Annotated in this window: 59 protein-coding genes and 1 other RNA gene (2 of these 60 running past the window's edge); 36 read left to right on the top strand and 24 right to left on the bottom strand. The window is 64.2% G+C overall.

All coding sequences use genetic code 11. The annotated features are described in order from the left end of the window. From DW352_RS21310 to DW352_RS27185, 3 genes are all read right to left on the bottom strand, one after another. A protein-coding gene (locus DW352_RS21310; protein ID WP_115693215.1) for a sensor histidine kinase crosses the window boundary here: on the bottom strand, window positions 1-663 show its start. It extends 822 nt beyond the left edge of the window; the window shows 663 of its 1,485 coding nt (coding positions 1-663); it begins with the start codon at window positions 661-663; the stop codon falls past the left edge of the window. 14 nt (window positions 664-677) lie between these two features. Next, complete coding sequence (locus DW352_RS21305) at window positions 678-2,108, bottom strand: dihydrolipoyl dehydrogenase family protein (protein ID WP_115693214.1); 1,431 nt, start codon at window positions 2,106-2,108, stop codon at window positions 678-680. 195 nt (window positions 2,109-2,303) lie between these two features. Next, window positions 2,304-3,083: a response regulator transcription factor gene (locus tag DW352_RS27185; protein WP_210209872.1), complete on the bottom strand. Its 780-nt coding sequence runs from the start codon at window positions 3,081-3,083 to the stop codon at window positions 2,304-2,306. A 361-nt stretch (window positions 3,084-3,444) separates the two neighbouring features. Between DW352_RS27185 and rpmH the strand changes: the two genes are divergently transcribed. The 4 genes from rpmH to yihA all read left to right on the top strand — a co-directional run bounded on the left by rpmH (window position 3,445) and on the right by yihA (window position 6,608). Next, the gene (gene rpmH / locus DW352_RS21295; protein ID WP_115693213.1) at window positions 3,445-3,579 is read left to right on the top strand and encodes a 50S ribosomal protein L34; all 135 of its coding nucleotides are present in this window, start codon (window positions 3,445-3,447) and stop codon (window positions 3,577-3,579) included. A gap of 34 nt (window positions 3,580-3,613) precedes the next feature. Beyond that, a complete protein-coding gene (gene rnpA / locus DW352_RS21290; protein WP_115693212.1) occupies window positions 3,614-3,964 on the top strand; it encodes a ribonuclease P protein component in 351 nt (116 codons plus the stop codon). Beyond that, the gene (gene yidC / locus DW352_RS21285; RefSeq protein WP_115693211.1) at window positions 3,961-5,796 is read left to right on the top strand and encodes a membrane protein insertase YidC; all 1,836 of its coding nucleotides are present in this window, start codon (window positions 3,961-3,963) and stop codon (window positions 5,794-5,796) included. Before rnpA ends, yidC begins: the two co-directional genes overlap by 4 nt. Window positions 5,797-5,957: 161 nt before the next feature. Beyond that, window positions 5,958-6,608 (top strand): ribosome biogenesis GTP-binding protein YihA/YsxC, encoded by a 651-nt coding sequence (yihA, locus tag DW352_RS21280; protein WP_115693210.1) that lies wholly within the window; start codon window positions 5,958-5,960, stop codon window positions 6,606-6,608. 138 nt (window positions 6,609-6,746) lie between these two features. Here yihA and DW352_RS21275 read toward each other — a convergent pair whose 3' ends face one another. Further along, window positions 6,747-7,718 carry a Bug family tripartite tricarboxylate transporter substrate binding protein gene (locus DW352_RS21275; RefSeq protein ID WP_115693209.1) on the bottom strand — a complete coding sequence of 324 codons (972 nt, stop codon included), beginning with the start codon at window positions 7,716-7,718 and terminating at the stop codon, window positions 6,747-6,749. A 206-nt stretch (window positions 7,719-7,924) separates the two neighbouring features. Between DW352_RS21275 and DW352_RS21270 the strand changes: the two genes are divergently transcribed. The 5 genes from DW352_RS21270 to oxlT all read left to right on the top strand — a co-directional run bounded on the left by DW352_RS21270 (window position 7,925) and on the right by oxlT (window position 12,904). Continuing rightward, window positions 7,925-9,118 carry an FAD-dependent monooxygenase gene (locus DW352_RS21270; protein WP_115693208.1) on the top strand — a complete coding sequence of 398 codons (1,194 nt, stop codon included), beginning with the start codon at window positions 7,925-7,927 and terminating at the stop codon, window positions 9,116-9,118. A gap of 45 nt (window positions 9,119-9,163) precedes the next feature. Then, a complete protein-coding gene (locus DW352_RS21265; RefSeq protein WP_115693207.1) occupies window positions 9,164-9,529 on the top strand; it encodes a DUF423 domain-containing protein in 366 nt (121 codons plus the stop codon). A 72-nt stretch (window positions 9,530-9,601) separates the two neighbouring features. Continuing rightward, window positions 9,602-10,486: an acetylglutamate kinase gene (argB, locus tag DW352_RS21260; protein WP_115693206.1), complete on the top strand. Its 885-nt coding sequence runs from the start codon at window positions 9,602-9,604 to the stop codon at window positions 10,484-10,486. Between the two features lie 66 nt (window positions 10,487-10,552). Further along, complete coding sequence (locus DW352_RS21255) at window positions 10,553-11,263, top strand: pyrimidine 5'-nucleotidase (protein WP_115693205.1); 711 nt, start codon at window positions 10,553-10,555, stop codon at window positions 11,261-11,263. Between the two features lie 336 nt (window positions 11,264-11,599). Further along, complete coding sequence (gene oxlT / locus DW352_RS21250; protein ID WP_115693204.1) at window positions 11,600-12,904, top strand: oxalate/formate MFS antiporter; 1,305 nt, start codon at window positions 11,600-11,602, stop codon at window positions 12,902-12,904. Between the two features lie 53 nt (window positions 12,905-12,957). On the opposite strand, the gene DW352_RS21245 is transcribed toward oxlT, so the two are convergent. From DW352_RS21245 to DW352_RS21230, 4 genes are all read right to left on the bottom strand, one after another. Then, complete coding sequence (locus DW352_RS21245; protein WP_115693203.1) at window positions 12,958-13,686, bottom strand: amino acid ABC transporter ATP-binding protein; 729 nt, start codon at window positions 13,684-13,686, stop codon at window positions 12,958-12,960. Then, window positions 13,673-14,323: an amino acid ABC transporter permease gene (locus DW352_RS21240; protein WP_115693202.1), complete on the bottom strand. Its 651-nt coding sequence runs from the start codon at window positions 14,321-14,323 to the stop codon at window positions 13,673-13,675. Before DW352_RS21240 ends, DW352_RS21245 begins: the two co-directional genes overlap by 14 nt. 3 nt (window positions 14,324-14,326) lie before the next feature. Further along, window positions 14,327-14,989, bottom strand: coding sequence for an amino acid ABC transporter permease (locus DW352_RS21235; protein WP_115693201.1), 663 nt, complete (start codon window positions 14,987-14,989; stop codon window positions 14,327-14,329). A gap of 239 nt (window positions 14,990-15,228) precedes the next feature. After that, complete coding sequence (locus DW352_RS21230) at window positions 15,229-16,023, bottom strand: transporter substrate-binding domain-containing protein (RefSeq protein WP_115693200.1); 795 nt, start codon at window positions 16,021-16,023, stop codon at window positions 15,229-15,231. Between the two features lie 472 nt (window positions 16,024-16,495). Here DW352_RS21230 and DW352_RS21225 point away from each other — a divergent pair, with 472 nt between their 5' ends. The 3 genes from DW352_RS21225 (at window position 16,496) to dapE (ending at window position 19,205) form a co-directional block, all read left to right on the top strand. Further along, entirely contained in the window at window positions 16,496-17,050 is a 555-nt protein-coding gene (locus tag DW352_RS21225) for a peroxiredoxin (RefSeq protein WP_115693199.1), read from the top strand. A gap of 141 nt (window positions 17,051-17,191) precedes the next feature. Then, window positions 17,192-18,037 carry a 2,3,4,5-tetrahydropyridine-2,6-dicarboxylate N-succinyltransferase gene (gene dapD, locus DW352_RS21220; RefSeq protein WP_115693198.1) on the top strand — a complete coding sequence of 282 codons (846 nt, stop codon included), beginning with the start codon at window positions 17,192-17,194 and terminating at the stop codon, window positions 18,035-18,037. 7 nt (window positions 18,038-18,044) lie between these two features. Then, window positions 18,045-19,205 carry a succinyl-diaminopimelate desuccinylase gene (gene dapE, locus DW352_RS21215; protein WP_115693197.1) on the top strand — a complete coding sequence of 387 codons (1,161 nt, stop codon included), beginning with the start codon at window positions 18,045-18,047 and terminating at the stop codon, window positions 19,203-19,205. Between the two features lie 208 nt (window positions 19,206-19,413). Here dapE and DW352_RS21210 read toward each other — a convergent pair whose 3' ends face one another. Together DW352_RS21210 and truA are read right to left on the bottom strand one after the other, a co-directional pair. Continuing rightward, complete coding sequence (locus tag DW352_RS21210; protein ID WP_115694538.1) at window positions 19,414-19,839, bottom strand: OsmC family protein; 426 nt, start codon at window positions 19,837-19,839, stop codon at window positions 19,414-19,416. Between the two features lie 63 nt (window positions 19,840-19,902). After that, window positions 19,903-20,643, bottom strand: a complete 741-nt coding sequence (gene truA, locus DW352_RS21205) for a tRNA pseudouridine(38-40) synthase TruA (protein ID WP_115693196.1) — start codon at window positions 20,641-20,643, stop codon at window positions 19,903-19,905. 70 nt (window positions 20,644-20,713) lie between these two features. Between truA and DW352_RS21200 the strand changes: the two genes are divergently transcribed. Next, window positions 20,714-21,226, top strand: a complete 513-nt coding sequence (locus DW352_RS21200; RefSeq protein WP_115693195.1) for a pyridoxamine 5'-phosphate oxidase family protein — start codon at window positions 20,714-20,716, stop codon at window positions 21,224-21,226. Between the two features lie 3 nt (window positions 21,227-21,229). Here the strand turns inward: DW352_RS21200 and fmt are convergent, their stop codons facing one another. Beyond that, a complete protein-coding gene (gene fmt, locus DW352_RS21195; protein WP_115693194.1) occupies window positions 21,230-22,150 on the bottom strand; it encodes a methionyl-tRNA formyltransferase in 921 nt (306 codons plus the stop codon). A gap of 185 nt (window positions 22,151-22,335) precedes the next feature. Continuing rightward, on the bottom strand, window positions 22,336-22,896 hold the full coding sequence (locus tag DW352_RS21190) for a peptide deformylase (protein WP_115693193.1): 561 nt from the start codon (window positions 22,894-22,896) through the stop codon (window positions 22,336-22,338). Window positions 22,897-23,033: 137 nt separating this feature from the next. Here DW352_RS21190 and DW352_RS21185 point away from each other — a divergent pair, with 137 nt between their 5' ends. The 3 genes from DW352_RS21185 (at window position 23,034) to DW352_RS21175 (ending at window position 26,106) form a co-directional block, all read left to right on the top strand. Next, window positions 23,034-24,155 (top strand): DNA recombination protein RmuC, encoded by a 1,122-nt coding sequence (locus DW352_RS21185; RefSeq protein WP_115693192.1) that lies wholly within the window; start codon window positions 23,034-23,036, stop codon window positions 24,153-24,155. A 181-nt stretch (window positions 24,156-24,336) separates the two neighbouring features. Next, window positions 24,337-25,701: an AmpG family muropeptide MFS transporter gene (locus tag DW352_RS21180; protein WP_115693191.1), complete on the top strand. Its 1,365-nt coding sequence runs from the start codon at window positions 24,337-24,339 to the stop codon at window positions 25,699-25,701. Between the two features lie 99 nt (window positions 25,702-25,800). Continuing rightward, window positions 25,801-26,106 carry a hypothetical protein gene (locus DW352_RS21175; RefSeq protein ID WP_162827101.1) on the top strand — a complete coding sequence of 102 codons (306 nt, stop codon included), beginning with the start codon at window positions 25,801-25,803 and terminating at the stop codon, window positions 26,104-26,106. A gap of 163 nt (window positions 26,107-26,269) precedes the next feature. Here the strand turns inward: DW352_RS21175 and recR are convergent, their stop codons facing one another. From recR to ffs, 4 genes are all read right to left on the bottom strand, one after another. Further along, window positions 26,270-26,875, bottom strand: a complete 606-nt coding sequence (gene recR, locus DW352_RS21170) for a recombination mediator RecR (protein WP_115693189.1) — start codon at window positions 26,873-26,875, stop codon at window positions 26,270-26,272. 193 nt (window positions 26,876-27,068) lie between these two features. After that, on the bottom strand, window positions 27,069-27,392 hold the full coding sequence (locus DW352_RS21165; RefSeq protein ID WP_115693188.1) for a YbaB/EbfC family nucleoid-associated protein: 324 nt from the start codon (window positions 27,390-27,392) through the stop codon (window positions 27,069-27,071). 3 nt (window positions 27,393-27,395) lie between these two features. Continuing rightward, window positions 27,396-29,180 carry a DNA polymerase III subunit gamma/tau gene (locus tag DW352_RS21160; protein WP_115693187.1) on the bottom strand — a complete coding sequence of 595 codons (1,785 nt, stop codon included), beginning with the start codon at window positions 29,178-29,180 and terminating at the stop codon, window positions 27,396-27,398. Window positions 29,181-29,267: 87 nt separating this feature from the next. Next, window positions 29,268-29,362: signal recognition particle sRNA small type (gene ffs / locus DW352_RS21155), an RNA gene on the bottom strand. Window positions 29,363-29,597: 235 nt separating this feature from the next. Between ffs and DW352_RS21150 the strand changes: the two genes are divergently transcribed. Genes DW352_RS21150 through DW352_RS21140 form a run of 3 tightly spaced genes read left to right on the top strand, consistent with a single transcriptional unit; the run spans window position 29,598 to window position 31,944 of the window. After that, window positions 29,598-30,017 carry an HIT domain-containing protein gene (locus DW352_RS21150; RefSeq protein ID WP_115693186.1) on the top strand — a complete coding sequence of 140 codons (420 nt, stop codon included), beginning with the start codon at window positions 29,598-29,600 and terminating at the stop codon, window positions 30,015-30,017. A gap of 60 nt (window positions 30,018-30,077) precedes the next feature. Further along, window positions 30,078-31,028, top strand: coding sequence for an NAD(+) diphosphatase (gene nudC / locus DW352_RS21145; protein WP_115693185.1), 951 nt, complete (start codon window positions 30,078-30,080; stop codon window positions 31,026-31,028). A 58-nt stretch (window positions 31,029-31,086) separates the two neighbouring features. Then, a complete protein-coding gene (locus DW352_RS21140; RefSeq protein ID WP_115693184.1) occupies window positions 31,087-31,944 on the top strand; it encodes a PfkB family carbohydrate kinase in 858 nt (285 codons plus the stop codon). 52 nt (window positions 31,945-31,996) lie between these two features. Here the strand turns inward: DW352_RS21140 and DW352_RS27105 are convergent, their stop codons facing one another. The 3 genes from DW352_RS27105 to DW352_RS21130 form a co-directional block, all read right to left on the bottom strand. Further along, window positions 31,997-32,149 carry a hypothetical protein gene (locus tag DW352_RS27105; protein ID WP_170153529.1) on the bottom strand — a complete coding sequence of 51 codons (153 nt, stop codon included), beginning with the start codon at window positions 32,147-32,149 and terminating at the stop codon, window positions 31,997-31,999. Between the two features lie 62 nt (window positions 32,150-32,211). After that, the gene (locus tag DW352_RS21135; protein ID WP_115693183.1) at window positions 32,212-33,360 is read right to left on the bottom strand and encodes a YeeE/YedE family protein; all 1,149 of its coding nucleotides are present in this window, start codon (window positions 33,358-33,360) and stop codon (window positions 32,212-32,214) included. A gap of 160 nt (window positions 33,361-33,520) precedes the next feature. Next, on the bottom strand, window positions 33,521-34,495 hold the full coding sequence (locus tag DW352_RS21130; RefSeq protein ID WP_115693182.1) for a sulfurtransferase: 975 nt from the start codon (window positions 34,493-34,495) through the stop codon (window positions 33,521-33,523). A gap of 162 nt (window positions 34,496-34,657) precedes the next feature. On the opposite strand from DW352_RS21130, the gene DW352_RS21125 reads away from it, so the two are divergent. Then, entirely contained in the window at window positions 34,658-35,125 is a 468-nt protein-coding gene (locus tag DW352_RS21125) for an Lrp/AsnC family transcriptional regulator (protein WP_115693181.1), read from the top strand. Here the strand turns inward: DW352_RS21125 and DW352_RS21120 are convergent, their stop codons facing one another. The 3 genes from DW352_RS21120 to DW352_RS21110 form a co-directional block, all read right to left on the bottom strand. Then, window positions 35,126-35,665, bottom strand: a complete 540-nt coding sequence (locus tag DW352_RS21120) for a TadE/TadG family type IV pilus assembly protein (RefSeq protein WP_210209871.1) — start codon at window positions 35,663-35,665, stop codon at window positions 35,126-35,128. Further along, window positions 35,665-36,249 carry a TadE/TadG family type IV pilus assembly protein gene (locus tag DW352_RS21115; RefSeq protein WP_115693179.1) on the bottom strand — a complete coding sequence of 195 codons (585 nt, stop codon included), beginning with the start codon at window positions 36,247-36,249 and terminating at the stop codon, window positions 35,665-35,667. The genes DW352_RS21120 and DW352_RS21115 overlap by 1 nt, the downstream gene beginning before the upstream one ends. Window positions 36,250-36,373: 124 nt before the next feature. Beyond that, the gene (locus tag DW352_RS21110; RefSeq protein WP_115693178.1) at window positions 36,374-36,844 is read right to left on the bottom strand and encodes a pilus assembly protein N-terminal domain-containing protein; all 471 of its coding nucleotides are present in this window, start codon (window positions 36,842-36,844) and stop codon (window positions 36,374-36,376) included. Window positions 36,845-37,223: 379 nt separating this feature from the next. Here DW352_RS21110 and DW352_RS21105 point away from each other — a divergent pair, with 379 nt between their 5' ends. From DW352_RS21105 to DW352_RS21065, 9 genes are all read left to right on the top strand, one after another. Continuing rightward, window positions 37,224-37,388, top strand: coding sequence for a Flp family type IVb pilin (locus DW352_RS21105; protein ID WP_115693177.1), 165 nt, complete (start codon window positions 37,224-37,226; stop codon window positions 37,386-37,388). Between the two features lie 105 nt (window positions 37,389-37,493). Then, window positions 37,494-37,994: an A24 family peptidase gene (locus tag DW352_RS21100; protein ID WP_115693176.1), complete on the top strand. Its 501-nt coding sequence runs from the start codon at window positions 37,494-37,496 to the stop codon at window positions 37,992-37,994. A 161-nt stretch (window positions 37,995-38,155) separates the two neighbouring features. Continuing rightward, complete coding sequence (cpaB, locus tag DW352_RS21095) at window positions 38,156-38,950, top strand: Flp pilus assembly protein CpaB (RefSeq protein ID WP_115693175.1); 795 nt, start codon at window positions 38,156-38,158, stop codon at window positions 38,948-38,950. A gap of 23 nt (window positions 38,951-38,973) precedes the next feature. Next, on the top strand, window positions 38,974-40,416 hold the full coding sequence (locus DW352_RS21090; protein ID WP_115693174.1) for a type II and III secretion system protein family protein: 1,443 nt from the start codon (window positions 38,974-38,976) through the stop codon (window positions 40,414-40,416). 16 nt (window positions 40,417-40,432) lie between these two features. Then, on the top strand, window positions 40,433-41,173 hold the full coding sequence (locus DW352_RS21085) for a CpaD family pilus assembly protein (protein WP_115693173.1): 741 nt from the start codon (window positions 40,433-40,435) through the stop codon (window positions 41,171-41,173). Continuing rightward, complete coding sequence (locus tag DW352_RS21080; RefSeq protein ID WP_245434208.1) at window positions 41,170-42,459, top strand: CpaE/TadZ family protein; 1,290 nt, start codon at window positions 41,170-41,172, stop codon at window positions 42,457-42,459. Before DW352_RS21085 ends, DW352_RS21080 begins: the two co-directional genes overlap by 4 nt. Window positions 42,460-42,475: 16 nt before the next feature. Then, on the top strand, window positions 42,476-44,014 hold the full coding sequence (locus DW352_RS21075) for a TadA family conjugal transfer-associated ATPase (protein WP_115693172.1): 1,539 nt from the start codon (window positions 42,476-42,478) through the stop codon (window positions 44,012-44,014). 3 nt (window positions 44,015-44,017) lie between these two features. Then, entirely contained in the window at window positions 44,018-44,986 is a 969-nt protein-coding gene (locus DW352_RS21070) for a type II secretion system F family protein (protein ID WP_115693171.1), read from the top strand. A gap of 11 nt (window positions 44,987-44,997) precedes the next feature. Next, the gene (locus DW352_RS21065; protein ID WP_115693170.1) at window positions 44,998-45,972 is read left to right on the top strand and encodes a type II secretion system F family protein; all 975 of its coding nucleotides are present in this window, start codon (window positions 44,998-45,000) and stop codon (window positions 45,970-45,972) included. Between the two features lie 3 nt (window positions 45,973-45,975). Here the strand turns inward: DW352_RS21065 and DW352_RS21060 are convergent, their stop codons facing one another. After that, window positions 45,976-47,157, bottom strand: a complete 1,182-nt coding sequence (locus DW352_RS21060) for a pyridoxal phosphate-dependent aminotransferase (protein ID WP_115694536.1) — start codon at window positions 47,155-47,157, stop codon at window positions 45,976-45,978. 275 nt (window positions 47,158-47,432) lie between these two features. Here DW352_RS21060 and DW352_RS21055 point away from each other — a divergent pair, with 275 nt between their 5' ends. The 6 genes from DW352_RS21055 (at window position 47,433) to radC (ending at window position 53,041) form a co-directional block, all read left to right on the top strand. Next, window positions 47,433-48,281 (top strand): isocitrate lyase/PEP mutase family protein, encoded by an 849-nt coding sequence (locus tag DW352_RS21055; protein WP_115693169.1) that lies wholly within the window; start codon window positions 47,433-47,435, stop codon window positions 48,279-48,281. Further along, a complete protein-coding gene (locus DW352_RS21050; protein WP_245434207.1) occupies window positions 48,278-48,991 on the top strand; it encodes a GNAT family N-acetyltransferase in 714 nt (237 codons plus the stop codon). Before DW352_RS21055 ends, DW352_RS21050 begins: the two co-directional genes overlap by 4 nt. A 121-nt stretch (window positions 48,992-49,112) precedes the next feature. Then, window positions 49,113-50,357 (top strand): MFS transporter, encoded by a 1,245-nt coding sequence (locus DW352_RS21045; protein ID WP_115693168.1) that lies wholly within the window; start codon window positions 49,113-49,115, stop codon window positions 50,355-50,357. 18 nt (window positions 50,358-50,375) lie between these two features. After that, window positions 50,376-51,356: a D-erythronate dehydrogenase gene (denD, locus tag DW352_RS21040; RefSeq protein ID WP_115693167.1), complete on the top strand. Its 981-nt coding sequence runs from the start codon at window positions 50,376-50,378 to the stop codon at window positions 51,354-51,356. A 65-nt stretch (window positions 51,357-51,421) separates the two neighbouring features. Beyond that, complete coding sequence (map, locus tag DW352_RS21035; RefSeq protein ID WP_115693166.1) at window positions 51,422-52,258, top strand: type I methionyl aminopeptidase; 837 nt, start codon at window positions 51,422-51,424, stop codon at window positions 52,256-52,258. A 60-nt stretch (window positions 52,259-52,318) separates the two neighbouring features. Then, window positions 52,319-53,041, top strand: coding sequence for a RadC family protein (gene radC, locus DW352_RS21030; RefSeq protein ID WP_115694534.1), 723 nt, complete (start codon window positions 52,319-52,321; stop codon window positions 53,039-53,041). Between the two features lie 37 nt (window positions 53,042-53,078). Here the strand turns inward: radC and DW352_RS21025 are convergent, their stop codons facing one another. Then, window positions 53,079-53,909 (bottom strand): class I SAM-dependent methyltransferase, encoded by an 831-nt coding sequence (locus DW352_RS21025; RefSeq protein ID WP_115693165.1) that lies wholly within the window; start codon window positions 53,907-53,909, stop codon window positions 53,079-53,081. A 169-nt stretch (window positions 53,910-54,078) separates the two neighbouring features. Between DW352_RS21025 and DW352_RS21020 the strand changes: the two genes are divergently transcribed. Continuing rightward, a protein-coding gene (locus tag DW352_RS21020; RefSeq protein WP_115693164.1) for an AraC family transcriptional regulator crosses the window boundary here: on the top strand, window positions 54,079-54,605 show its 5' portion. 430 nt of this gene lie beyond the right edge of the window; only the first 527 of its 957 coding nucleotides appear in the window; the start codon lies at window positions 54,079-54,081; its stop codon lies beyond the right edge, outside the window.

Below are 54,605 nucleotides of genomic sequence, written 5' to 3'. Positions count from 1 at the left end.
CTCCGGATCGGCGCGGAACGCCACCATGTTGGAAGTGAGGCGTTCCATCGGCCGCACCAGCAAATAATGCAGGGCGAAGAACACCAGCATCGCCGAGATGCCGGAGATCGCCAACGACAGCAGCAGAATGTTGATGGAGAACGTCACCATCGCCCGGCGCAGCGGACCCTCGTCAAGCACGATCTCCAGGAAGTCGCCGCGCATCGGCGCCGGACCGACGACTCGCATCAGATCGTCAGGCTCGTCGATGAACAGCGTCTTGAAGGCGTGCGCGATCGCGCGCCACCAGCGGATGTCGCGCATGTCGATGTCGGTCTTGATCTGCGAGGGCAGATCGGACGCAGCGAGCAGCCTTCGCTGGCTGCCCATTTTGATGGCCACGGCGCGTGCACCGATACTGTCGAGTATCTGCTTGGCGAGGCTTTCGGGCACCATGCCACTCGGCGCGGCATCGAGAACAAGCGCAGCCGTATGCGCGGCGGCAAGCCGGTCGTTCAGCCAGTTCAGCCGAAAGTTCGCGATGGACGGCACGTAGATCAGGATTTCCGCCAGCATTACGAACAGCACTGTCAGAAACAGCAGCTTACCCGACAAGCCAAGGCGAGCCGGCCGCCCACGACGCGGCGCGCTCTGCACTGAAGCTTCGCCCGCTGGCTCGCTCATCTGATCAAGACGTCTCAACCGAGGATTCGTAACCACGTAATGATGCGCCGCACCCATGGGCGCGTCAAATTTGGCGCGAAGAAGTCGATCGCCACACGTTTGCCAATTTCCGCGAAGGTCGGAGATGGCAGCACGACATCCAGCATCGCGCGAATATTCATGCCTTGCGCGATGGCGAGACACCAAGCGGCGATCGTTTCACCCGCCTGAGCACCGACGATGGTAACGCCTAAAATCGTACCCTTCTTGTCGACTATTACCTTAATTTGACCATGCGTGCGGCCCTCGGCTTGGGCGCGATCGTTATCGTGGTAGGGCGAGCGCAGAATGCGGTATTTGAGTTTACGTTGACGGGCTTGCGTTTCGGTCAGCCCGGCGCGCGCCAATTCCGGTTCGGTGAAGACGACCGAAGGCACCGCCGAGTCGGCGACGCGCGGCGACAGCCGGAACAACGCATTCCGGACGGCAAGACCCGCATGATACGTCGCGGCGCTGGCACAGCGCGGTTGTCCCGCTGCGACATCGCCGATCGCGTAGACGCGTCCGTTCGATGTCCGCAGCTTCCCGTTCACCCTGATACCGGACACGTCGTGCTTGATGCGCGCGGCATCGAGGCCGAGGCCCTCCGTCGCCGGCTTGCGGTCGGCGGCGATCAGCAAATGGCTGCCTTCGACCATCTCCTGCCGCCCGTCGATCTCGATGGTGAGAGCAACCGAATGTGAGATGTGCGACACGTGGACGAGGGCAACGCCTGTCTTGACGACAATGCCCTCGCGCTCGAGCTGCGCCAACACGATAGATGCCGCTTCCGGATCGCTGTCGGCAAGCGCTTCGCCCGTCCCGAGCAAGGTCACGTCGCTGCCGAGGCGGCGGAAACCTTGCGCCAATTCCACGCCGGCCGGCCCGGCGCCGATAATAATGAGCCGCGCCGGCAGCTGCTCCAGCGCGAACACTGTATCGGTGGTGAGATAAGGACCCGTGTCGAGGCCGGGAATCGATGGCACCACGGGCCGCGATCCGGTCGCGAGGACGAAGCGGCGCGCGCGGATCTCGACGTCGTCCCCCACCGTGACCGTCCGGCGGTCTTTGAACATCGCCTCGCCCTTGATCACGCGGACGCCGAAGCCGGCAAGACGCTCCACGGACCCGTTGGGCGACAGGCGCGCGATCGCATCGTGAATGCGCCGATGGATAACGGCAAAGTCGACTTCGACACCGGATGCCTTCACGCCGAAGGCGTGCGAATCGCGCGCTGCGGCGGCGCGCTTTGCCGCGGCCAGCAGCGCCGTCGTGGGGACACAGCCGGTGTTGAGGTGCTGCCCACCCAGCACGTCGCGTTCGATCAGCACCGTCGGAACACCGAATGCTGCCGCAGCGGTGGCAGCCGACAGACCGCCGACGCCGCCACCGATCACGCATATGTCGGGGGTGAGTGTTTCCGCCATGCCCCAGCTCTTTCGATCGACGATAGCCCGAGAATCACGATGACCGTGCGCATGCACGAGGGCATGAGATACACCGGCAAGCGACGGGGAAACAGGCCATAACGGCTGCGCGGCGGCCACGAGATCGATCGATGCGGCGCGTTGCTTCGAGGCCGGTGCGTCATGACGGGCAGATCACGACGTGCAGCGTCGCGATCAGACGGCCCCTTCGGCCGCGCGCAACAGGCGATCCTTTATCTCGTCGGCCGAATAACCGTGTTCGAGCGCCCAGATCGCCGCCTGCGTGCGGTTCGTCACCTTGATCTTGCGCAGGATCGACTTCATGTGGACTTTCACCGTGGCTTCGGTGATGTCGCACGCGCGTGCGATGACTTTGTTGGTCTGACCGCGCACGAGTCCGTCCAGGATCTGCGTTTCACGGCCCGACAACCGCGGATGCAGGCGCGAAGACGCACAGCCGCCGCCGTTCTTGGCGGGCAGAACCTCGATCTCCCTGCTCTCGCGCATCGGCGGCTGAATCGAACACTGGCGCGAGCTGGCCAAGATCATCACGCGCCCATCACCGCTCATGACGACATCCAGCGCACGAATAAGCGTATCGGGTGACACGCTTGACGGAACGCAGCCGTCAATCTCCGAAAGCAGCAGCCTCTGAACGTCCTCCGGAGACGCGTGCGCGAACAACAGAACGATCTTGCTATCCGGCCATCGCCTGCGGATCTCTGCCGCTCCATCGATCGCCGCTGCGATGGATTGCTCGCCGAGGATCACGAGCCTCGGCCCGCCGCCGGCAATGGCAGCGGTGTTCGCGACCTCATCGACGGAACCGATGCCGCAAACGACGCGGTAGCAATACCCCTCGACCACGGAGACCAGCGTTTCGCGAACAAGCAAATGCGGCGCGATGATCGCCGTCGCTACGCCGCCCGTCATACCAAGCCCATTGCTGACACACCGTCGCTCGAGGTCGGCCACCCAAGCTTTGCGCTTCTCGGACCAGCGCCGCCTGGCATTGACGTTAGCGAAATATTTTTCTCCGGGGGCGGTAACGGAAGGGATGCCGACTCGGCACTTTGCCCTCGCAGCCGCACTTTTACGGGTGACGCACATTGCCGCGCCAGCGCCCAGCCCCTCGCCTCCGCTCACCCGCAACCGGCAGCCACAAAAGCCTCTCCCGCCAACACCTTGGCGGCGGCGCGTAACGACATTGACGGCACGCGGCCCCTCCCTTATAAGCCGCGCAAATTCGTGTGCCGGCCCGGACGGATGTTCGGGCTTTTGGCGGTTTGGGGCACCTTTTCGCACCCCGCCTGGCGCAATCAGCGGAGAATTCGACGTGAAGCGGACCTATCAACCGAGCAAGCTCGTGCGCAAGCGCCGTCACGGTTACCGCGCGCGTATGGCGACCAAAGGCGGCCAAAAGGTTGTGGCGGCCCGGCGCGCGCGTGGGCGTAAGCGTCTCTCCGCCTGACGGGCATTGCTTTTGAGCCCGCGCATTGCTCCCTATGGAACGATTGCGGCAACGGGCGGACTTTCTAGCCGCGGCAACCGGGACCAAGGTCCCGGCCGCGGCATTTGTGCTGCAAGCACGCAAACGCGCCGATGAAGGCCCGGTTCGGATCGGCTTTACCGTCTCGAAAAAGGTCGGCAATGCCGTGGAGCGGAACCGGGTGCGGCGACGCTTGCGGGAGATTGTGCGACTCGCCCCATCGGATGGGCTAAGAAGCGGACACGATTACGTGGTAATCGGCCGGCGGGCGGCGCTCACCGTGCCTTTTGAGCGAATCGCGCATGACTTCAGGGGGGCGTTGCGACGAGCCCATGCGGGGCGCAACGGCGATACAGGATCCCGATGACCGACAATAAGAATACCATTCTCGCGATCGTCCTGTCGGCTTTGGTGCTGATCGGCTGGCAGTATTTCGTGGGCATGCCCCAGGAAAAGGCACGGCAGGAGCAGCTCCAGCAGCAGGAACAGAAACAGGCCGCACAGCCGCAGCAGCCCGGCCAGCCGGTTCAAGCGCCGCCGCAGGGCGCGCCCAACGGGCAGACGCCGCAGGTGCCAGGCGGGCCGACCACAGCGCCTGCGACCAGCCTCAGCCGCGCCGCCGCGCTTGCCGCTTCCCCGCGCGTGGCGATCAAGACCGACAGCCTCGAGGGCTCCATCGCCCTCAAGGGCGGCCGCATCGACGACTTGGCTCTGATCAAGTTCCGCGAAACCGTCGATCCGAAGTCACCGCCGATCTTCCTGCTCTCGCCCTCCGGCACCGGCGATCCCTTCTACGCCGAATTCGGATGGACCACCGGCGGCGGCAGCAATGTGAAAGTGCCGACGGCCGATACCGTGTGGACGCAGTCGGGCTCCGGCGCTCTCGCCGTCGGCAAGCCCGTGACGCTCACCTGGGACAACGGCGAAGGCCTCGAGTTCCGCCGCACCATCGCCGTCGACGACAAGTATGTCTTCACGCTCAAGGACGAAGTGGTGAACAAGGGCGGCGCGCCCGTCACGCTCTATCCTTACGGCCTTATTTCGCGTCACGGCACGCCGCACACGGCCGGCTACTACATCCTGCATGAAGGCTTGATCGGCGTGCTCGGCGATCAAGGCCTGCAGGAATACACCTACAAGAACATCGACGACAAAAAGACCGTCAACTTCGACGTCACCAACGGCTGGCTCGGCATCACCGACAAATATTGGGCCGCGACGCTGCTGCCGGACACGAACGCGCGTCTGAAGGCCCGCTTCTCCACCGGCACCCTCGGCACGCTGAAGACCTACCAGACCGACTACCTGCTCGATGCCGTCACCGTTGCGCCCGGTGCGACCGGTGCGGCCGACGCGCGGCTCTTCGCCGGCGCCAAGGAAGTCGCGGTCGTCAACGACTACGAAAAGCAGCTCAAGCTCAATCGCTTCGACCTGCTGATCGATTGGGGCTGGTTCTACTTCATCACCAAGCCGCTGTTCATGGTGATCGACTATCTCTACCGGGTGGTCGGCAACTTCGGCGTCGCGATCCTGATCGTCACCTTGCTGATCAAGCTCATCTTCTTCCCGCTGGCGAGCAAGTCCTACGCCTCGATGGCGAAGATGAAGGCCGTGCAGCCGCAGATGATGGCCCTGCGCGAGCGCTACGGCGACGACAAGGTGAAGCAGCAGCAAGCGCTGATGGAGCTATACAAGAAGGAGAAGATCAATCCGCTGGCCGGCTGTCTGCCGATCGCGATCCAGATCCCGGTCTTCTTCTCGCTCTACAAAGTGCTGTTCGTGACGCTGGAAATGCGCCACGCGCCGTTCTTCGGCTGGATCCACGACCTGTCGTCGCCCGATCCGACCAACCTGTTCACGCTGTTCGGCCTGCTCCACTACGATCCGACGGTCGTTCCGGTGATCGGCCACTTCCTGCATCTCGGCCTGTGGCCGCTGATCATGGGCGTGACCATGTGGCTGCAGATGAAGCTCAACCCCGCGCCGCCGGATCCGACGCAGGCGATGATCTTCAACTGGATGCCGGTGATCTTCACCTTCATGCTGGCGAGCTTCCCGGCGGGTCTCGTGATCTACTGGGCCTGGAACAACTCGCTGTCGGTGACGCAGCAGGCCTTCATCATGAGCCGCCACGGCGCCAAGATCGAGCTATGGGACAACATCAAAGCGGTGTTCGTCAGGAAGAAGCCGCAGACATAGCGGCGGCGCGACAACCGATCGACACAATGGCCGGGCTCGTCCCGGCCATTTCGTTTATAGTGGCCGAGCGCCCTGCCCCATACGTCGCTCGTCCCCGCAAAAGCAGGGACCGGGGCCAAGCTGCTAACTGCCTCAAAGCCCGATATGCAGAACGACACACGATGACGGACACCGCCGACTTTACCCGCAACGAGATCGAGACTGGCCGCAAGCTGTTCAGCACCGACTGGCAGTTCTTCGCGGCCGCCGGTACGTCCGAGTCGCTGCCGCCGATGCGCGGCATCGAGATCGCCTTCGCCGGCCGCTCCAATGTCGGCAAATCGAGCCTGATCAACGCGCTCACCGGTCGCAAGGCCTTGGCCCGAACCTCGCGTACGCCGGGGCGCACGCAGGAGCTGATCTTCTTCTCCGGCGGCCAGGACCTGACCATCGTCGACATGCCGGGCTACGGCTATGCCGCCGCGGCCAAGGCGAAGATCGCGGCTTGGACCAAGATGATCCACAATTATCTCATCGGCCGCCGCAATCTCGCACGCGTCTATGTGCTCATCGATGCGCGGCACGGCCTGAAGGACACGGACGACCCGACGCTCGACGCGCTCGGCAGCGCCGCGGTCAGCCATCAGATCGTGCTCACCAAGTGCGACGCGGTGAAGAAGTCAGAGCTCGCCGGACGCATCGCCGAGGTGGAGGCCGCGCTCGCCAAACGCCCGGCGGCGTTTCCCGGCGTGCTCGTCACCTCGTCGGAAGACGGGAGCGGCATCCCCGAGCTGCGAGCGGCCATCGCACGGCTGCTGATGGAGCGGCGCTAACGCGGCTCGTCCCACGTCGCTCATGCCCCCGCCAGCGCGCTCCGGCGTTGCATTTGAAATAATTTATCCTTGGGCTTCTGGGTCCCCGCTTTCGCGGGGACGAGCGGACAGTAACCGCCCAAGGCGAGCGAGTGCCACTCACTGCACCTTGATGTCGGCAGCCTTGATGACGCCGCCCCAGCGCGCGACCTCTTCGCGCATATATTTCGCGGTCTCTTGCACCGACCCGCCGAAAACCTCCGCCGACAGCTTCCTGAGGTGATCCTTCATCTCGGGCTGAGCGAGAGCCTCGTTCACATCGGCATTGATCTTGTCGATGATCGGCTTCGGCGTGCCGGGCGGCGCGACAATGCCATACCACGCGACGGCTTCGAAGCCGGGCAGCGTCTCCGCTAGCGTCGGCACGTTCGGCAGCGCCGGCATACGCTTCGCCGAGGCGACGGCCAGCAGCTTGAGCTTTCCGGCCTGCACCAGCGGCAGCGAGACGCCGAGATTGTCGAACATCACGTCGACATTGCCGCCGAGAAGATCCTGCAAGGCCGGCGCCGAACCGCGGTACGGCACGTTGCTGAATTTCACCTTCGCCATCAGCGCGAACAACTCCGACGTCAGATGCGAGGTGGTACCGTTGCCTTGCGTCGCCGACGTGACCTTGCCCGGATTCTGTTTCACGTAGTCGATGAACTCGGCGACCGTGTTCGCCTTGATCTTGTCCGGATTGACGATGAGACCGTTCGGCACCTGCGCGATCACGATGATGGGGTCGAACTTGTTCGCGTCGTAGCCGAGCTTCGGATAGAGGCTCTGGTTGATCACGAGCGGCGGCGGCGGCGCCGACAATAGCGTGTAACCGTCGGGCTCCGCGCGAAACACCGTCTCCGCGCCGATATTACCGGCCGCTCCGGTGCGATTCTCGATCAGAACCGGCTGGCCCCATTTCTTCGACAGCCAATCCGCCACCAGGCGCGGCACGGCATCGGCCGTGCCGCCGGCCGGGAACGGCACGACGATCTTCACCGGGCGATCCGGATAAGCCTGCGCATGCGCGCCGCCGGCAAACGAAGCGATAGCCAAAGTCAGCGCAAGCGCGGCACAAACTGCTCGGTGCATCAAGTTCCTCCCAACGTCGTGACGGCCCGCGTTCTTCGTATGGGCGGGCTTCAAATCTCTCGCGCATATAACACGCGGCATTCGGTCCGTGTCGATAGCCCCTGTGCGCGGCGAGTTGGAAATTCGCCCACGGTGACGTAACCTCCGAGCAGGGAAACGCGCATGTCTCTCGGCAACGAGCAGACGCTTCAAGTCAAGGTGTGGGAATGGCAAATTCAAAGCCAAATGTTGTGATCGTCGGCGGCGGCATCGGCGGCTTGTTCGCGGCGAATGCGCTCATCGCGCAGGGCGTGAACGTGTCGGTATACGAACAGGCGCCCGCACTCGGCGAAGTCGGCGCCGGAGTCTATCTGACGCCCAACAGCGTGCGTCACCTGGAACGTTTGGGATTTGGTCCCGCCGTCGAAAAATGGGGCGCGCGCGTTGGGCCGAATTCGCATTATTTCCGCGATGACGGCACGTCGATCGCTCCCGTGCAGGTGACGGACTCGTCCGGCTGGAACGCGACCTTCGGCATGCACCGCGCCGATTTCGTCAATTTTCTCGCGGCGGCGTTGCCGAAAAACGCCGTCAACACCGGACATCGCTGCGTGGGCTTCACGCAGGAGGGCGGCAAAGCGCGCGTGACATTCGCGAATGGCGCCAGCACCGAAGCCGACATCGTCATCGGCGCCGACGGCATCCACTCGGAATTGCGCCCGCACGTCTTTCCGCCATCGACGCCGGTCTTCTCGAGCACCTCGGCCTATCGCGGCACCGTGCCGCACGAACGCGTGCCGGACTGGCCGGTCGACCGCTGGCAGATGTGGCTCGGCAAGGGCAAACACTTCCTCGTCTTCCCGCTGCGCGCCGGCAAGCTGATCAATTTTGTCGGCTTCGTGCCGGCGGACCAGGAGATGAAGGAATCGTGGTCGGCACCGGGAGATCCCGACGCGCTGCGTCGCGACTTTGCCGGCTGGGACCCGCGCGTCGAAAAGCTCTTGGCACAGGTCGACAAGACATTTCGCTGGGCGCTCTACGACCGCGAGCCGCTGCCGACCTGGACCAAAGGCCGGCTGACGCTGCTCGGCGATGCCGCCCATCCGATGCTGCCGCATCTCGGCCAGGGCGCGAACCAATCGATCGAGGACGGCATGGCGCTGGCGACGATCCTGGCGCGCAGCGACAGCCAATCCATACCGGCGGCGCTGGAAGCCTATGAGCGGCTGCGGCGCGAGCGCGTTGCGCAGGTGCAGCGCGGCGCGCGCGAGAACGGGCTGCGCTATGACGGCGTGTCGGGTTTCGCCGACCTTGCCAAGCGCGACGCCGAGATCGCCGCGCATGCAAACTTCCGCAAGAAGCTGTACGACTTCGACGTGGTGCCGCAGGCGGAAGAAGCCGCGCTGGCGCTGGCCTCCTAACGGCGTCCAAGCCGGCGCCGGTCCCGTTGCAGCAGGATTATTGAAATGGAGCCGATCCTCCTCGCTCTCGCCGGTTTGATGGGCGCCTGCGGCGTCGTGCTCGCCGCGGCGGGCGCGCACGGCAAGCCAGGGGCCGGCCTCGACAGCGCCGGCTACCTGCTGCTGCTGCATGCCGCCGCCGTGATCGCCGCGGCGGTTGCAGCCCGCGCGGGCCTGCTGGTGCGTCCGATCGCGCTCGTCACCTTGTGCGGCTTCGTCGTCGGCGCCGGGCTGTTCGCGGCGGACGTCGCCGCGCGGGCCTATCTCGGACACCGCTTGTTCCCGATGGCGGCGCCCACCGGCGGCACCATCCTGATCGTGAGCTGGCTGGTGCTGGCGGCGGCGGCGCTGGCGGCGCTGCGATCAAGCTAAGACCCTTTCGCCCCGCCACCGGGATCGTTAAAAGGGCGCACCCGGCCAACCGAGAACCGCCACAAAACCGTCATGAGCACCGATCCGCAAGAACAGGCACGCATCCTGTCCGAGGCGCTGCCGCACATGCAGCAGTACGACGAGGAAATCGTCGTGGTGAAGTACGGCGGCCATGCCATGGGCGAGGAATCGCTTGCGCGCGACTTCGCCAAGGACATCGTGCTGCTCGAGCAGACCGCGATCAATCCCGTGGTCGTGCACGGCGGCGGTCCGCAGATCGCGGCCATGCTCAAGAAGCTCGGCATCAAGTCCGAGTTCGCCGCCGGCCTGCGCATCACCGACGAGGCCACCGTTGAGATCGTCGAGATGGTGCTCGCCGGCTCGATCAACAAGCAGATCGTCAGCCACATCAATGCCGCCGGTGGCAAAGCCGTCGGCCTGTGCGGCAAAGACGGCAACATGGTGCAGGCCAAGAAGGTCACGCGCACCGTGATCGATCCCGATTCCAACATCGAGAAGGTCGTGGACCTCGGCTTCGTCGGCGAACCCGACAAGGTCGACCTCACGATCCTCAACCAGATCATCGGCCGCGAGATGATCCCGGTGCTGGCCCCGGTCGCCACCTCGGCGCAGGGCGGCACCTTCAACGTCAATGCCGATACGTTCGCCGGTGCTATCGCCGGCGCGCTCAAGGCCAAGCGTTTGCTGCTGCTGACCGACGTGCCGGGCGTGCTCGACAAGTCGAAGAAGCTCATCCCGCAACTGTCGATCGCCGACGCGCGCAAACTCATCGCCGACGGCACGATCTCCGGCGGCATGATCCCGAAGGTCGAGACCTGCATCTACGCACTCGACCAGGGCGTCGAGGGCGTGGTGATCATGGACGGCAAGGTCCCGCACGCCGTGCTGCTCGAATTGCTCACCGACCACGGTCTCGGCACGCTGGTGCATCGGTAAATCTGACGCAAACCGTCATTCCGGGCGCCGGCGCTCCCGCCGTCCCGGAATGACAGAGGAGCTGTTTTGAACACCCCTTCCACACCGCGTACGTTCGATCATGTCGAGAGCTGGGTGTTCGATCTCGACAACACGCTCTATCCGCACCACCTCAATCTCTGGCACCAGGTGGACGAGCGCATCCGCTCCTACGTCGCCGACTTCCTGAAGATCTCCAAGGAAGACGCCTTCCGGCTGCAGAAGGATTATTACAAGCGTTACGGCACGACCATGCGCGGCCTGATGGCCGAGCATGGCATGCACCCGGACGATTATCTGGAATACGTGCACCAAATCGACCACTCGCCGCTCACACCCAACCCGCGGCTGGGCGACGCCATCGAAAAGCTGCCGGGGCGCAAGCTCATTCTCACCAACGGCACGCGCAAGCACGCGCAGAACGTACTGAAGCGGCTCGAGATCGATCATCACTTCGAAGACGTGTTCGACATCGCCGCCGCCGATCTTGACCCCAAGCCGCTGCCGCAGGTGTACGAACGCTTCCTCAAGCGCCACGCGGTCGATCCGACCAAAGCCGCAATGTTCGAGGACCTCGCGCGCAACCTCGAAGTGCCGCACCGGCTCGGCATGGCGACCGTGCTGGTGGTGCCGGAAGGTCAGCGCGAGGTGTTCAGGGAGAGCTGGGAGCTCGAGGGGCGCGATGCGCCCCATATCGACTACGTGACCGAGAATATCGTTGTATTTATCGAACGTTTGCTTGCTACTCTACGACTTTAGAATAGATAGAACGCGCGGATTTTTATGACACGCTTGCGTGTCCACACCGCCGTTTGCGCTTGACCGTTCAAGATCGTGCGACAACATTTCAGTCACAAGCGGGGCGCGCTTGAATAAAGCTGGTTGAATGCACGTGGCTGTCGCCTTCGGGCGAGATCAGGCACTGTTCGTCGACAATGCAGCGGCTGTGAAGGCCGAGCTGCGCAGCTTTAGCGCTTATCATCACATGACAGCGCATAGATCGGCGCCAGCCGATCCACGGCACGTCATGACGGTAGTCGCCGCGCACCACGTCAAAAACCAAAAAAACGGCTCAGGAAACGCAAGGAGAAAACAATGCCCAATGGAGTCGCACGCCCCTTAGGCAGCTCGCTCACGCGCGAGCGGTGGACCCAACTCATCGCCGGCGTCATCTGCATGATCATGATCGCCAACCTGCAATACGGTTGGACGTTGTTCGTGCAGCCTATTCAGCAGAGACACGGCTGGTCGGTCGCCAGCATCCAACTCGCTTTCAGCATCTTCGTGGCGCTGGAAACATGGCTGACGCCCCTCGAGGGCTGGATCGTCGATCGGCTCGGCCCTCAAACCGGACCGAAACTGATGGTTGCATTCGGCGGCCTCATGATCGCCGCCGGCTGGATCGTCAACTCCAAAGCCGACACGCTCACCATGCTGTATCTCGGCGCGGTGCTCTCGGGCATCGGCGGCGGCGCGGTCTATGCGACCGGCGTCGGTCAGGCCGTGAAGTGGTTTCCCGATCGCCGCGGCCTCGCCGTCGGACTGACGGCGGCCGGCTTCGGCGCCGGCGCGGCGTTGACTGTCGTGCCGATCCGTTCGGTGATCGCCTCGAGCGGCTACGAGACGGCCTTCTTCTGGTTCGGTCTCGTGCAAGGCGCGGTCGTGTTTCTGCTCGCGTGGCTGCTCCGGGCGCCGCACGCCGAAGAGATCAAGACGATGACGATGCTCGCGCCGCCCAAGGTCGTGCAGTCGAGCAAGAGCTATAAGCCGACGGAAATGCTGAAGACGCCGGTGTTCTGGCTGCTGTACGTAATGTTCGTGCTGGTGTCGGCCAGCGGCCTCATGGCGACGGCGCAGATCGCGCTGATCGCCAAGGACTTCAACGTCGCCAACACCGCGATCCTGTTCGGCGCGACGGCGCTGTCGGTGGCGCTCATCGTCGACAATGTGTGCAACGGCGCGGCACGTCCGCTGTTCGGCTGGATTTCCGACCACATCGGCCGCGAATACACCATGGCCATCGCTTTCGGGCTCGGCGCGGTATCGTATTGGCTGCTCGGCTCGATGGGTACCGCGCCGTGGGCATTCGTCGTCTTCGCCGCGCTGATCTTCCTCACCTGGGGTGAGATATTCAGCCTCTTCCCCTCGACCTGCACCGACAGCTTCGGCCCGAAATTCGCAACCGTGAATCTGAGCCTGCTTTACACGGCCAAAGGCGCCTCGGCGTTTCTCGTGCCCGTCGCCAACATGATCAAGGCCTCGACTGGAGGCTGGCACGCCGTGTTCATCGTCACGGCACTGATGAACCTGATCGTCGTCGGGCTAGCGCTGTTCGTGCTCAAGCCGCTGCGTTCGCGCGTGGCGACGAGCGAGGCGACCAAGCTCGCTCACGCGGTGTGATTACAGCCGGTCATTCCGGGTTCGGCGCTTCGCGCCGTCCCGGAATGACAATGTCAATTAATCGACCCGATGAACTGCGCCAGTTCCGGCGTCTTCGGCGCGGCAAAGACCTCCTTGGGCGGCCCCTGCTCGTGCACCTTGCCGTGGTGCATGAAGACGAGCGAAGTGCCGACATCGCGGGCAAAGCGCATCTCGTGCGTCACCAGGATGAGCGTCATGCCCTCGCGGGCAAGCTGTTCGACGACGCGCAACACTTCGTTGACCAGCTCGGGATCGAGCGCCGAGGTGATTTCGTCGCAGAGCAGCACCTTCGGCCGCATCGCCAGCGCCCGCGCGATGGCGACACGCTGCTGCTGACCGCCGGACAGCTGGCTCGGATAGGAGTCCATCTTATCGGACAGGCCGACCTTGGCCAGCATCTCGGCCGCGAGCGCCCGCACTTCCTTCTTCGGCACTTTGTTCACCACCATCGGCGCCAGCATAACGTTCTCGGCCGCCGTCAGATGCGGGAACAGGTTGAACTGCTGGAAGACCATGCCGACATGGCGACGCAATTCGCGCAATTTGGTGTGCAGGCCGCCGACCTCGATGCCGTCGGCGAGGATGGCCCCAGACTGATAGGTCTCGAGACCATTGACGCAGCGGAGCAGCGTGCTCTTGCCAGAGCCGGAACGGCCGATGATCGCCACCACATCGCCCTTGGCAATCTCCAGCGACACACCCTTGAGCACTTCGAGTTCGCCGAAGCTCTTTCTGACGTCACGGATGCTAACGAGCGACATTGAGGCGTCCTTCCAGGCGCTTGGCGTACCAGGAGAGCGGGAAACACAGGCAGAAATAGATCGCCGCGACCAGCGAGTAGACGAGGAACGGCTTGAACGTCACGTTGTTGAGCATGGTGCCGGCCTTGGTGAGTTCGACGAAGCCGATGATCGAGGCGAGCGCCGTACCCTTGACCACCTGCACCGAGAAACCGACCGTCGGCGCGACCGCGATGCGCACAGCCTGCGGCAGGATCACGTAACGCATCTGCTCGATATAGCTCATGGCGAGCGACGAGGATGCTTCCCACTGCCCCTTTGGGATCGATTCGACGCAGCCGCGCCAGATCTCGGTGAGGAAGGCGCTGGCCCAGAAGGTGAGTGCCAGCCAAGCCGCGAGCCACGGGCTCACTTCGATGCCGAACAAAGCGACACCGAAGAAGAACAGGAAGAGCTGCATCAAGAGCGGCGTGCCCTGGAAGAACTCGATGTAAAGCTTGGTCGGAATTTCGAGCCACGGCACCTGCGACGTGCGCATGAACAACAGGATCAGCCCGACGATGCCGCCACTGACGAAGGCGATGAGCGACAGCGCGATCGTCCAGACCATGGCATCGAGCAGATTGGAGAGGATGTCCCAGAACGTGAAATCATCCATGGCTCAGCCCGCCTTGAACAGCCGACGGCCGAGGCCGCGCAGGATGGCACGGGTCGCGACGGCGAGCAGGAGATAGAGCAGCGCGGCGAGCAAATAGACCTCGAAGGCACGGAAGTTGCGCGACTGCACGAAGTTCGCCGCGAAGGTCAGGTCCGGCGCCGAAATCTGTGACACGACGGCGGAGCCAAGCATCACGATGATGATCTGCGAGGAGAGCGCCGGATAGACCTTGCGGAACGCCTGCTTGAGCACGACGTGGCGCAGCACCTCCCACTTGCTCATGGCCAGGCTGACGCCGGCTTCGACATGTCCCTTCGGCACCGCCTCGATGCCGGCGCGGATGATCTCGGTCGAATAGGCACCAAGATTGATGGCCATGGCGATGAAGGCCGCCGTCGATTCGGGCAGCTTCACGCCAACCGCCGGTAGGCCGAAGAAGATGAAGAAGAGCTGGACGATGAACGGTGTGTTACGGATCAGCTCGACATAGACGACGACGGTGGCACCGAGCCATTTCGGCCCGAAGGTACGGGCCGACGCGCAGGCTGTGCCGACCGCGATGCCCGCAATCGTCGACACGACCGTCAACACGATGGTGAAGATGAGCCCCTGCAGCAGCACGTCCCAGTACGGCAGCAGGTCGCCGAATTGCAGCTTGTAGATCACGGCGAACGCCCCACATTCATGTCGGCCGTCGTGTATGCGGCACTCGGATATGCGCCCTCTCCCCTCGTGGGGAAGGGCAGCTCGGCATCGCAACTGGAAAGAATAGATGAGGGGTTGGGCAGAAACTCCTCACCCATCCGAGCATGGGAACAGCACGGCGATGCCCTCTCCCGCAAGGGGAGAGGGCGCAACGACGACCGCCGTTCAGATGTGGGACGCATCTGCGCCACCAAGCGCGATCAGAAGCCGGCCGGCAGCGGCGCCTTCAGCCACTTCTCCGACAGCTTGGCCAGTTCGCCCGACGCCTTGGCTTTGCCGATGATCTCGTTGACCTTGGCGAGCAGCTTCGGCTCATCCTTGTTGAGACCGACATAGCAAGGGCTATTCTTGACCATGAACTTCATCTCCGGCGCCTGCGCCGGATTGCGCTCGGCGATCACCGCGGCGATGGTGTTGCCGGTGGCGACGAGATCGATCTGGCCGGACATATAGGCCGCGATCGTCGCGTTGTTGTCCTCGAAGCGCTTGATCGTCGTATCTTTCGGAACGGTCGAGGTCAGCTCCTGCTCCTCGATGGTGCCGCGGGCAGCGCCGACCGTCTTGCCGGCAAGATCGGCAAGCACCTTCACATCTGGATATTTGCCCTTCGGGCTGTAGACCGCCGAATAGAACGGCGCATATGGCGCCGAGAAGTCGATCGCCTTCTCACGCTCGGCATTCTTGCCGAGGCTGGAAATGACCAGATCGACCTTCTTGGTCTGGAGATAAGCGATGCGGTTCGCGCTGGTCACCGGCACGAGTTCAGCCTTCACGCCGAGCTCCCTGGCGATCAGATTCGCCATATCGATGTCGTAACCCTGCGGCTTGAGGTCCTTGCCGACAAAGCCGAATGGCGCAAAATCCTGCGGCACCGCGACCTTGATCACCTTGGCCGCCATGATGGAATCGAGGCCATCGGCCTTGGCGACAGACGCAAGAGCAAGCACGGTTAAGGCGGCGACGAGAGCCGACACCGAGCGCAACGAAATCGACATGAAGGAATCTCCGAGGAAGACGGCGACCGGTCGCCGCCGTGAGCATGATTGACGCGGCCTCGGCTCCGCATCATCTGCAATTAATACCACGCGCCAGTTGTGCCCGCATCTGTTTTGATCGGGAATTGAAGCGCTTGGGTACCATTCATTGAGGCACATCAAATTGCGCAGGCATGGGCGGTATGCCCACGCATCTTCGAAGGCCATGGCTTGCGGCATGCGCGCGCATACGTCATCGCACCAAGCGCTTTCACTCAGTTTTTCCAAAGGGTTGCGACTGCAACTGATTTGCCGCGCTGCAACTTTTATGCGCGATGAGCGTTCGCCTCGTCTTTAGAGACCGGCGGTACCCTGTTGGCTTCATTGAACTTTGTACTTAGACGAATCAGCGTGGTGCACGGCGATCGCCGTCTGCATCGGCAAAATCCATATCGCGGGCGCCGTCAGGATGCCACGTCAGGAGGTTTCAAGAATGATCGGGATTGGCGAAAAGCTGCCGACGTTTTCGGTCGTCGGCGTCAAACCAGGATTCATGTTTCATGAAGAGAACGGCCAGTCGGCTTTCGAGCCGCTGACCGAAGCGAGCTTCCCGGGCAAGTGGAAGGTCATCTTCTTCTATCCGAAGGACTTCACCTTCGTGTGCCCGACCGAGATCGCCGAATTCGCCCGTCTCGCCAAGGATTTCGAAGATCGCGACGCCGTTGTGCTCGGCGGTTCGACCGACAACGAATTCGTCAAGCTCGCGTGGCGGCGCGATCACAAGGATCTGCACAAGCTGAAGATCTGGAGCTTTGCCGACACCAACGGCTCGCTCGTCGACGGCCTCGGCGTGCGCTCGCCGGACGGCGTTGCGTTCCGCTATACCTTCATCGTCGATCCGGACAACGTCATCCAGCACGTCTACGCGACCAACCTGAATGTCGGCCGCAATCCGAAGGACACGCTCCGCGTCCTCGACGCGCTGCAGACCGACGAGCTCTGCCCGTGCAACCGCGAGGTTGGCGGCGAGACCCTCAAGGTCGCCTGAGAACACCCGTCCCGGGCGCCGGCCGCCGCGCGCGGCCGGCGTTTTTTCACGATCGCAAGCGCTCAGGACGATCGGCCGGCGCGGCTTGACAGCGCCCCGCCTTCCCCCGACAACCCGCAGCCAAACAGGCTCGGGGAACCCATGTCCAACGACAAGCTTGCAAAGACCATCGACGAGGCCTTCGAAGGCCGCGACAAGATCAGCCCGAAGACCAAAGGCGCCGTGCGTAAAGCGGTCGATACCGCTTTGGACCTGCTCGATTCCGGCAAGGCCCGCGTTGCCGAGCGCCAAGCTGACGGCTCCTGGCACGTCAACCAGTGGCTCAAAAAGGCCGTGCTGCTGTCGTTCCGACTCAACGACATGGCGGTGATCCCCGGCGGCCCCGGCGGCGCCAAGTGGTGGGACAAGGTCGATTCCAAGTTCAAAGGATGGACCGCCGCGCGCTTCAAGAAGGAAGGCTTCCGCGCCGTACCCGGCTCGGTCGTGCGGCACTCCGCCTATGTCGCGCCGGGCGTCGTACTGATGCCGTCCTTCGTCAACCTCGGCGCCTATGTCGACACCGGCACCATGGTCGACACCTGGGCGACGGTCGGCTCCTGCGCACAGATCGGCAAGCACGTGCACCTGTCGGGCGGCGTCGGCATCGGCGGCGTCCTGGAGCCGCTGCAGGCGGGTCCGGTCATCATCGAGGACAACTGCTTCATCGGCGCGCGCTCGGAAGTCGTCGAAGGCGTGATCGTGCGCGAAGGCTCCGTGCTCGGCATGGGCGTCTATCTCGGCCAGTCGACCAAGATCGTCGATCGTGCGACCGGCAAGATTTTCTACGGCGAAGTGCCGCCCTATTCCGTCGTCGTGTCAGGCACCTTGCCGGGCAATGCGATGCCGGGCAGCAATTTCGGACCGAGTCTCTATTGCGCCGTCATCGTCAAGCGCGTGGACGAGAGGACCCGTTCCAAGACCAGCATCAACGAGCTGCTGAGGGACTAGGGCGCATATGTCCGCCGATCCCGTTGCCATCACCCGCGATCTGCTCCGCTGTCCGTCGGTCACGCCGGCGGAAGGTGGCGCGCTGGCGTTCCTTGAGAAGACGCTGAAGGCCGCCGACTTCACCGTGCATCGCATGACGTTCAGCGAACCGGGCACGGACGACGTCGAGAACTTCTACGCGCGCATCGGCACCGAGGCGCCGAACCTCGTCTTCGCCGGACACACCGACGTGGTGCCGCCAGGCGATGAGACGGCGTGGCGGCATGCGCCGTTCTCCGGCGAGATCGATAAAGGCGAATTGTACGGGCGCGGTGCGGTCGACATGAAGGGCGGCATCGGCTGCGCGGTTGCCGCTGTGCTCGATCATCTCGCCGCCAATGGCGGCAAGCCGAAGAAGGGCTCGATCTCATTCCTGATCACGGGCGACGAAGAGAGCATCGCCGTCAACGGCACGCCGAAGCTGCTCACCTGGGTGGCGGAACATGGCGAGACGTTCGACCATTGCATTCTCGGCGAGCCGAGCAATCAGGACGAACTCGGCGACACCATCAAGATCGGCCGGCGCGGCTCGCTCAACGGCACGCTCATCGTGCACGGCAAACAGGGTCACGTCGCCTATCCGCAGCGGGCCGACAATCCCGTCCGCGGCCTCGTCAAGCTGGTCGATGCTATTCAGAACGAACCGCTCGATGCCGGCAACGCCAACTTCCAGCCATCGAACCTCGAGTTCACCTCGATCGACGTCGGCAACAAGACGGTCAATCTCATTCCCGGCGAGGCGCGCGCGCGCTTCAACATCCGCTTCAACGATTGCCATACGCAGGAATCGCTGAGGACGCTGATCGAAGGCCGCGCCGCCAAGGCGTCAGGCGGCAAGATCAACTTCAGCTTCAAATGGGAGCCGTCGAACGCCAATGTGTTCGTGACGCAGCCCGGGCCGTTCACCGAATTGGTGGCAACGGCGGTGGCCGACGTCACCGGCCGCAAGCCGGAGCTGTCGACCACCGGCGGCACGTCGGATGCGCGCTTCATCACCAATTATTGTCCGGTGGTGGAGTTCGGCCTCGTCGGCCAGACGATGCACGCCGTCGACGAGCGCGTGCCGCTCGCCGACCTGCGCGCACTGACCACGATCTATCGCAAGATCATCGACCGGTATTTCGCTTAACCCTCTCCGCGTCCTTCACGGGGAGAGGGTGGCAAGGACTTTTAGGTCCGAGCCGGGGACGGGCTGTGCACGGCCCCCCCGCTGTTATTGCCGGGCTTGACCCGGCAATCCATGAGGCCAGGCCACAAACATCAACCGAATGAGGCCTGCAGCGCGGAAGCTCATCATGGATGCGCGGGTCAAGCCCGCGCATGACGGAGTGCGTGCCTCAACTCTCCAGCTTCGCATCCAGCGTGATCTTGGCGTTGAGTACCTTCGACACTGGGCAGCCGGCTTTGGCCTTGGCGGCGAGCTCCTGGAACGTCTTGTCGTCGACGCCCGGAATCTTCGCCTTGAGCGTCAAATGCACCGCGGTGATGGCGAAACCGTCGTCCTGTTTGGCCAGCGTGACGTCGGCCTGCGTTTCCATCTTCTCGGCGGTCAGCTTCGCTTCGCTCAGGATCAGCGATAGCGCCATCGTGAAGCAGCCGGCATGCGCGGCGCCGATCAGTTCCTCGGGATTGGTGCCGGGTTTGCCCTCGAAGCGGCTGGCGAAGCCATAGGGGTAATCCTTCAACGCGCCGCTCTTGGTTGAGATCGCGCCTTTGCCGTCCTTGAGACCGCCTGACCAAACCGCCGTACCGTAAGTGCTCATCGCCTGCTCCTGGTTGCCCCCCAGGCGCATATAGGCCCCAACGCGGCCGTCGCCAGCCTACCTCTAGGGATAGTCGACCCTCATCAGATAAAGGCCGTCGGGCGGCGCCACTTGGCCGCAGGCGGTGCGATCACGGGCGGCGAGCGCGGCGGACAGATCATCAGCCGTCCATTTGCCGTCGCCGACGGCCGCCAGCGAACCGACCATCGAGCGCACCTGGTTGTGCAGGAACGAGCGCGCCGAGGTGATGACGTGCACGTGCTCGCCGTCACGCACGACATTAAGCTCGTCGAGCGTCTTCACCGGCGACTTGGCCTGGCATTCGGTCGAGCGAAAGGTCGTGAAGTCGTGCTTGCCCACCAGCCGCTGCGCCGCCTCGTGCATGGCATCGACATCGAGCGGGCGCGGAATCCGCCAGGCATGGCCGGCATCGAGCGTGAGATCGGCGCGGCGATTGATGATGCGATAGAGATAGTGCCGCTTCACGGCCGACATACGCGCGTTGAAATCGTCACCGACACGTTCGGCCGACAACACCGCCACCGGATCTGGCCGCAGGTGCGCATTGAGTGCATCGCGCACCGTATCGGTCGGCCACTCGCGCGCCAGATCGACATGCGCCACCTGCCCGCGCGCATGCACGCCGGCATCGGTGCGGCCCGCGCCTTGCACCAACACTTTCTCGCCGGTGAGCCGCTCGACCGCCGCCGTCAGCGCGCCCTGCACCGACACCTGGTCGGCCTGGATCTGCCAACCGCGGAAGGGCGCGCCATCATATTCGATGATCAACTTGTAGCGGGCCACGATTGATTCACCTCAAATCCGCCGTCCGGCGGGCTTCCTATAGTCGGCGGTAAGGAAAGCGGGCTTCGTCATGCGCGACGCATTCAAACGGCAGATCATCGATCTCCTCAACCAACACCGCATCATGACCATTGCGACGAACCGGCACGACGGCTGGCCGCAGGCGACGGTCGTCGGCTACGCCAATGACGGGCTCATCGTTTACTGCCTCATTTCCAGCGACAGCCAGAAATTCTCCAATATCAAGCGCGACCCGCGGGTGTCGCTGGCCATCGCCAACGACTATCCGCAGCCGCTGCAGATCAAGGGTTTATCGATTGCCGCCAACGCCGTCGAGGTCACCGACCAGGGCGAGCGCGACCACGTGGCCGAAATCCTGCTCAAGCGCTATCCCGAATACAAGGTGATGCCGCGCCCCGACCCGGCCGCCGTGCCGACCATCCGCCTCACGCCGGCGGTTGTGTCGGTCCTCGACTATTCGAAAGGCTTCGGCCACACCGACCTGGTGAAGGTCACCGACGCCGATCTCGCCGAATTCGTCGAGGCGCGTAAGCACCATTGGGCCAGCTTTCACGCGGCCTGACACTTAGGAAAGAGCGGTCCCCCGCTCGACTTTCGTGCCGCGCAGGAAATCGTCCGCGCTCATCGGCTGTTTGCCGGCGCGCTGGACCTGCACGAGCCGCACGGCGCCGTCGCCGCAGGCAATGGCGAGACGGTCGTCGAGCGCGGTGCCCGGCGCACCAGTCCCCTCGCCCCGGGTCGAGCGCAACACTTTCACCCGCACGCCATTGAACTCGAACCATGCGCCTGGGAACGGTGACAGACCACGGATGTGGTTGTGCACTTCGGCCCAAGGCCGCGTCCAATCGATGCGGGTCTCGTCCTTGCGGATCTTCTCGGCGTAAGTCACGCCGGCCTCGGGCTGCGGCGTCAGCGTCAACGTGCCGCGCTCGAGGGCGCCCAGCGCACGCGTCATCAGGTCGGCGCCGAGCGGCGCCAGCGCGTCGTGCAGCTCGCCGGCGGTCATATCCGCGCCGATCGGCAAGCGATCGATCATCGCCATCGCGCCGGTGTCGAGGCCCTCGTCCATCCGCATGATGGTGACGCCGCTCTCGGCATCGCCGGCCATCACCGCACGGTTGATCGGCGCAGCGCCGCGCCAGCGCGGCAACAGCGAGGCATGCACGTTGAAGCAACCGAGCTTCGGCGCGTCGAGGACGGCCTTCGGCAGGATGAGGCCGTAGGCGACCACCACCGCCGCATCCGCATCATGCGCGCGGAACGCCTCTTGCGCCTCTTCGATCCGCAACGTTTTCGGCGTGAACACCGGCAGACCGAGACGACGCGCCTCACGCTCGACCGGCGTCACCTGCATGTCCATGCCGCGGCCCGCCGGCTTCGGCGCGCGCGTATAGACCGCGGCGATCTCATGTCCGCGCGCGGCAAGCTCGATCAAGGTCGGCACGGCGAAATCGGGCGTGCCCATGAAGATCAGACGGAGAGGCATTCAGGACGACCAATGAATGGACAGAATAACATCGGCGAAGCGCGCTCCAACCCCTCCCCGTCATCCTGAGGTGCGAGCGTGCGTAGCACGCGAGCCTCGAAGGATGAACGGCCGAGGAACTAGGGCCGTCGCCCTTCGAGGCCCGCCTTCGGCGGGCACCTCAGGGTGACGGAGAGAGACAGTCGCTAGCCGATATGATGCTCCGGCACGTCGTCGCTCGGATGCGGCTTCGACGTCTCGCCGAGCTTGGCGGCCTTCTTGAACTTCTTGATCACGCGGTCGCGCTTAAGCTTGGAGATGTGATCGATGAACAGCACGCCGTTGATGTGATCGATCTCGTGTTGCAGGCAGGTCGCGAGCAGTCCATCGGCCTCGATCTCGTGCTCCTGACCCTCGAGGTCGAGATACTTGACCTTCACCTTCGCCGGCCGCTCGACCTCTTCATAATATTCGGGGATCGACAGGCAGCCCTCGTCGTAGGTCGACTTCTCTTCCGAGGACCACGTGATCACCGGATTGATGAAGACCTGCGGCGCCGGCGGATCGTCCTTCTTGGCGAGGTCCATGGTGACCACGCGCTGCGGTACCCCGATCTGGATGGCGGCCAAGCCAATGCCCGGCGCGGCGTACATGGTCTCGAACATGTCGTCGACCAAAGTGCGCACGGATGTGTCGATGGCTTTGACCGGCTCGGACACGAGCCGAAGCCGCTTGTCGGGGATGATGACGATGTCGCGCGTTGCCATGGCCGCGATGTAAGGGGTTGAGTCGAAAGGGTCAATGGAACCGGCATGGAACCGGCTGCAGGGCCTTGAGTGAGGCCATCCGAGACTTTAATGTTCCCCATTCGTTCCATTCGACCGAATCGGGGTACAAGGGACCCATGCCTGAAACGCTCCAGCAGCTCCTCGCTCTTCCGGTGCCCCTGCCGCTGATTTTCGGCATTGTCACGACGATCGGCATTATCGGCATCATCGTCATCCTGCTGCGGCCGCGGCCGCCCGCGACCGACGCGGCCGCCGAGCAGCGCATGGCCGATCTCAATGCCCGGGTGCAGGCCATGGGCGAACTGCTCGCCAAGGCGCAAGGCCAGCTTCAACAGACGGTGCACGAGCGGCTCGACGCCGTCACGGCGCGGCTCGGCGAGTCGATGCAGACCTCGACCAAGCACACGGCCGAGCACCTGCAGCAACTGCACGCGCGCCTCGCGGTCATCGACAACGCGCAGAAGAACATCACCGACCTCGCCACGCAGGTGACGTCGCTGCAGAACGTGCTGTCGAACAAGCAGTCGCGCGGCGCGTTCGGCCAAGCCCAGCTCGAAGCCATCGTCGCCGACATCCTGCCGAAAGGCGCGTTCGAGTTTCAGTACACTCTGTCGAACCGCATGCGGCCGGACTGCGTGATTTTCATGCCCGACTCCGGCCCGCTGGTGATCGACGCCAAATTCCCGCTCGAGGCGATGACCGCGTTCCGCGACGCGCAGACGGAGGATGACCGCAAGGCGGCGATCCAGCGCGTACGCCAGGATATCGCCAAGCACATCACCGATATCGCCGGCAAATATCTGCTGCCCGGCGAGACGCAGGACATCGCCTTGATGTTCATCCCGTCGGAGTCCGTTTATGCCGAGTTGCATGAGCGCTTCGACGACATGGTGCAACGCGCGCAGCGCGCCCGCGTGATGATCGTGTCGCCGACACTGATGGTGATGGCGATCCAGGTCATCAAGCAGGTGCGCAAGGACGCGCAGATGCGCGAAGCCGCCGACCAGATCCGCAACGAGGTCGGCCACATGATGAAGGACGTGCGCCTGCTCGGCGAGCGCGTGCGCAAGCTGCAGACGCATCTTGGCCAGACCACGACCGACGTGGAGTCGATCCTCACCTCCGCCGGACGCATCGAGAAGCGCGCCGCCCGCATTGAGGACCTGGAATTCGACGGTGACAGCGGCGGTGCGGAAGTAATCCCGGCGCCGATCCGCTCGCTCGGGGCGGCGGAGTAGGCACACCCCGTCATGGGCCGGGCTTGTCACCCCAAGTCGGGTTTACCCGACTTGGGAAGCAAATAGGTGATGCAACTCGGGCGAGCCCGAGTTGCAAGCGCTATCCACGACCTGTTTATAGGTGGAAAGAAGACGTGGATGCCCGGCACAAGGCCGGGCATGACGTGGAGAGGGATTCGCCATGACCGCCACGCCCGAGACGGCCGCGCCAGCCACCACCCCCACCTTCCTCGAGACCGTCGCGGTCTACTTCAAGCCGCGCGTCCTGATCGTCCTGTTCCTGGGTTTCTCGGCCGGCCTGCCGCTGGCGCTGTCCGGCTCGACCTTGCTGTTCTGGGCGGCGGAGGTCGGGGTCAATCTCAAGACCATCGGCCTCTTCGCGTTGGTCGGCACGCCCTACACCATCAAGTTTCTCTGGGCGCCGATCGTCGATGCGCTCGACGTGCCGATCCTCGCCCGATGGCTCGGCCGGCGGCGCGCCTGGCTGTTGCTGACGCAGCTCCTGCTGATGGTGGCGATCCTGTTTCTCGGCGCCAACGATCCGGCCACCGCGCCGGCCGTCGTGGCACTCGGCGCGCTGATGGTCGCCACCGCCTCCGCGACGCAGGACATCGTCATCGACGCCTTCCGCATCGAGAGCCTCGACGAGAACGAACAGGCTGCCGGCATGGCGTCGTATGTCGCCGCCTATCGTGTCGGCATGCTCGCCTCGAGCGCGGGCGCGCTCTACGTCGTCAGCGGCTTCGAAGCGCTTGGCTTCACCAAATCCGGCGCCTGGAGTGCGGGCTATGCGGCGATGGCCGCCTTGGTTCTCGTCGGCATGTTGACGACGCTCGTCGCCACCGAGCCGGAGAAGTCCGCAAAGGCCGAAGCGATTCACGGGCGTGAAACACCGGTGGCACGACTCAAGCGTACCATCTCCGGCGCGTTCGTCGATTTCTTCACCTATGATGGCGTGCTCGTCGCCATCGTCGTGCTCGTCTTCGTCGTGCTGTTCAAGTTCACTGACGCGCTCGCCGGCGTGATGACCGGCCCGTTCGCGGTCGATCTCGGCTTCTCGCGCACCGAGTACGCCAACATCGTCAAAGGTGTCGGCCTGATCGCGCTGCTCGCGGGCGGCTTTGCCGGCGGCTACATCGCAAGAGCCTTGCCCCTCGCCGCCAGCCTTTGGATCGGCGGCATTCTCCAATCGGTCGCGAATCTCGCCTTCTCGTGGCTTGCCGTGATGGGCCACGATCTCATGTGGCTCACCGTCGCCATCACCGTCGAGAACTTCACCAGCGCCATCGGCACGGTGATGTTCGTCGCTTATCTCTCGGCCTTGTGCCGCAATCCGCTGCACACGGCGACGCAATATGCGCTGCTCACGGCGCTCGCCGCGGTTGGCCGAACATATCTGTCGGCAGGCGCCGGCTACGTTGCCGATGCCACCGGCTGGATGTGGTTCTTCGTCATCTGCGCGCTGGCCGGCTTGCCCAGCCTGTTGCTGCTCTGGTGGCTGCAAACGAAAGGCCACTTCGCCAAATTGGCGCCAAAGAAATCATAGCAACGCCGCAGTTCCGGCACGGGCGCAACCTCCACGTATCGGAACGATGCCCATGGCGCTGCGTTGGCCCTTCGATCTCGGACAGGGACGGAGGCTCACATGCAGGCGAAACGCACAACTCGATTGATGGCGTGTGTGCTGGTAAACGGCGCGGCCTTATACGCGTCGACAGCGTCGGCGGATTGGCACAGCCCGTATTTCAACCGCGAAACGCACGACAGTTGGACGAACGCAGAATACAACGATGGCGTCTGTCACTATCGCTATTCACGTGACGCCGATGACGGCGAGACGCACGTGAACCGTTGGGGCGATTGCTCGCACGTCGCGATCGCACCGGATGGCAGCGCGGTGCCGATCGTCGCGCCGGTTTATGCGGTTCCGGTTCCCGACGACGACGATTAGTTCGCCGTTGGAGCGTATCTCGTTGAGCTGTAATCGACTCACATTCCGGTCGCCCCCGCGAAAACGGGGCCAAGGGCCAGAAGCACTGATATTCAAACGCCGCGTTGGATTCCCGCTTTCGCGGGAATGAACGGAGAGTGTTTCAACCTGACCAGAAACCGCTTTAGAACAGCGTACGCTGCTTGATAGCGGCGGCGAGCGTGCCTTCGTCGAGATAGTCGAGTTCGCCGCCGACAGGCACGCCGTGCGCAAGCCGCGTCACCTTGACATCGGCGTCCTGCAGGAGCTCGGTGATGTAGTGCGCGGTGGTCTGGCCGTCGACGGTGGCGTTGAGCGCCAGGATCACTTCCTTGATCGGCTCGTCATGCACGCGTGAGATCAGCGCGTCGATGGTCAGGTCCTGCGGGCCGACACCGTCGAGCGGCGACAAGGTGCCCCCGAGCACGTGATAACGCGAGTTGACCGCATGCGCGCGCTCGAGCGCCCACAGATCGGCGACGTCGGCGACCACGACGATCATGGACGGATCGCGCCGCACGTCGGTGCACACCGTGCACGGGTTCTGGGTGTCGAGATTCCCGCAGGTCTTACAGACCTGCACCTTGTCCATGGCCGTCTGAAGCGCCGCCGTCAGCGGCGCCATCAGCGCTTCGCGCTTCTTGATGAGATGCAGCGCCGCGCGCCGCGCCGACCGGGGACCTAAGCCCGGCAGGCGCGCCAGCAGCTGAATCAGGCGCTCGATCTCAGGTCCGGCAACGGCAGTGGCCATGAACTTACGTACGTCCCTCGCCACTTGCCGCAGCATGCTCCCTCCCCCCTTGCGGGGGAGGGTTGGGGAGGGGGGTAGACGTGAGTGGCGCACATTGCAGCCACCCCCCTCCCTGTCCCTCCCCCGCAAGGGGGGAGGGAACGCTAGAACCGCGAAGCCAACGCATTGGCACGCGCTCACAAATCAAATGCGATTACCCAAACGGATTGAGCCCCGGCGGCAGCGGCAGGCCGCCGGTCAATCCCTTCATCTTGTCCTGCATCACCTCTTCCGCTTTGCGGCGGGCGTCGGCATGCGCGGCGATGAGCAAGTCCTCCAACACTTCCTTCTCGGAGGCCTGCATCAGCGAATCGTCGATCTTGATGCCCTTGAGGTCACCCTTGGCGGTGAGCGTCACGCTCACCATGCCGCCGCCGGCGGTGCCTTCGACCTGGACGGAATCGAGCTCGGCCTGCAACGCCTGCATCTTGGATTGCAGTTCGCCTGCTTTTTTCATCAGCCCGAGGAAATCGACCATGGGTTAGTCCTCGTCGTCTTCGTTCAATTCGGGTTCCGGCGGGACGTCGACCGCTTCGGGTGCGGCCTGGGTCACGCCGACGATCTTTGCGCCGGGAAAGCGCGACAACACCGCCTGCACCAACGGATCGGCCTGCACGCCGCGTTCGACCTCGGCGCGCTGCTCTTCCTGCTTCTCGCGCAACGTCTGCGCGCCCTGCTCCTTCGACACCACCACGATCCAGCGCTTGCCGGTCCAGGTGGTCAGCTTGCGCTGGAATTCGTGCACGAAGGTGCGGGGCGCCGATGCTTCGAGCGCGATCTCGAGCTGGCCGTCCTCGTAACGCACGAGGCGCACATCGCGCTCCAACGTCATGCGCGTCGCGATGTCGCGTTTCTCGGCAACGAAAGCCACAAGCTGCTCGAAGGTGGTGAGCGCAACCGTCGGCGGCGCCTGCTCGTGGGCCACCGGGTCTTCGGCCGAGCGCGGCGAAACGGCGGCCGAGCCGCGCGCGACGGCGCGGGGTGCGAAGCCCTGCGATGCGGAAACGCCGGCGCCGCCCCCGCCGCCACCGTTGCCGGACGGCCGCGGCGCCGGCAGCGCGCTTTCGCCATTGAGCGACCGGATGACTTCGTCCGGCGTCGGCAGATCGGCGGCGTAAGCGATGCGCACCAGCACCATCTCGGCGGCGGCCACCGGCCGGCCGGAGGCCTGCACTTCGGATACGCCCTTGAGCAACATCTGCCACGTGCGCGACAGCACGCGCATCGACAGCTTGCTCGCGAAATCGCGGCCGCGCGTACGCTCGGCTTCCGACAGCGACACATCGTCGGCAACGGACGGCACCACCTTCACGCGCGTGACGAAATGCGTGAACTCGGCAAGGTCGGACAACACCACGGCCGGATCGGCGCCGATGTCGTATTGCGCGCGCAACTCGGTGAGCGCGGCGGCAATATCACCCTTCATCAGATGCTCGAACAGATCGACCACGCGCACGCGATCGGCGAGGCCAAGCATCTGCCGCACGTCTTCGGCGCGCACCGCGCCCGCTGCATGCGCGATCGCCTGATCGAGCAGCGACAGGCTGTCGCGCACCGAACCCTCAGCCGCCCGCGCGACCAGCGCCAGCGCCGCCTCCTCGATCTCGACGCCTTCCTTGGCGGCGATGCCGGCGAGATGCTTGACCAGGACCGCGCCTTCGACACGGCGCAGATCGAAGCGCTGACAGCGCGACAGCACCGTCACCGGCACTTTGCGGATTTCGGTGGTGGCGAAGATGAACTTGGCGTGCGGCGGCGGCTCTTCCAGCGTCTTCAGGAGCGCGTTGAACGCCGCGCCGGAGAGCATATGAACTTCGTCGAGGATGTAGACCTTGTAGCGGGCCGACACCGGGGCGTAGCGCACCGCGTCGTTGATCTGCCGCACATCGTCGACCGAGTTGTGCGAGGCGGCGTCCATCTCCAGGACGTCGATGTGCCGGCTTTCGATGATCGCCTGGCAGTGCACGCCCATGGTGGGCATGTGAATGGTCGGGCCGGTGATCGAGCCGTCCGGCAATTCGTAATTGAGCGCACGCGCCAGGATGCGCGCGGTGGTGGTCTTGCCGACACCGCGCACGCCGGTGAGGATCCAGGCCTGCGGAATGCGGCCGGTCTCGAACGCATTCGAGACCGTGCGCACCATCGGCTCCTGGCCGATCAGATCGTCGAAACTCGCCGGCCGGTATTTGCGCGCGAGAACGCGATAGCCGCCCGCCGGCTCGGCCGGGGCGGAACCAGGACCGGCCGGGGTCGCGGGCTCGCTCATACAGTCTATTCTCGCAAGAATAAGCCGCGGGGGCCACCCGCCGCCGCGCGGCGGGAGGCGTCACGCCCAACAAATCGTGGAAAATGGGTGGGAGGCTGACAACGACCCGAACCGGGCTCGTTAGGGCTGCTTCCTTCCGGACCTGACCCGGTTGGCGAGTGGCTCGTCCACCGCCAACCTCCCGCGCCCTATATCGGGCCTTGAGGCGGAGAAAGCAAGCGAGAGGACAGGTTAGCGGGGAGGCGCCCCGCCCCGCTGTCATTGCCGGGCTTGACCCGGCAATCCATGATGCCTCACCAAGCAACGGCCCTTACATCGGCTTTCTTTGCTGCGCTTCATCGTGCATGCCCGGGTCAAACCCGGGCATGCCGCCGTATTTTTGGCAGCTCTTCAACAGATAACCCGCACCTTCTCCCTATGACGCCCCTCTTCTCCCTCCACCCGCAACTGGCCGCCGACACCACGCCGGTCGGCGACTTGCCGTTGTCACGCGTGCTGCTGGCGAACGACGCCAATTACCCGTGGCTTATCCTGGTGCCGAAGCGGCCCGGCCTCACCGAAATCTTCGACCTGCCGGAGGCGGAGCAGGAACGCCTCCTCGGCGAAATCAGACACGCCGCGAGCGCCCTCAAGAGCGTCACCCGCTGCGACAAGCTCAACATCGCCGCCATCGGCAATGTCGTGTCGCAGTTGCACATCCATGTCGTCGCGCGGCGCAGGAATGACCCGGCCTGGCCGAAGCCCGTCTGGGGCGCGGTGCCGGCCACCGCCTATGCGCCGGACATACGCGATCGGCTCATTGCAGACCTGCGCAACGTCTTACCGCTCAGCCCCTGACAATGCCGTGAGCACGGCCCACATTGCCTTCGTTGAGTCCCCGTGCGAATTTCCAGCGCAATGCCACCCCGCCACGATCTCGGTCCCAAATCGCGCCTCGGCTACACCGCCAGCCAGCTCGCTCGTGCCGCCGAGCTTCGGCACGACGACGCGGCGATCGGATCGCTTGCCGCCGACTCTCGCGCCGGCTTCTATGTCATGGGTGGCGAGTCGATCGTGCTGAAGAAGGGCTCGCCCCTTAACGAGGCGCTGTTCAGCGCCACGGAAGCACGTGCGGTCGGCCCCGCGCTGGAAACGGTGTTTCTGGGGTTGCTCGACGGCGCGCCGCGCTTCGGCATCGGCCTGCCGTCGCAGACCGTCGACACGCTGAAGGAGCGCGACGACCTCCTGGTCATCGACCTGCGCTCGATCGCCGTACAGGGGCTCACCGACGCGGAGCACCTGCCTCCGATTGCCGAGGCGAAGGCGATCCTGCACTGGCATGCGCGCCGCCGCTTCTGTTCGAATTGCGGCGCACCGACGCAGGTCGTCGAGGCAGGTTGGCGGCGCGATTGCCCCAATTGCCACATGCAGCACTTCCCGCGCACCGATCCGGTGGTCATCATGTTGACGGTCGACGGCGATAATTGCCTGCTCGGCCGGTCGCCCCGCTTCGCCCCGACCATGTGGTCGTGCCTCGCGGGCTTCATCGAGCCGGGCGAGTCGATCGAGGACGCCGTGCGGCGCGAAACGCTCGAGGAGGCCGGCATCGTCTGCGGCCGCGTCGCATACATCGCCTCGCAGCCCTGGCCCTTCCCGTCCTCGCTGATGATCGGCTGCCATGCCGAAGCGGTGACGCGCGACATTGTGGTCGATCGCACGGAACTGGAAGACGCGCGATGGTTTAGCAAGGACGAGGTGGCGGCGATGCTCTTGGGCCAGCACCCTCAAGGCTTGACCACGCCGCCGCCGGTGGCGATCGCGCACCACATCGTGCGCGCTTGGGTGGAGGACGAGATCGGCTTTGACTGAGCCCCCCAGAAGACACGCCAGGATCCTGTGCGCCGGTGGCGCGACGCAGGACAACGTCATGAAGGTCGAGGCCTTCCCCGCGGCCGGCAGCAAGGTGCAGGCGACCGATTTCGTCGTCACCATTGGCGGTCAGGCCGGCAACGCTTCGGTCGCGATCGCGCGGCTCGGCGGCGATGCACGCTACGCCGGCGCGCTCGGCGGCAACGACGACGCCATCGCCAACTGGATCATCGAAAAGCTCAATGCCGAGCATGTCGATTGCACGCATGCGCGGCGTATCGACGGCGCGATGTCCTCGGTGTCGCTCATCATGCTCGACGCCACCGGCGAGAAGATGATTGCCACGCGGCGCGGCGAAGGCATTCTCAGCGCGGCGCCCGTCGACGCCGAGAAGACGGTCGATAGCGTCGACGCCGTGCTACTCGACAACCGCTATCCCAATTTCATGATGCCGATCGTCGAAGCCGCGACCAAGCGCGGCATTCCCCGCGTGCTCGATCTCGACCGGCCGGCCTCGATCGACGATCCGCTGCTCAACGGTTCGACGCATGTCGTGTCGTCGGCCGAGGCGATGCGCGGCACCACCGGCGAACAGGACTTCGGCGCCGCGCTGAAGAAGCTCGGCCAGACCTATAAGGGTTTCCTTGCCGTCACCGTCGGTCCCGACGGCGTCTATTGGCTCGACAAGGGCGAGGTCCGGCACATGGACGCATTCAAGGTGAAGTCGGTCGACACCTTGGGTGCCGGCGATACGTTTCACGGCGCCTTCACGCTGCGCCTGGTCGAAACCGGCGACGTCGTCGAGGCGATGCGCTTCGGCGCCGCCGCCGCCGCGATCAAATGCACCCGCTTCGGTGGCTTGATGGGCGCGGCGACGCGGGCCGAGGTCGAAGCGTTCTTGAAGGAGCGCGCGTGACCTTTTGTCCCGCGCGCGCAGCGCCACGTGCTGCGCCGCGTCCGCGGCAGGCTTACTTCTTCGACGGACAAGGCGCGCCGCACGGTGCGCAGGCGCCGGCAAAATCCTCCGGCGACACCGCGCGTCCACTGGACGGGCTGGTGAGATGCTGGCCGACGATGACGATCAGCGCGAGCACGGTGACGACAATATAGGTCTTGCGCATCGCGTTTATCCTTGCCCCATGATCTTATCCGAAAACCGGTACCCACTTTTCGGGATCATGGGCTAGTCCTTCGACATGCCGAACAGCGGCCGCAGGCGAATGCCGATCCAGCAGCCCGGCAGACACGCCAGGAACCAGACCCAGCCGTGCACGGAGCCGGAGGCGATGCCGCCGACAAAGGCGCCGATGTTGCAGCCGAAGCCGAGACGCGCCCCCCAGCCCATCAGCAAGCCGCCGACCGCGCCCGCCAGCAGCGACTTAACCGGCGGCCAGGATGCCGACGCGAACGGCTTCGTCGCAGCGGCCGCAGCCATGGCGCCGAAGATCACGCCGAAGTCGGTAAGGCTCGAGGTGTCGGACAGCACCGAATTGGTAAGCGCCTGCTTCGGGCCCGGCCATTGCCAGAACGCCGCGTTCGACAGATCGAATCCCAATGCGGTCGCGATCTTGGCGCCCCACACGGTGTAGCCGAACGTCACGCTCCAGGGATGGCCGCCGGCGGCAAACACGAACACGCACAGCAGGCCGATGGCGAGGCCGCCGACGATGTAGCTGCGGGATGGCTTCCAATTGGCGCCGCGCTTGCGGGCAATGGTGATGAAGATCGCGATGCCGATCGCAATGCTGACCAGCGTCGCGACGAGGCCGCCCCACGGGCCGAGATAATCGGAGGCGAGCACCGGATCGATGCCCCCCATCGCGAGGAACGGCGGCAAAGACAGACTGCCGAAGACGCTGCCGGCGATGAAGAAGGCCAGCGTCACCAACATGCGCCCGGAGCCGCCGCCGACCGTGTAGAGCGTGCCGGAGCCACAGCCATTGCCGAGCTGCATACCGATGCCGAACACGAAGGCGCCGATGATGAGCGAGGGGCCGAGCGGCGCAATGGCGCCGCCGTAGTTCGGATAGAGTGCCGCGACCGGCACGACCGCCAATGCGGCAACCGCGATGACGATGAGGCCGCCGATCAGACCGCCGGCTTCGCCGCTGTTGAGGAAACGGCGGAACGAAGCGGTGTAGCTGAATTCGGCCTTCCAGAACGCAATGCCGAGGCCGAAACCGCCGATCACCAGCGCGGCCGACGCCATCTGGCCGTCGAGCAGCACCAGCGCGGTGATCGCCGCGGTCGCGAGAATCGCGAGGCCGAGAAACAGAACGTCAATGCTGGCCCCCGCGCGCGCCGCGGGTGCTGAAAGTGTAGCGGTCGTCATTCAGTGAACCTCAATACGTCGTCGAACCTATCGCCGTCATCCTGAGGCGCGCGCGAGCCCTTCGCGAGCGAGCCTCGAAGGATGCACGGCCCCCACCTTTGCATTCGTCATCCTTCGAGGCTCGGCCTTCGGCCGAGCACCTCAAGATGACGGGATGAGCCTACAAGCCCATGCCGAGCGATTTCTTGATGTCATCCCACTTGGTGCGCGAGGACGCAATCGGACGGCTCGCGCTGCTCGTCCATTCGACCATCGAGCCGGCGTAGAGACGCGCTTCCTGGCGGCCCAAGACTTCGTGCAACACGAACCAGTCGGTCGCCGCCCAGTGGCCGGTGTTGCAATAGCTCACGGTCGGACCGGCCGGCACCGTGTCGGCGGCCTGCTCGAGTTCGGCCTTCGACTTCAGACGGCTGGTCTTGGCATCGAAGAACGATGCGCTGTCGACGTTAAGCGCGCCGGGGATGTGGCCGTAGGCCTGCGAAGCCGGAGCCTTCTCCTTGCCAAGGAAGAATGAGGCCGGACGCGCATCGACCAGCGCCGCGCCACCGCTGCCATTGATCTTCTCGACATCAGACGCCAGGGCCAGAATGCTGTTGTCGACCGACGCGGTAAACGTTTTCGGCGACGGCGCCTTCTCGCCGCTCTCGAACGGCAGACCCGCCTGCTTCCAGGCCGCGATGCCGCCGTCGAGGATCGAGAGCTTCTTCACCCCCGCGTACTTCAGCGTCCAATAGATACGGGCCGACGCGCCGAAATCGGTCACGTTCTCGCCCGTCGATACGACCACCACATGCGAGTCCTGGTCGATGCCGAGGCTGCCGATCAGCTTCTCCAAGTCAGCGGCCGACGGGACCATGAACGGTACGTTGTTACGGGTCACACGCCAGCCGGCCTTGTCATAGTCGCTGAAGACGCTGCCTGGAATGTGCGCCTCGGCATAGGCCTTCTGCCCGCCACCGTTACGGTCGGAGCGGATGTCGAGGACCACGAGGTCGCTGTCCTTGAGATGTTCATTCAGCCAAGCGGGGGTGACGAGGGGTTGTGCGTCGGCGGCGCGCGCCGCGACCGACACAAAGACGAGGGCCATCAGCGCGGCGGCGACAGCAGCCAGGCGGGAGACGAATCTTTCTTGCATTGACCGAATTCCAGTGCGGTTGTGCCACGAACGGCGGAAACTTTGGCCTTGAACTAGAATATTCTTCTATATAAAGACAGTATCATCCTGCAAATAAGAAAGTTATTTCATAGATGCGGGGAAATACAGTGCGAATGTTCTCGAGCCCGAAGGAACGAGAGAATGGATGCCATCGACCGCAAGATTCTGGCCGTCGTGCAGCAGGATGCTTCGCTCTCCGTCGCCGAAATTGGCCAGCGGGTGGGCCTGTCGTCGACGCCATGCTGGAAGCGGCTACAACGGCTGGAGGCCGACGGCGTCATCACACGCCGGGTTGCGATCATTGACCCGGACAAGGTCGGCCTCGGCATCACCGTGTTCGTCTCGGTCGAGACCGGCGACCATTCGCAGGACTGGCTGAAACGCTTCGCCGAAGTAGCCAGCGCCATGCCGGAGGTGATGGAATTTTACCGCATGGCGGGCGACGTCGACTACATGCTGCGTGTCGTCGTTGCCGACATGCAGAGCTACGACACCTTCTACAAAAAGCTGATCGCCACCGTGCCGCTCAAGAACGTCACGTCACGCTTTGCGATGGAGCGCATCAAGTCGACCACGGCGCTGCCGCTCGGCGTCAACGTCGGGGCGTGATCAGGTGCAGGTGGTGCCGTTGAATGTCGGCGCGGTGATACGCGGCGCCATATACATCTGATCCGACAGCGTGAGCGTGCCGGTGATCGTGTAACCGACCGCCGGCGTGTACGCGTAGCTGACCTGTGCGAACAGAAGCTGCGTATTGGCGACTTGCAGCGCCGACGGCAGCGTCGGCGTCCCGCTCAGGGCCGTGCCGCCGCGGGTCGTGCTCCACTTCACCGTCGCGTTCTTGTTCGCGTCGATCTTGATGCAAGACAGCGTCATACGCAGATTGCCCGCCGAATAGGGCGAGATGATCGCCGACGACGCATCCAATATATTAGTCATGTCGCTCGAGCTGATGGTCGACACCTGCGCCGACAAGTTCGCGAGCGCCGCCGCGATCAGGCTCACCTTGCGGTCGGCGGCAACGCCGTCCGAAATCTCGACGCTGCCGAAGTAAAGGCCGATCATCACCGGCGCGATCAGGGCGAACTCGACGGCCGATACGCCGCGGTTGTCGCGGCCGAGACGAAAGAACTTCATCCGCGCGCTCATCAGCATCCCCCGGACGTCGCGTAAGGCTCATTGCGGAACACGGAGGTCGCGACGAGCAGGCGGTAGTTGCCGTTCAGATTCGAAAGGTTGTTGCCGAGCAGCGAGACGTAGATCGGCCACTGATAGTAGAGCGTGACCACTTCGATGCAGCCGGGACCGCCGGGCACGTAGGTCATCTTGGTGGTGTCGAAATTGCCGTTCGCGACGGGCGCCGTGTTGTTGACGGCGCCGAAGCTGGAATACTGTTTGACGTCGACATAGACGCCGTTGGCGCAGTCGAACAAACCGTAGATGCGGTCGCACACCGCCTTCTTGAAATCCTGCTGGCTGTAGCTCGCGGTCTGCGCCTGCCCGGTCATGATCAGGCGCGAGGCTTCCGCCGCCGCGGTCTCGAGCGTCTGCCCCGCGAAGAAAACGAGCGCGGTTTCGAGGATGGCAAACAGCAGCGCGAAGAACGGCAGCGCAACCAGCGCAAACTCGACGGCCGTCGCGCCTTTCTGATCGCGCACGAACCGGCGCGCCAGCCGCTCCGGCAGCAGCCGGGCCAGCCGAATGGCCAATCTCGTGCGCGCCCTTTCCGACATGCGTGAACTCATCACCCGTTCCCAAACGAGTGCTTTCTTATCAAGTTCAAGTTGTCGAAGTGTTGCGGCCTGTTCCGACGCCGCCGCATCGATCTTAACAGCGTATTAACCCTGCGGCGCCGGCTTACTTCGGCGCCGTCGAACCCTGCGCCTGGCCATTGCGGGCGCCGGTCTGCGACAAGGTCTGGGTGAAGTACGTGTTCGAGTCACCGAGCGTAATGCGGCGTTCGCACTCCGGCGCACAGCTATAGGACTCGCGATCGACGCCCTTGTAGACGACCACCAAATCGCTGCTGCCTGGCCCGATCACCTGGATGGTCTTGTCCATGATGATCTTGCCGCCCCGATCGAGGGCCAGCATGTTGGTCTCGCCGTAGCCCTTGCCGGTCAGCACCACGATGCCACCGCTCTGCAACGTGGCGTCCGCGATCAGCGGGTTACCGATGACGACAGTCGCGACCTTTTCGGGCAGGCGCATGACGCGCGCTTGGTCGACATTGACGCTGACCGTGTCGGCCCGCACCGGCAGTGCCGCGACCGCGACAACCAGCAATGCGACAACAAGACCTCCGCGGCGCCAAACACCGGCCGACATCGCTTACTCTCCACGCAACGCACGCAACACAAAGCCCGGCGGACATCCCGGGTTCCTTAAACTTGACTCGAAATAGGTGAATGAAGTGCAAAGGGATACGGCTAGAGACGCCGCGTCACGTTCTTCCATTCAAAGAAGCGTCACACAGTTCGCGTGTCTGCACGGCAGTATTGGTTCGGCACAACGCTCTCTTAACCATAGTATTCAAGAGCGGCCGGCCTCAGCAACAATCCACCGATACGTAAAAATGGCGAAATTTGACCCCATAATTCTTCAATCAAATTAACTACCGCGCAAGCCACCGGCGCTACGGTCTCACCAAGACGGCGCAAATCCGTCACGTCAAACGGGCCGTGTTGCGTTGAGTAAAGGGTCACCGATGAAGAGCATGCTTGCGCGCTTCCTCAAAGAACAATCGGGTGCGACTGCGATCGAGTACGGGCTGATCGCCGCCGGCATTTCCGTCGCCATCATCGCCGTGGTCAGCGGCATCGGTTCCGCGCTCAACAGCAAGTTCGGCACAGTCTCGACGGGTCTGCAATAGTTCAGGCGGAGAAGTGCCGGCCGGAGCAACTGGGCCGGCACGGTTTACGAAAAGTAAAGCCGGCGCACGCGGGCGCTGAGGCATCGCTCAAAGGGTATTTCATCCATGGTCACCGACGCGATCAGGCTGCTGGTTTTCCCCGCCCTGATGGCGTTCGCCGCCTCGAGCGACCTGCTGACCATGACCATCTCGAACCGGCTGTCGCTGGCGCTCGCCGCGGCTTTCTTCATTGTCGCGGTGACGACCGGCATGCCGCTCGCCGTTGTCGGCATGCATCTGGCCGCCGCCGCGGTCGTGCTCGTGGTTTCGTTCGGCTTCTTCACGCAAGGCTGGATCGGTGGCGGCGACGCCAAACTCGCGGCCGCGACTGCATTGTGGTTCGGCTTCGACCATTTGTTGCCTTACCTGCTTTACGCGTCGGTGTTTGGCGGCGCGCTGACGTTGCTGATCCTGCAGTTCCGCAAGTTGCCTTTGCCTGCGGTGCTTGCGCGACAAGCCTGGATTCAGCGCCTGCATGAAACCGAGGGCGGCATCCCTTACGGTATTGCCCTCGCCGCTTCGGCGCTGGCGATCTATCCGGCGACATGGATGCCGGGCGCGATCTGAGCCGATGCGAGCCGCGGCAAGATTGCATTAACTCGATTTGGATACGGCTCCTTAACCATACCTTGACCTTTAGCTGCTCAAATCCTCTGCGAGCGGCCCTGTCGGTCGCGTTGTGGTTTACGCGGCGTTACGCGCCGCTTTGTCACGGTGAGAGTTAGCGTATGAAAGCCGCGCGAGTCGTAGTCCTGGCCGTCGCCCTCGGAGCGGGCGGCATTGCCGCGCTGCTGGCGGGCCGCTCGGAGAAGACTCCGGAGGTCAAGCCCGCACCTGTCGCGCAGGCTCCCAGCACCGAAGTTCTCGTCGCCAAATCCGACATCTCGATGGGGCAGACGCTTTCTCCCGGCGATGTCGAATGGCAGGCTTGGCCGGCCGGCACGACCGGCGGCAACTTCATCCGCAAGAGCGATCGCCCGGCCGCGATCGAAAATCTCGCGGGACAGATCGCGCGCGCGCCATTCGTCGCCGGCGAGCCGATCCGCGAAGCAAAGCTCGTGAACGCCAAGGGTTCCGGCTTCATGGCCGCGATCCTGCCCTCGGGCATGCGGGCGGTGTCGACGCAGATCTCGCCCGAGACCGGCGCGGGTGGCTTTATCCTGCCGAATGACCGCGTCGATGTGATCCTGACGCGCCGCAACCGCGACGCCGACCGTCCGGGTGCCGGCGAACAGCAGACGAGCGAGACCATCCTCAACAACATCCGCGTTCTCGCCATCGATCAGACGCTCGAGGACAAGAACGGCCAGAAGGTCGTGGTCGGCAAGACCGCGACGCTGGAGCTCGCGCCCGGCCAGGCCGAAACACTGGCGCTGGGCCAGCAGATGGGCACGCTGTCGCTCGCCTTGCGCAGCATCACCGACGCGGCCGGCGACGCGCCGAAGCCCGACGAGGAAGCGAACAACCGCGGCAGCGTCAACGTCGTTCGCTTCGGCATCAGCAAAAGCACGACATCGCGATGAGCGCTCGAGGGATCACCAGGCACATGGCCAACAAGTTCTCGATCCGCACGCCGATCCTGGCCGGCTTGATCTTCACGGGATTGCTGGCGGGCGCACCGGCGCGCGCCGCCGATCAGCCGCTGCAGGTGATTCAAGTGGCGGCAAGCGAAGCCACGTCGCGCTTCGTGCCGCTCGGCATCGGCAAGTCGGTCGCCATCGACGTGCCGCGCGACATCAAGGACGTGCTGGTTGCCAATCCGAAGATCGCCAATGCGGTCGTGCGCACATCGCGCCGCGTCTACATCATCGGCGTCGAGGTCGGTCAGACCAACATCTTCTTCTTCGATGCCGACGGCCGGCAGATCGCCGGCTTCGACATCGCCGTCACGCGCGACCTCAACGGCGTGCGCGCGGCGCTCAAGCAGATGATGCCGGATGCCGATCTCCGCATCGAGGGCGTCGGCAAGGATGCGGTCATGCTGTCCGGCAGCGCCTCGACGCCGGCGGAATCGCAGCAGGCTTACGAGATGGCCTCGCGGCTGGTCGGCGACGGCACCAAGGTCGTCAACGGCATCTCCGTCCGCGGCCGCGATCAAATCATGCTCAAGGTGACGGTCGCCGAAGTGCAGCGCGACGTCATCAAGCAACTCGGCATCGACCTGTCCGGCAGCTTCAACTACGGCACGTCGGTGGTGAACTTCAACAACACCAATCCGTTCTCGGCCAGCGGCCAGGCGCTTGCCGACAACTACCTCACCGGGTCGGTCAAGAACGTCAACGCGACGCTGCGCGCCATGGAGCGCGCCGGCGTCATCCGCACCTTGGCGGAACCGAACCTGACGGCGATCTCCGGCGAAACCGCGACCTTCATGGCGGGCGGCGAGTTCCCGATCCCCAGCGGCTTGTCTTGCGACACCACCAAGTCGCCGCCCGTCTGCCAACCGCAGATCGACTTCAAGAAATTCGGCGTCAGCCTGATGTTCACGCCCGTCGTCATGTCCGAAGGGCGCATCAGCCTCAAGGTCATGACCGAGGTGTCGGATCTGTCGACCGACAACGCCATGACACTGCAGATCACCGGCTCGCAATCGACCCTGACCGTGCCATCGATCCGCACCCGCCGCGCCGAGACCGTCGTCGAAATCCCGTCCGGCGGCTCGCTCGCGATGGCGGGCATGATCCAGGAACAGACGAAGCAGCAGATCAACGGCATCCCGGGCCTGATGCAACTGCCGATCCTCGGCACCTTGTTCAAGAGCCGCGATTACGTGAATCGCCAAAGCGAGCTGATGGTGCTGGTCACGCCCTATGTCGTGCGCGCCGTCGCGCAGAAGCAACTCTCGCGTCCGGACGACGGCTACGCCGATCCGAGCGATCCGCAGGCAGTGCTGCTGGGGCGGCTTAATCGCATCTACGGCGCCAACGGCAAGGCCGACGTCAAGCCGGCTGGAGACTACCGCGGCAAATACGGATTCATCCTCGATTGAGCTGGGGACACGACCAATGACTGCACTTCACACGGCCATCGTGCAACGGCACACCCGGACGGCCCTGCGCATCGTCGCGGCCGCCGGCCTCGCCGCGATGCTGGCCGGCTGCTATCAGACGCAGAAGGTCGCGGAGCCTGTCTATCCGACCGACTATCGCGATCGTCATCCGATCACGCTCAAGGAGCGCGAGCGCACCGTCGAGGTGTTCGTCGGCCGCAACCGCGGCGGGCTCACGCCCTCGCAAAGCGCCGATGTATTGTCGTTCGCTCAGCAATGGCGCCGCGAAGCGATGAGCGGCATCATCGTCGACGTGCCGCAAGGCGGCGGTATCGACCGCGCCGTGGCGGACTCGATGCGCGAAGTGCACTCGATTCTTGCCGCTTCCGGCGTGCCGCGTAACGCGGTCTATGTCCGCAAATACAAGCCGCTACCGGCGAGCCTCGCCAGCATCAAGCTCAACTATTCGAAGCTGACGGCCGAAGCCGGGCCATGCGGGAAGTGGCCGGCCGATCTCGGCCCCTCGATCGATTCCAAGGACTTCGACAACCGTCCTTATTGGAACCTCGGCTGCGCGACGCAGCGCAATCTCGCGGCCATGGTCGACAATCCGGCCGACCTCGTTCAACCGCGCGGCGAAAGTCCGCCCTATGCGGGCCGCCGTTCGATCGTGCTCGACAAGTACCGTAAGGGCGACAATCCCTCCGGTTCTTACGACGGTTACGACAAAGGCAAGATCAGCGATCTCGGAAAATGATCAAGCACGCTTACCAAGTCGCCGTTCCACAGGCTGAAAACGTGCCGCTCGCGCCGGATGGTTCCGGCGCGGACGAGCATATCGCGCCGGCCCCGCGCGTATCCTTGCAGGCGTTCTGCGAGACGGTGGAGACCGCCGCCGCCGCGCAGGCCGCCGGCGAGGACCGGCGTCTCGCCAAAGCGCATGTGAAGATCCAGATGGGCGGGATCAAAGCCGCCGTCGAAGCCTATCGCTCGTCGCCGACGCCGAACGTCATTCTCATCGAAGCGGGCAGCCGCGCCGACGATATCCTGCACGGCCTCGACCAGTTGGCGGAAGTCTGCGACGCCGGCACGCGGGTGATCGTGGTCGGCACCATCAATGACGTCACGCTCTATCGCGAGCTCACGCGCCGCGGGGTCAGCGACTATCTCATTGCGCCGGTCGGCACGCTCGACGTGGTGCGTTCGGTGTGCGGTCTGTTCTCCTCGCCCGACGCCAAGCCGGTCGGGCGCATCATCGCCGTGGTCGGCGCCAAAGGCGGCGTCGGCGCGTCGACGATCGCGCATAACATCGCCTGGTCGATCGGCCGCGATCTCTCACTCGATTCCGTCGTTACCGATCTCGACCTGGCCTTCGGCACGGCCGGCCTCGATTACAATCAGGATCCGCCGCAGGGCATCGCCGATGCTGTATTCTCGCCGGATCGCGTCGACACCGCTTTCGTCGACCGCCTGCTGTCGAAGTGCGACGAGCATCTGAGTCTGTTGGCGGCGCCGGCGACGCTCGACCGCGTCTACGATTTCGGCACCGAAGCTTTCGACGCCATTCTCGATTCGTTGCGCGGCTCGATTCCCTGCGTCGTGCTGGACGTGCCGCATCAGTGGACCGGTTGGACGCGGCGGCTGCTCACCGGCGCCGACGACATCCTGGTGGTGGCGGCGCCCGATCTCGCCAATCTGCGCAACGCCAAGAACATGGTCGATCTTCTGCGCGCCGCGCGGCCGAACGACCATCGTCCGCATTACTGTCTCAACCAAGTCGGGGTGCCCAAGCGTCCGGAGATCACGCCCGCCGACTTCGCCAAGGCACTGGAAGATCAACCGCTCGCCGTCATCCCGTTCGAGCCGCAACTGTTCGGAACAGCCGCCAACAACGGCCAGATGATCGCGGAAGTGTCCTCGGGCCACAAAACCGCGGACATGTTCCGCCAGCTCGCGCAAACGCTGACGGGCCGCGCCGAGGCCAAACGGTCGCGCAGCCTGTTCTCGCCGCTTCTGTCGAAGCTCATCAAGCGATCGAGTTAGGAGTTCGAGGTCAGTCGTGTTCGGTAAGCGTAGCGCAACCTCCGAAGCCCGCGACCCGGCGCCCGCGCCGCGGACGCCCTCGCCTGCGTTCGCATCGCCCGCGCCTGAACCGCCAAAACCCGCGCCGCAGGCGCCGGTCGATACCGGCCGCACACCGTTCCCCTCCGACGGCCTCGGCGCGCCGCTGGTGTCCGCGCCGTCGCCGACGCGCGCGCCGTCTTCCGTCAACATGGTGCCGAAGGCGATCGATACCCGCCGCTCCGAGGCCTATTACGAAACCAAGAGCACGATCTTCGGCGCGCTGATCGAGGCCATCGACCTCGCCCAGCTCGCGCGCCTCGACGCCGATTCCGCGCGCGAGGAAATCCGCGACATCGTCAACGAGATCATCGCGATCAAGAATATCGTGATGTCGATCTCGGAGCAGGAAGATCTGCTGGACGACATCTGCAACGACGTGCTCGGCTTCGGCCCGCTCGAGCCCTTGTTGTCGCGCGACGACATCGCCGACATCATGGTCAACGGCTCCGGCACGGTCTACATCGAAGTCGCCGGTAAAATTCAGAAGACCGGAATCCGCTTCCGCGACAACCAACAGCTTCTGAACATCTGCCAACGTATCGTCAGCCAGATCGGCCGCCGCGTCGACGAGAGCTCGCCGATATGCGACGCGCGCTTGCCCGACGGCTCCCGCGTCAACGCCATCGTGCCGCCGCTCGCGATCGATGGGCCGGCGCTCACCATTCGTAAATTCAAGAAGGACAAGCTGACCCTCGATCAGCTCGTCAAATTCGGCACCATCACGCCGCAGGGTGCCGAGATCCTGCGCATCGTCGGCCGCAGCCGCGTCAACACGCTGGTGTCCGGCGGCACCGGTTCGGGCAAAACCACGCTGCTGAACTGCCTCACGCAGTTCATCGACGACGACGAACGAATCATCACCTGCGAAGACGCGGCCGAACTTCAGCTGCAGCAGCCGCATGTGGTGCGCCTAGAAACGCGTCCACCGAACCTCGAAGGCGAAGGCCAGGTCACCATGCGCGACCTGGTGCGCAACTGTTTGCGTATGCGCCCGGAACGCATCATCGTCGGCGAAGTCCGCGGACCCGAGGCATTCGACCTGTTGCAGGCCATGAACACCGGCCACGACGGCTCGATGGGCACGCTGCACGCCAACAACCCGCGCGAAGCGCTGTCGCGTCTCGAATCCATGATCACCATGGGCGGCTTCACGCTGCCTTCGCGCACCATCCGCGAGATGATCGTTGCCTCGGTCGACGTCGTCATCCAGGCCGCGCGCCTGCGCGACGGCTCACGACGCATCACGCACATCACCGAAGTGATGGGCATGGAGGGCGACGTGATCATCACCCAGGACCTGTTCGTCTACGACATGATCGGCGAGGACGCGAAGGGCAACATCATCGGCCGCCATCGCGCCACCGGCATCGGCCGGCCGCGCTTCTGGGATCGCGCCCGCTACTATGGCGAGGAAGGCCGGCTCGCCGCCGCGCTCGACGCGGCGGAAGCGGCCAACGAGGAAATGCGGGGTTAAGCCATGGGCTCGCTCGGCATCTTCTTTCTCGCAGCGCTGAGCGTCGGCGGCATCGCCTGGGTATTCCTGTATCCGATCCTCTCCGGCGAGCGCAAAGCCGAGAAGCGGATGGAGACCGTCGCCAAGGCCGCGCCGACGACCCGCGTCTCGCGGGGCGCGACGCGATCACGCCGCGACGCCGTCGAGGCTACGCTCAAGGAATTCGAAGAGCGTCAGAAAAAGCACAAGAGCCCCCCGCTCAACATCCGGATCAACCAGGCCGGGCTGAGCTGGACGAAGCAACAGTTCATACTCATCTCGGCCGGCGTCGGCTTTGTCATGTTCATGCTCGGCTTGATGCTGGGCCCCGGACTGGTACCGGCCATCGCCATCGGCTTCGCCGGCGCATTCGGCCTGCCGCGCTGGCTGTTGTCGTTCCTCAAGAAGCGCCGCGAGGCCAAGTTTCTCGAGGCCTTCCCCGACGCGGTCGACATCATCGTGCGTGGTGTGAAAGCCGGCCTGCCGCTGCTCGACTGCATCAAGATGATCACCGTCGAAGCACCCGAGCCGCTGAAATCCGAATTCCGCGTGATCGTGGAGACGCAGGCGATCGGCATGCCGCTCGGCGAGGCCTGCGCCAAGCTCTACGAACGCACGCCGCTGCCGGAGGCGAACTTCTTCGGCATCGTCGTCGCCATCCAACAAAAGGCCGGCGGCAACTTGTCGGAAGCGCTCGGCAACCTGTCGCGGGTGTTGCGCGACCGCAAGAAGATGAAGGCCAAGATCAAGGCGATGTCGCAGGAGGCCAAGGCCTCCGCCGCCATCATCGGCTCGCTGCCGATCGCCGTGATGACGCTCGTTTACCTCTCCAGCCCCGGCTACATCAGCCTGCTGTTCACCGAACCGCTCGGACATTTGATGCTGGCCGGGTCGGCAGGATGGATGATGATGGGCGTGCTGGTGATGCGCAAGATGATCAACTTCGACTTCTAAGAACACGGGCAATGCTCAATTTCTTGATCGACTCGATCAATACCCAGACGCTGACGATGGTGTTTGCCGCCATCGCCGCGGCCGCGACGGTATTGACCTTGGCGATGCCTCTCGTGTTCTCCGATCCGCTCGGCAAGCGCATGAAAGCGGTGGCGGTCGAGCGCGAGAAGATCCGCGCACGCGAACGCGAACGCATGGCGCAGGAGCGGCAGCGCGTTAGCCTCCGGCAGTCGCCCAAGCAGTACATCCAGGCGGTCGTCGACCGTTTCAACCTGAGCAAATGGGTCGGGCAGGAAGAGGCACGGCTCAAGCTGGTGCAGGCCGGCTACCGCGGCCAGGCGCCTTACGTCACGTATCTCTTCTTCCGCATGGTGACTCCCGTCGCCGCGCTTCTGTTCGCCGCCTTCTACCTTTTCGTCGTGGTCAAGTTCGACCAGCCGACCACCATCAAGATCGGCATCTGCATCGGCGCGGCCTACCTCGGCATGCATCTGCCGCTGATGATCCTCAAGAGTCAGATTCAAAAGCGGCAGACCTCGATCAAACGCGCTTTCCCGGACACGCTCGATCTGCTGCTGATCTGCGTCGAGTCCGGCATGTCGATCGAAGCGGCGTTGAAAAAGGTGAGCGAGGAAGTGGGCACGCAGTCGGTGGCGCTGGCCGAGGAACTGACGCTTACGAACGCCGAACTGTCGTACCTGCCGGATCGCCGGCAGGCTTATGAGAACCTCGCCAAGCGTACGGACCTCGACGGCGTAAAATCGGTGTGCATGGCCTTGCAGCAGGCCGAACGCTACGGCACGCCGCTCGCGCAGATGCTGCGCGTCATGGCGCAGGAAAACCGCGACATGCGCATGGCGGAAGCCGAGAAGAAGGCCGCCGGCCTGCCGCCCAAGCTGACGGTGCCGATGATCCTGTTCTTCCTGCCGGTGCTGTTCATCGTCATTCTCGGCCCCGCCGCGATCAAGATGATGGCAGTGCAGTAGGCGTTACGCTGCCTTGCGGCTGGCGAGGAAGTCGCCCATGCGGCCGAGTGCCTTCAGGATGTTCTCGGTCGAGTTGGCATAAGACAGCCGCAGATAGCCTTCACCGAGAATGCCGAAGTCCGGACCGCCGATGGTGACGACACCGGTTTCGTTGAGCAGCGTGTTGGCCAGCTCCTTGGCCTTCCAGCCCGTCGCCTTGATGTTGGGGAAGGCGTAGAAGGCGCCTTTCGGCACGACGCAAGAGACGCCGGGCAGCTTGTTCAAGCCCTCGACCACGACTTTCCGCCGCCGGTCGAACTCCGCGACCATCTTGTCCACTTCGTCCTGCGGGCCGGTGAGCGCGGCAAGACCGGCATACTGAGCGGAAGCGTTGACACAGGAATGCAGATTGACCGACAGCTTGCGCGCATAATCGTACAGCTTGCCAGGCCACACCGCGTAGCCGAGCCGCCAACCCGTCATTGCATAGGTCTTCGACCAGCCATTGAGCAGGATCAGCCGATCGCGGATCGACGGATACGACAACAGGCACACGTGCTTCTCGCCGTCATAGACCATGTGGTCGTAGATCTCGTCCGACATGACGGCAACGTCCGGCCACTTCTCGAGTCCGGCGACCAATTTGTCGATCTCGCTCTTTGGCGTAACGCCGCCGGTCGGATTGGCCGGCGAATTGATGATGAGCAGCCGCGTCTTCGGCGTGATCAGCTTCAACGTTTCTTCGGCCGAAAAAGCAAAGCCGTTCTCCTCGCGGATCGGCACCGGCACCGGTGTCGCGCCGGTGAACTCGATCATCGAGCGATAGATCGGAAAGCCGGGATCGGGATACATGATCTCCGCGCCGGGCTCGCCTAACATCAGGATCGACATGAACATGGTCGGCTTGCCGCCGGGCATGATCATCACGCTATCCGGCGAGACCTCCACCTTGAAGCGCTTGTGCAGGTCCGCGGCGACGGCCTCGCGCAGCGCTGGAATGCCGTTCGCGGCTGTGTAGCCATGATGGCCGTCGCGCAGCGCCTTGATCGCAGCCTCGACGATGAAATCCGGCGTGCGGAAGTCGGGCTGGCCGATGCCGAGGCTGATGACGTCGCGACCCTGCGCGGCCAGCGCATTGGCGCGTGCCAGCACGGCGAAGGCATTCTCCTCTCCGATACGATCGAAAGCCGCGACCGTTTTCAGCATGTCGACACTCCGCACCATAAAGCTATTGAAATTATTGAACTTTAACCAGCACCTTCGGACTCATCAAGCCAGCATCGGCGCCCGCGCGAATGCGCGCAGGCCGGTCCACCTCTTCTCGGCCAAGGCCCGGGGTTGGCATTGGCCACGGCTCGTCGCTGCTACGAGCACGGACCTATCGCACAGTTAAACAACGCTGATGATTGCATCAGCGAATGGCATTGTCCTTTTCGTGCCGGCCGTGGCACCGTCGTTCGAACATCTGCCGGGAGAACGCCATGGCTGCTCCGTCCGTCAGCGACAAACGCAACGCTTTCCGCAAGCTGCATGAAAGCGGCTGCTTCGTCATTCCCAATCCCTGGGACGTGGGCAGCACGCGCTATCTGCAGCATCTCGGCTTCAAGGCGCTGGCCTCGACCAGCGCCGGCTTCGCCTTCGCTTTGGGAATGGCCGACGGCGCGGTCAGCCGCGATATGGTTCTCGCACACATCGCCGAGATCGTGGCCGCGAGCGACTTGCCCGTGAACGCCGACTACGAAGGCGGCTTCGCGCACGACCCGCAGGGCGTTGCCGAGAACGTGCGATTGTGCGTCGAGACCGGCGTCGCCGGCCTCTCGATCGAAGATGCGACGGGCGATGCCGCCAAGCCGCTTTACGATCTCGACCAGGCGGTCGCGCGCATGCGCGCCGCGCGCTCAGCGATCGACAAGACCGGCAGCGGCGTGCTGCTGACCGGCCGGTGCGAGACCTTTCTGGTTGCCAAGCCCGACCTCGCCTTCGCCATCGAGCGCCTGAAAGCCTACAGCGATGCCGGCGCCGACGTGCTCTATGCACCGGGCATCCGTACGCGCGAGCAGATCGAGGCGGTGGTCAAGGCCGTTGCGCCGAAGCCGATCAACCTGCTGATGCCGGCGGCGCTCGGCTTCACGGTCGACGAGATCGCCGCGATGGGCGTGCGCCGGATCAGCGTTGGCTCGACCATGGCGCGCGTGGCGTGGACCGCCTTCATCAACGCGGCCAAAGAGATCGCGGAGAAAGGCACCTTCGACAGCTTCAAAGGCACGGTGCCGCACGCCGAGCTGAACACCTTTTTCCGCGACGACCTGCCCAAGCGAACGAGAACGTGACCGAACCTCTGGCGCACGACATCCACCCGCGGACCGGCCAGCCGATCGGCTTGCCGGTCGACAGCACGCCGGCGCAGCGCCCTGGCCCCGTGGTGCTCCAAGGACGCTTCGGGCGCATTGAAAAGCTGACGCCGGAGCACGCATCCGGCCTGTGGCAAGTCTTCGCCGGTCATCCGGAAGTGTGGACTTACATTTCGACCGACGGGCCGTTCGACAGTGAGGACGCATTCACGCCGTTCATCGTCATGCGCGCGGCGGCAGCCGATCCTTATGCCTACGCGATCGTCGACCGCACCGGTCAGCCCGTCGGCTACTTCACACTGATGGAGATCCGGCCGGAGATGCGCGTCATCGAGGTCGGCCACGTGCTCTATTCGCCGGCCTTGCAACGCACGCCGCTCGGCACCGAGGCGCAGTATCTGCTCGCACGCTATGCCTTCGAGACGCTCGGCTATCGCCGTTACGAATGGAAATGCAATGCGCTGAACGCGGCGTCGCGACGTGCCGCCTTGCGCTACGGCTTCACCTACGAGGGCACCTTCCGCCAGCATCTCATCGCCAAAGGCCACAACCGCGACAATGCCTGGTTTTCCATGCTCGACAGCGAGTGGCCGGCACGCAGATCCGCCTTCGAGCGCTGGCTGCGACTGGAAAACTTTGTTGACGGAAGGCAGGTCGAATCCCTCACGTCCCTGAACGGCGCCGCCTGAAAATTCATACCGGCCATACCGGCGCCGCCACCGATAGGCGCGGCACAGGAATCCCGCTACAAGCGCGCCATCCATCTCCTTTCCCGGGGGCCGTTTCCGGCATACCGGACCAACGACGTCGATGACCACCGACTCTTTCGCCAGCTCCCGCCTGATCCGACAGCGCTCTTTCGTGCTGTTCTGGCTGTCGCGGGTCGCCTCGACCGTCGGCTATCAGATGCTGACGCTGCTGATCGGCTGGCAGCTTTATGAACTCACCAACAGCGCTTTCGATCTCGGTCTGGTCGGACTGATCCAGTTTGTCCCGGCGGTCGTGCTCACGCTACTGATCGGCCATGCCGCCGACCGTTACGATCGCCGGCTGATCATCCGCGGCGCACAATGCCTTTACGCAGTCACGGCCGTCGTTATCGCGATCGCCCTGCTGACGCACACGCTGAGCCGCGACCTGCTGTTCGTCGCGGTGCTGCTGATGGGCTGCGGCCGCGCCTTCGAACTGCCAACCGCCCACGCGACTGTCCCGGCGCTGGTGCCAACCCCGTTGCTCGCCCGCGCGGTCGCCTCCTGGACCTCCGCCAATCAGGTCGCAACGATCTGCGGGCCGGCGCTTGGCGGGCTGATCTACGCGATCTCGCCGCTCGCCGTCGGCTGCGTCTGCTTTGTATTTTTCGCCGGCGCGATCGTCTGCGTCACGCTGGTGCGTCTTGAGCGGCCGCCCGCGCCGCGCGAGCCGCCCACCTTCGCCTCGGTATTCGCGGGCTTTTCCTATATCCGCGAACGCTCCCGGCTGCTTGGCGTCATCACCCTCGATGTCGCCGTCGTCCTGCTCGGCGGCGCCACGGCGCTCCTGCCGATATTCGCGCGCGATATCCTCGCGGTGGGCCCGGAGGGGCTCGGCCTGCTGCGCTCCGCGCCGGCCGTCGGCGCACTCGTCACCACGATCGTTCTGTCCAATCACCCCATCGAGCGCCGCGTGGGAAAATGCATGTTCGCCGTCGTGGCGATCTTCGGCCTGGCGACCGTCGTCTTTGCGCTATCGACCTCGTTCCTGCTCTCGCTCGCGGCGCTGGTCGTGCTCGGTGCATCCGATGCCGTCAGCGTGGTGATCCGCTTCACGCTGGTGCAGCTCGAGACGCCCGACGAGAAGCGCGGCCGGGTCAGCGCCATCAACTCGCTGTTCGTGTCGTCCTCGAACACCCTCGGCGAGTTCGAATCCGGCGTGGTCGCCGCCTGGCTCGGCACCGTCCCCTCGGTGCTGATCGGCGGCATCGGCTCCTTGCTGGCGGCGGCATTATGGATGCTATTATTCCCGGACCTGCGCCGCATCGACCGCTATCCCTCGGCGGACGAGAAGAAGAGCGCCTAAACTCCGGGAGGCGTCGAAATGCACGTCCTGATCACCGGCGCCGCCGGCATGATCGGCCGCAAGCTCACCGAGCGGCTCATCACCGACCGTTCGCTCAATACGCAACCGATCGAAAAGCTGACGCTGATCGACGTCGTGCCCCCCGCACGGCCGGCGGGCTTTTCCGACCACGTCAAGACGCGCGCGGCGGACCTCGCCGACCCAGGCGTCGCCGAAAAAGCCGTCTCCGAGCGGCCGGACGCGATTTTCCACCTCGCCGGCGTGGTGTCGGGCGAGGCGGAGACCGATTTCGAGAAGGGCTACCGGGTCAATCTCGACGGTACCCGTGCGCTGCTCGACGCCGTGCGCAAGACCGGCGACGGCTATAAGCCGAAATTCGTTTTCAGTTCCTCCATCGCGGTCTTCGGCGCCCCCTTTCCCGACGCGATCGGCGACGAGTTCCATCTCACCCCGCTTACATCCTACGGCACGCAAAAGGCGATCTGCGAGCTGCTGCTTGCCGACTACACCCGGCGTGGCTTCGTGGAGGGCGTCGGCATCCGCCTCCCCTCCATCGTCGTCCGCCCCGGCAAGCCCAACAAGGCCGCCTCCGGCTTCTTCTCCGGCATCATCCGTGAGCCGCTGGCCGGCCAAGAGGCGGTCTTGCCGGTCGAAGACAGCGTGCTCCATTGGCACGCAAGCCCGCGCTCGGCGGTCGGCTTCCTCACCCACGCGGCCGGCCTCTCCCGCGCCAAGCTCGGAGACCGGGTCAACCTGACCATGCCGGGGGTCTGCTGCACGGTGGGCGAGCAGATCGCGGCGCTGCGCCGCATCGCCGGCGACAAGGTTGCCGCCCGCATCAAGCGCGCGCCGGACGAGCTGGTGAGCCGGATCGTCGCCGGCTGGCCCAGCCGTTTCGATGCCCGCCGGGCGGCCGAACTGGGTTTTACCGTCGAGAACAGCTTCGACGATATCATTCGCGCCCACATCGAGGACGAACTGGGCGGGAAGATTGCGTAAACGGCGGCGGAGAGGTGGAGAAAGCGAAACTTGCCGCCCCCGGCCGTAATCCTTAGATTGCGGACATGACCTACATCGATGCCGCCGTCGCCCCCTCCCGCAAGACCGGACAGATCAAGATCTACGGCCCTGCCGCCTTCGAAGGCATGCGCAAGGCCGGACAACTGACGGCCCGCTGCCTCGACATGCTCGCGGAGCATGTCGCGCCGGGGGTGCCGACCGAGCGCATCAACCAGCTCGTCTACGATTTCGCGATGGACCACGGCGCCCTGCCGGCGACCCTGCTCTACCGTGGGTACCGCAAGTCGACCTGCACCTCGATCAACCACGTCGTCTGCCACGGCATTCCCAACGAAAAGCCGCTGAAAGAAGGCGACATCGTCAACATCGACGTGACCTTCATCCTGGACGGCTGGTACGGCGACTCGAGCCGCATGTATCCGGTCGGCGAAATCCCGCGCCGGGCGGAGCGCCTGATCGAGGTGACGCATGAGGCCATGATGCGCGGCATCGCCGTCATCAAGCCGGGCGCCACCACCGGCGACATTGGCCACGCCATCCAGACCTTTGTCGAAGCCCAGCATATGAGCGTGGTGCGCGACTTCTGCGGCCACGGCCTCGGCCGGCTGTTCCACGACGAACCGAACATCGTGCATGTGGGCCGCCCGGGCGAAGGCATCGTGCTCAAGCCCGGCATGCTGTTCACGGTCGAGCCGATGATCAATCTCGGCCGCCCGCACGTGAAGGTGCTGTCGGACGGCTGGACCGCGGTCACCCGCGACCGCTCGCTGTCGGCCCAATTCGAACACTCCGTGGGCGTGACCGAAAGCGGAGTCGAGGTTTTCACCTTCTCGCCGGCCGGCCAGGACAAGCCGCCCTACAAGACAAAACCTCTCTCGTAGATTGCAAAATCATGAACTACACTCGCGCGGCCGCGGGCGGCGCGGGTGGGCACTTGGTTCATGACCGACAATCAGGACAAGGCGGAACACGCGACCGGCCTCGCCGAATCCGCTCCCCATTATCACGGCCATCGCGAGCGACTGCGCGCCCGCTTCCGCGACGCCGGACCCGACGCGGTGAGCGACTACGAGCTGCTCGAGCTGGTGCTCTTTCGCGCCATCCCGCAGCGGGACATCAAACCGCTGGCCAAGCAATTGATCGCCAAGTTCGGCTCGTTCCCGGAAGTGGTCGCCGCGCCGCGCGCGCGGCTCAAGGAGACCAAAGGCATCGGCGACGCCGCGGTGGACGAGCTCAAGATCGTACACGCCGCAGCCAGCCGCATCGCGCGCGGCCAGGTGCAGAAGCGCCCGGTGCTGTCATCCTGGTCGAGCGTGATCGACTATTGCCGCACGGCGCAGGCTTTCGCCGAGAAGGAGCAATTCCGCGTGCTCTTCCTCGACAAGCGCAATCAACTCATCGCCGACGAACTGCAACAAACGGGCACGGTCGACCACACGCCGGTCTATCCGCGCGAAGTGGTCAAGCGTGCCCTGGAGCTGTCGGCCACCGCGCTGATCCTCGTGCACAATCACCCGTCCGGCGATCCGACGCCATCCCGCGCCGATATCCAGATGACGCAAGCGATCATCGAGATCGCCAAGCCGCTGGGCATCGACGTGCACGACCACATCATCGTGGGCAAGGACGGACACGCGAGCTTGAAGGGGCTGCGGTTGATCTGACGCGGCGCGCCCCGCCGGGAGCGCGCCGCGCAGGACGTCACGGCTTCACCAGCACCGCTTCGAGATACTCGCTCGGCACGATGAGCGTATCCTTGCCACCGCGATTCAGACTGTTGAGCAGGTCGAGGATATCCGTCTGCAACGCAGCCTGTTTCGCCGCATCGAGCGCTGCAAAAGCACGATTGGCGGGACCGTAATAGGTCTTGAAGATATCGAGCCAATGATGTGCCGACTTGTAGCGGAAGTGAAAGACCTTCCTTGTCGCCGTCAGTTGATGATGGGGAAACAGTTCGGCGAGGCGCGCCTCGGTACCCCACAGCGCCGGCGATTTGACGCCGGCAGGCGGCGGCACGTGCTTGCCGATGGTCTTGAAGATCTGACCGATGAACCCTTTCGGCGTCCAGTTCGCAAGCCCGATGCGGCCGCCTTTGCGGACCACCCGTGACATCTCTCCCGCCGCCTTCTCCTGATCCGGCGTGAACATCACGCCGAACGTCGACAGCGCCAGATCGAAGCTGCCATCGGCGAATGGCAGCGCTTCCGCATCGGCCTCGCGGAAATTGACCGCAAGATGCTCCGCCGCGGCCCGCGCCTTACCGACATCGAGCAATGCGCTGACATAATCGGTCGAAGTGACGAGGGCGAAATGGCGGGCCGCCGCCAACGTCGCATTGCCGTTGCCGGCAGCGACGTCGAGCACTTTCTCGCCGGCGCGCAAGTCGACGGCCTCGCAGAGGCGCTCGCCGACGAGCTGCAAGGTCGTGCCGACCACGGCATAGTTCCCGCAGGCCCACATGGCCTGCTGTTTCTGCTTGATGGCGGTGTAGTCCGGCGCGGACGGAGCCGCAGCCTTGGCTGTATCGAGCATGGTCTCTCCCTTGAATCGTATGATTCAACAATGGTTTCGGGTCGCAACACGGCTGCGATTTGGCGGCCATCATCGCGGCGCGCTATATACGAGGGGCCATCGACGGACCGAATGACCGCGCGACCGGATCATCTGATTATTCGTCCAGATATTTTTTGCAGGCACGACCATGGATCCGCTTTCGGAAGTGCTGCGCTCCGTGCGCTTGACGGGTGGCGTCTTTCTCGAATCGCACTTCACGGCGCCCTGGAGCGTGCTCGCCAAGCTCGAGGCGGAAGATTGCCAGTTCATGTCGACGCCGCCTGTTCAGATCATCGCCTACCACTTTGTCGTGGACGGCAGTCTGTTCGTCGTCGTCGACGATGAGAGTCCGATCCGCGTGCGCGCCGGCGAAGTCATTCTGCTGCCGCGCAACGATCCGCATACGCTCTGCAGCGCACCCGACCTTTCGTCTACGAGCGCGCGCGCCCTGGTACAATCAAATGCGGCCGGCGGCCTGCCTCACATCATGCACGGAGGCGGCGGCGAACCGGCCCATATCATTTGCGGCTATCTGGCGAGCACCGAGCTTCACAACCCGCTCATCGCGTCATTGCCGAGGATGTTGACCCTCGATGTGCAGCAAGGCACGTCGCGGGATTGGGTCGAGGCTTCGGTGCGCTTCGCAGCGGACGAATTGAGAAAAGGACGATTCGC

It is taken from the genome of Pseudolabrys taiwanensis (assembly GCF_003367395.1).
GTDB classification, from domain to species: domain Bacteria; phylum Pseudomonadota; class Alphaproteobacteria; order Rhizobiales; family Xanthobacteraceae; genus Pseudolabrys; species Pseudolabrys taiwanensis.
Note: the sequence above shows the minus strand (reverse complement) of the source record. Positions and strands in the feature narration are given on the sequence as shown.

Excerpts from the sequence above, each read along its gene's own strand:
- DW352_RS21190 (WP_115693193.1), bottom strand. The coding sequence starts at position 22,896 with ATGGCAACGCGCGACATCGTCATCATCCCCGACAAGCGGCTTCGGCTC.
- DW352_RS21305 (WP_115693214.1), bottom strand. The coding sequence starts at position 2,108 with ATGGCGGAAACACTCACCCCCGACATATGCGTGATCGGTGGCGGCGTC.
- DW352_RS21085 (WP_115693173.1), top strand. The coding sequence starts at position 40,433 with ATGACTGCACTTCACACGGCCATCGTGCAACGGCACACCCGGACGGCC.
- DW352_RS21200 (WP_115693195.1), top strand. The coding sequence starts at position 20,714 with ATGCGCGACGCATTCAAACGGCAGATCATCGATCTCCTCAACCAACAC.
- DW352_RS21160 (WP_115693187.1), bottom strand. The coding sequence starts at position 29,180 with ATGAGCGAGCCCGCGACCCCGGCCGGTCCTGGTTCCGCCCCGGCCGAG.
- map (WP_115693166.1), top strand. The coding sequence starts at position 51,422 with ATGACCTACATCGATGCCGCCGTCGCCCCCTCCCGCAAGACCGGACAG.
- DW352_RS21240 (WP_115693202.1), bottom strand. The coding sequence starts at position 14,323 with ATGGATGATTTCACGTTCTGGGACATCCTCTCCAATCTGCTCGATGCC.
- DW352_RS21025 (WP_115693165.1), bottom strand. The coding sequence starts at position 53,909 with ATGCTCGATACAGCCAAGGCTGCGGCTCCGTCCGCGCCGGACTACACC.
- DW352_RS21185 (WP_115693192.1), top strand. The coding sequence starts at position 23,034 with ATGCCTGAAACGCTCCAGCAGCTCCTCGCTCTTCCGGTGCCCCTGCCG.
- DW352_RS21225 (WP_115693199.1), top strand. The coding sequence starts at position 16,496 with ATGATCGGGATTGGCGAAAAGCTGCCGACGTTTTCGGTCGTCGGCGTC.
- DW352_RS21165 (WP_115693188.1), bottom strand. The coding sequence starts at position 27,392 with ATGGTCGATTTCCTCGGGCTGATGAAAAAAGCAGGCGAACTGCAATCC.
- yihA (WP_115693210.1), top strand. The coding sequence starts at position 5,958 with ATGACGGACACCGCCGACTTTACCCGCAACGAGATCGAGACTGGCCGC.
- DW352_RS21140 (WP_115693184.1), top strand. The coding sequence starts at position 31,087 with ATGAAGGTCGAGGCCTTCCCCGCGGCCGGCAGCAAGGTGCAGGCGACC.
- DW352_RS21210 (WP_115694538.1), bottom strand. The coding sequence starts at position 19,839 with ATGAGCACTTACGGTACGGCGGTTTGGTCAGGCGGTCTCAAGGACGGC.
- radC (WP_115694534.1), top strand. The coding sequence starts at position 52,319 with ATGACCGACAATCAGGACAAGGCGGAACACGCGACCGGCCTCGCCGAA.
- oxlT (WP_115693204.1), top strand. The coding sequence starts at position 11,600 with ATGCCCAATGGAGTCGCACGCCCCTTAGGCAGCTCGCTCACGCGCGAG.
- DW352_RS21245 (WP_115693203.1), bottom strand. The coding sequence starts at position 13,686 with ATGTCGCTCGTTAGCATCCGTGACGTCAGAAAGAGCTTCGGCGAACTC.
- DW352_RS21055 (WP_115693169.1), top strand. The coding sequence starts at position 47,433 with ATGGCTGCTCCGTCCGTCAGCGACAAACGCAACGCTTTCCGCAAGCTG.
- DW352_RS21125 (WP_115693181.1), top strand. The coding sequence starts at position 34,658 with ATGGATGCCATCGACCGCAAGATTCTGGCCGTCGTGCAGCAGGATGCT.
- DW352_RS21275 (WP_115693209.1), bottom strand. The coding sequence starts at position 7,718 with ATGCACCGAGCAGTTTGTGCCGCGCTTGCGCTGACTTTGGCTATCGCT.
- dapD (WP_115693198.1), top strand. The coding sequence starts at position 17,192 with ATGTCCAACGACAAGCTTGCAAAGACCATCGACGAGGCCTTCGAAGGC.
- DW352_RS21130 (WP_115693182.1), bottom strand. The coding sequence starts at position 34,495 with ATGCAAGAAAGATTCGTCTCCCGCCTGGCTGCTGTCGCCGCCGCGCTG.
- DW352_RS21105 (WP_115693177.1), top strand. The coding sequence starts at position 37,224 with ATGAAGAGCATGCTTGCGCGCTTCCTCAAAGAACAATCGGGTGCGACT.
- recR (WP_115693189.1), bottom strand. The coding sequence starts at position 26,875 with ATGGCCACTGCCGTTGCCGGACCTGAGATCGAGCGCCTGATTCAGCTG.
- DW352_RS21070 (WP_115693171.1), top strand. The coding sequence starts at position 44,018 with ATGGGCTCGCTCGGCATCTTCTTTCTCGCAGCGCTGAGCGTCGGCGGC.
- DW352_RS21230 (WP_115693200.1), bottom strand. The coding sequence starts at position 16,023 with ATGTCGATTTCGTTGCGCTCGGTGTCGGCTCTCGTCGCCGCCTTAACC.
- DW352_RS21135 (WP_115693183.1), bottom strand. The coding sequence starts at position 33,360 with ATGACGACCGCTACACTTTCAGCACCCGCGGCGCGCGCGGGGGCCAGC.
- cpaB (WP_115693175.1), top strand. The coding sequence starts at position 38,156 with ATGAAAGCCGCGCGAGTCGTAGTCCTGGCCGTCGCCCTCGGAGCGGGC.
- rnpA (WP_115693212.1), top strand. The coding sequence starts at position 3,614 with ATGGAACGATTGCGGCAACGGGCGGACTTTCTAGCCGCGGCAACCGGG.
- DW352_RS21265 (WP_115693207.1), top strand. The coding sequence starts at position 9,164 with ATGGAGCCGATCCTCCTCGCTCTCGCCGGTTTGATGGGCGCCTGCGGC.
- DW352_RS21110 (WP_115693178.1), bottom strand. The coding sequence starts at position 36,844 with ATGTCGGCCGGTGTTTGGCGCCGCGGAGGTCTTGTTGTCGCATTGCTG.
- yidC (WP_115693211.1), top strand. The coding sequence starts at position 3,961 with ATGACCGACAATAAGAATACCATTCTCGCGATCGTCCTGTCGGCTTTG.
- DW352_RS21180 (WP_115693191.1), top strand. The coding sequence starts at position 24,337 with ATGACCGCCACGCCCGAGACGGCCGCGCCAGCCACCACCCCCACCTTC.
- dapE (WP_115693197.1), top strand. The coding sequence starts at position 18,045 with ATGTCCGCCGATCCCGTTGCCATCACCCGCGATCTGCTCCGCTGTCCG.
- fmt (WP_115693194.1), bottom strand. The coding sequence starts at position 22,150 with ATGCCTCTCCGTCTGATCTTCATGGGCACGCCCGATTTCGCCGTGCCG.
- DW352_RS21270 (WP_115693208.1), top strand. The coding sequence starts at position 7,925 with ATGGCAAATTCAAAGCCAAATGTTGTGATCGTCGGCGGCGGCATCGGC.
- denD (WP_115693167.1), top strand. The coding sequence starts at position 50,376 with ATGCACGTCCTGATCACCGGCGCCGCCGGCATGATCGGCCGCAAGCTC.
- DW352_RS27105 (WP_170153529.1), bottom strand. The coding sequence starts at position 32,149 with ATGCGCAAGACCTATATTGTCGTCACCGTGCTCGCGCTGATCGTCATC.
- DW352_RS21120 (WP_210209871.1), bottom strand. The coding sequence starts at position 35,665 with ATGAGCGCGCGGATGAAGTTCTTTCGTCTCGGCCGCGACAACCGCGGC.
- DW352_RS21115 (WP_115693179.1), bottom strand. The coding sequence starts at position 36,249 with ATGTCGGAAAGGGCGCGCACGAGATTGGCCATTCGGCTGGCCCGGCTG.
- nudC (WP_115693185.1), top strand. The coding sequence starts at position 30,078 with ATGCCACCCCGCCACGATCTCGGTCCCAAATCGCGCCTCGGCTACACC.
- DW352_RS21175 (WP_162827101.1), top strand. The coding sequence starts at position 25,801 with ATGCAGGCGAAACGCACAACTCGATTGATGGCGTGTGTGCTGGTAAAC.
- DW352_RS21060 (WP_115694536.1), bottom strand. The coding sequence starts at position 47,157 with ATGCTGAAAACGGTCGCGGCTTTCGATCGTATCGGAGAGGAGAATGCC.
- DW352_RS21100 (WP_115693176.1), top strand. The coding sequence starts at position 37,494 with ATGGTCACCGACGCGATCAGGCTGCTGGTTTTCCCCGCCCTGATGGCG.
- argB (WP_115693206.1), top strand. The coding sequence starts at position 9,602 with ATGAGCACCGATCCGCAAGAACAGGCACGCATCCTGTCCGAGGCGCTG.
- DW352_RS21090 (WP_115693174.1), top strand. The coding sequence starts at position 38,974 with ATGGCCAACAAGTTCTCGATCCGCACGCCGATCCTGGCCGGCTTGATC.
- DW352_RS21065 (WP_115693170.1), top strand. The coding sequence starts at position 44,998 with ATGCTCAATTTCTTGATCGACTCGATCAATACCCAGACGCTGACGATG.
- DW352_RS21045 (WP_115693168.1), top strand. The coding sequence starts at position 49,113 with ATGACCACCGACTCTTTCGCCAGCTCCCGCCTGATCCGACAGCGCTCT.
- DW352_RS21080 (WP_245434208.1), top strand. The coding sequence starts at position 41,170 with ATGATCAAGCACGCTTACCAAGTCGCCGTTCCACAGGCTGAAAACGTG.
- DW352_RS21150 (WP_115693186.1), top strand. The coding sequence starts at position 29,598 with ATGACGCCCCTCTTCTCCCTCCACCCGCAACTGGCCGCCGACACCACG.